Genomic DNA, 57,671 nt, shown 5'->3' on the forward strand with positions numbered 1-57,671 from the left:
TGGACACCCTTGCCATTCGCTAACAGTTCCCACTGCCAAGCCTGTAGTGGACTTTCACCACCTAGCTGTCAGACATGCCGGGCACACCTAAAAAAGGGTCTGATGAGGTATACACCTTAATCAGACCCTTACTTTTATTCAGATTCTTCAGGTTCTACAACCTCTACTCCAACGTCTTGAGGACCTTGTCTCCCGTCCTCTTTTAACTCGAAATATGCATCTAGAATGCCTTCTCCGATACGGTTTGCTACGCCACTTTCCTGGCGGGATATACCTGGGACAACGACGGAAAATGCTACCTCCGGATTGTCATAAGGCGCATAACCTACGAGCGTTTGATTATTGGCATCCTCGCCATCAACTTTCACCTGCGCTGTTCCTGTTTTTCCAGCGGCTTCGTACGGTTTGTTAGCAAAGTACGCTCTCGCCGTACCCCGTGAACCATTCATGACACGCCGAAAGCCTTCTTGAACACGTTCCATATACGTATCATCAACATCGATTGTATTTAAAACTTTCGGTTCTATTTGACTAATAATATTCCCTAGTTCACTTCGGTCATTATTCGGTTCACGAATTTCAGTCACAATTTGTGGTGCTATCCGGTAACCACCATTAGCGATTGTAGAGACATATTGCACTAATTGTAACGGTGTATACGTATCAAACTGTCCAAAACTAAAATACATCAAATTACCCGGATATCCATACCCTCCATTAAAACCAATGAACTCGTTCGGCAAATCTATCCCCGTACTGACACCCAGGCCAAATTGTTCATAATAACTGCGTAGGGTATCGTATCCCTCATGGAAATTACCCCAATTGGATCCAGCACTCGGAGTATAACCAATTAACCTCATCGCAATTTCTGCCATATAGATGTTAGATGAGCGCTCCAGTGCTGTTAAATCATCGATCTGGCCCATAATTTCATGGGAACGTATATGAGCGCCAGGTAAGCTTAAAGGTCGGTCATGAATAATCGTACCTGGAGAAATGACACCTGTGTCAAGTCCAGCTAAAATTGTTGCCCCTTTTACAACAGAACCCATTTCAAAGGCACTTCCAAAAGCCCCGAATTCACTACTATAACCAGCCATAGAGAGGACTTCACCGGTATGCGGCTCCATCATGACAACGTATGCATCTTCATTTCCAAGAAAAGAGTTGCTGACTTCATCCACTTCATCTTTTATAATTTCTTCTACACGTTGTTGTAACTCCATATCAACACTTAAGATGAGATCATTTCCACGACGACCTAAAATTTCATCAGGATGATTTAATAGTTCACCTGAACGATCCATATAATTTTCAAGCCTACCGTCTCGCCCTTGCAAAACGTGTTCGTATTCCTGTTCCAAGTAACTGGTTCCCACAATATCAGTGCGATCATAACCATTCGCTAAATAATAATCTAACTTTTCACGAGGAATCGTACCTGTTCTACCAAAAACACTTTGTAACGAGCCCCCGTAAACGTATTTACGATCAGCATCTCGAATAATATCCACGCCTGGAAAGTTATCTAGGTTTTCCATAATTTTTGCTGCATCCTCATATTCGATCCCGCGTTTTACTTTGTGGGGCAAGTTTCGATATCCACTGATTAACTCGCGCCACACCGCTACAATACCTAATTCCTCTTCAGTCAACGATTCTAAATCTTCATCATGAATGCGATCCAACTGAAGTTGATGGACTTCTTCATTACTGAGATCTTCGGATTGTATCTCCTCTACAGAAACAAGCTCCTCAGCTTCATCTTCTCTAGTCATTAACCAGTAATCTTTTAATTCTTGCTCATAAATATTAGACGTGTCTAAATCAATAATTTCAGCTAAACTTTCTGCAACCTCAAGCATTGCTATCGAGGTATGACCTGGATTCGTATAAGTAACCGTAAAAACCAATTCATTATCTACGACAGGATGACCATATCGGTCATAAACAATACCTCGGGGCGCCTCTATTGGAGCACTAATATTAACCGTTCGTTCCAACTGTTCTTGGTATTCTTCACCTTGAACAATTTGCACAATTCCTAATCGTAAGATCAAGATTGAAAATAGTAAAAACACACAAAAAAATAACACATTTAATCGAGATGGCAAATGCGATTTCTTTTCAGCCATTATCGTTACCCTCTTATAGTCTAAATTCAACGTATGTATCCGTTGTTTACTTTTCCATTATACACAAGAATAGACACCTCGAATAGGTGTCTATCATATCGTCGCCCGCCGTGCGGTTTGCTTCTTTGGTATCACGAACCCGCTCTATGGCAGGTGGGTGCTCGCAAAAGTATTTTCAACTTCCTCTAAGAGGCATGTTGGCCATACTTTTATTTTGAGCTCCCTATGTGATTTGGTGTACTTCGAATATCCATTCGAAGTACACCAGCACCGCAGGCAGCAATGTTTTTTGTTAAGTTTATTATAACATACGATGATACTTTTGCAACATCTCTACAGTTCCATTTCAAGGAAATTGCCAACCGTTCATTTATCCCTTCCACTAAGCACCTTCACATTGATTACCATCTCTTCTTCACCGCCGAATAGGCATCATGTTCATTTGTAACGCTTGATTGGACCTTACGAACAAATAAGTAAATAATGAAATGTCCTAGACCAAGAACCAATAGTAAAATCGGTATCCCTTTCTCTTCAGAGAAGAAAGTGATCGTTGCAATAAAGGATAGAACGGAAACAAGCCGACCAATGTCTAGAAAAATTTGACGTACAACGATATACTCAACTCGGCGCTCTTTGGCATCTCTACCTGAACCAATCACATCATAAGTTAGCGAAACAAACGGAACGAGTAAAAGCGGATAAGAGATAGAAATCGTTATCCCGTATAGTATGAGACGTGTAAAGGTAAGGTCATTAACGATAAAAAAGATCGCCCCGTAAAGGCCTAGCCCACCAATTAAAATGGATTTCTTTCGAAAAGAAGGTTTAATAAAACGACCAGCTAAATAATAAACCACAAAAGAAACGGCAGAAACAATGAGACCATATGTCCCTAAAGCCATTTCACTTCCTGTTGCAACATAGATCCAAACCGTGATCACAAAAATAAACGTCCCTTCACGAAAGCCTTGAAAAAACTGACCGAACAAAATCCTTGACCAGTCCCGGTTGTGTTTACGTTCCCGTAGGATATCAAGAAAGCGAAAGGAACCTTTAGATATACGTTTCTCTAAGAAAAAACTTAAAACAACTGCGGTAATAAATAGCCCTAAAGAAACAGCAAATATCGTTCGGTACCCAATGACTTCATCGATTTTGGTAATTAGAATACCAGCAGAAAATGGCCCGACCATACCTGCAAATGAAGTCAATAACCCAAGAAATCCATTAAAAAAATCACGGGTGTCCGGCTCTGTAATCTCAAAGGTCAAAACGTTAAAGGACAACCAATAAAATCCCATACCGATCCCTAGCAATCCACCGAGAATTAACAAATAACTACCAGCATTTTCACCAAGTAGGAGTACCGTGCAATAAAACACGGACAGAAAAGAGACACCAATCCGTAATATGATGACCCTGTCTAATCCCTTGGCCAAGCGACCAGCTAACAAAAACGTGATCGGCTGTAAGATGACTGCCGCTAAATTATAAGTCGCAATATCAATGAATTCTCCAGATTGCTTCCATATGTAAACGTTAACAAAGGTATTCGATAGGGCGATACCTAAAGCATACAACCCACCGATGATGAGTAAAAGCTTTAAATCTTTATTCAATTCGATGTTTCCGATTAGCGCTTTCGTCCATTTCTTCATCAAAGACTCCCCTTTATCCAATACAGGCTTATTGTGCCTCACAGATCACCTGTTATGCGGACGAAAGCAAAGGAGAAATGTCTGAAAATATTTCGACACTCATGTTTTCACACACAAAAAAAAGCCAACGAGTCTGTGGGAGAGGTTTATTATAAAACCTAACTCACAAGACTGCGTCAGCTTAAAATTAATTTACAACATTATTTTGCTTCTTGAAAACGTTTCGTAACTTCATCCCAGTTGATAACATTAAAGAAAGCATCAACATATTCAGGACGACGATTTTGATATTTTAAGTAGTAAGCATGCTCCCAAACATCAATTCCGAGAACCGGCGTTTTCCCTTCTGAAATTGGGTTATCTTGGTTTAATGTATCAACAACTTCTAACTTGCCGTTGTTAACAACGAGCCAAGCCCAACCAGAACCAAAGCGGCCAAGTGCAGTATTTTTAAACGTTTCTTTAAATTGATCGAAACTACCGAATGCATCATTGATCGCACTAGCTAAATCACCAGTCGGCTCACCACCGCCATTCGGGGACATAATTTGCCAAAACAACGTATGGTTATAATGTCCTCCACCGTTGTTGCGTACAGCCGTACGTACACTTTCAGGCAATGCACTTAAATCTTTCAATAAGTCCTCAAGACTCTTGTCTTGCAGATCACTATGTCCTTCTAATGCCGCATTTAGCTTCGTCACATACGTGTTATGGTGTTTACCATGATGAATTTTCATCGTTTCCTCATCAATGTGAGGTGTAAGCGCGTCGTAAGCATAAGGTAATTCTGGAAGTGTAAAAGCCATGTAAATCTCCTCCTTTATGGTATGTAAATAACAAACAGTCGGATTGCAACTTACCACTATTTCAACTATACAGACGTGGAAAAGCGCCTCCGATGTTTACAGTACCAAATATACCACCGAACATCAAATAATAAACATTTATTTTCTCCAAAAACAAACATTCCATACTCCAAACTGTAATAGATCTTATATGCCTCGTTTTTGGTTTTGTTTTTAATATGTAATTGCTAAGCGAGAATGAAAAATTTGTTGGTCACTTTTCAATTGCAGTCGACCTGGCTTTACTGACGCACTTAAAGTCATTTTTGGGTCAAAAAATACTTGAAACCTTCGTTCAATTAAAATCGGAATATCTCCATCTTCAGATTTAATATCTATATCTGTTTCTGTCTTATTTGAAACTAATTGCAACTTAGGTACACCACTAACTGCACAACCACATCCATCTGTGTCATATACAATCTTTAGCATCCCCAATTGTTCGCTCATCGCGCGTTTTACAATATTTCGTCCCTCATCCGTTAAAGTGACTTGCACATCAACACACTCCTTTAATACAGGGCTAATCATAGGTTTTACAGTTGCCGCCCTTTTTAGGCAAAAAAAAAGCAACACCATCTACGCCTTGTTCACTTCTAAAAGTGAATTTAGAGACGTCAGTGTCTACTTCAGGTTTATTATATGGCGGAGGAGGAGGGATTCGAACCCCCGCGGGCCGTTAAGCCCCTGGCGGTTTTCAAGACCGCTCCCTTCAGCCAAACTTGGGTACTCCTCCGTGCTATAATAAGTATTTATATGGTGGACCCTGTAGGACTCGAACCTACGACCGGACGGTTATGAGCCGTCAGCTCTGACCAACTGAGCTAAGGGTCCTTTATTAAATGGTAGCGGCGGAGGGGATCGAACCCCCGACCTCACGGGTATGAACCGTACGCTCTAGCCAGCTGAGCTACACCGCCTCAAATCAATCGTTCAATTGATCTCTCGAAGACAATAACAATATTAGCATGTCCAACTTCATATAGTCAACAGTTTCTTAAAATTTTTTTATTTATTTCAATCATTGAATAAAACAGGGACAATCGCAGCGAAAATACACTATTTTCCGTACCCGATTGCCCCATCATAACATATCGAAACTTATTCTTCACCAATAACTGCTTCAGCAATATTAACTGAATGGTCACCGATACGTTCTAAGTTACTGATCATATCTACAAATATAATACCTGCTGAGCCATTACAGTTGCCTTTGTTTAACCTTAAAATGTGCTTTTTACGTAACTGTCGTTCAAGTTTATCAATTTGGTCTTCTTTCAGTACAACAGAACGAGCTTCTTCTACGTCACCAGTTTCTAAAGCAAGAACCGCTTGTTGCAATGTTTGTGTCGTCAACTCAAACATTTCTTCTAAATCTTGCATGGCTAATTCAGACAGTTGTACTTTATTTGCAACTTGGTACTCTGATAACTCAATAAGGTTTTCTAAATGGTCACCTACACGTTCAATATCACGAACAGTATTTATTAACATCGAGTGAAAGTTAGAATCTTGTGCTGTCAAAGAATTCGAAGAAATTTGTGATAAGTAATCAGTGATTTTACGATCGAGATTATTAATCGCATCTTCAAATTGGTACGTCAATTCTGCATGACGTTTATGCTTCGTTTGCACAAACTTACCTGCTTCAATTAAGCCCTTCTCAGACAATTCCGCCATTCTTAACACTTCTTTCTTTGCTTGCCCAAGAGCAATTGAAGAAGATTGATGAATTAAAACAGGATCTAAATGTTGCGCTTTATAATCGATAACTGTTTCATCGCCTGGTAATATTTTCGTTACAATAAGCGCCAGTAAACCAACGAATGGTAGTTGAATGAGCACGTTTGATGTATTGAAAATTCCATGCGCAAACGCGATCGTCATCTCAGGGTTCAATGCTAACCTTTCACTTAAAAATGAAACAAGCGCAGTAAAAGGTTGTAATACAAGTAGTACTAGCACCGTTCCTAACAAGTTAAAGATAACATGGGAAGCTGCAGCACGCTTTGCAGCAAGTGATGAACCTAATGCTGCAAGCACAGCGGTAATCGTTGTTCCTAAGTTATCCCCAAATAAAACCGGTAAAACTGCATCTAAGCTTTCAATGGCACCTGATGAGTAAAGTTGTTGTAAAAGGCCAATCGCTGCTGTCGAGCTTTGCACTGCAACAGTGAAAATTGTTCCAATTAAAACACCTAAAAGCGGGTTCTCTGACATACTTACTGTTAATTCGGTAAAGGCATCTAATTCGCGGAGTGGTGATACACCCTCTCCCATTAACTCTAAACCGTAAAACAAAGCACCAAAACCGAAAAACACTTGCCCAAAGTTATTCGCTTTTTTATTTTTGATAAAGAAAAGAAGTAGCGTACCGATGGTCATAATCGGAAGCGCGTAATCTTCAATGTTCAAACCGATAATAAAGGCGGTAACGGTCGTTCCGACATTCGCCCCCATAATGACACCTATAGCTTGCCTCATTGTCATAAACCCTGCGTTTACAAGGCCGATTGTTAAAACGGTCGTTCCTGTACTTGTCTGCAACAATATGGTAACCGTGATCCCTGACAAAACACCCATGAGTGGATTGCTCGTAAACTTATCTAATAAATCTCGCAGCTTGTCCCCCGCTACCCGCTGCAAACCGTCTCCTAAGTATTTGATTCCAAAAAGAAAAATTGCTAAACCACCTAGAAACATAAAGATAATTTCTTGCGCTTCCACCCAAACATCATCTCCCTAGTCCTTCGTCATTCATTATTTATTCGTCATTTTTCGTCAACAGCACCCATATTACTCAAGCACTATTAATTGTTCATTAATAAAATGTAAAGATTTTATTAATTTTTTGTGCGCGCTTTCATTCGAAGAGTTTTTCTAAAGTGTAATCTCCTTGTAACTCTTCTTCTGTTTAGCTAAAATATGTATGGATAGCCAAGTCAATATAAAGGAGTGCACTATGAACATTTTCAAGCAATTTATTAAAAGTATTTATTCTCCGCAAACAATTGCGAAGTTCCGTTTTCAAAAAATCGGTAAATCGATCCTTTACGTGTTTATTTTAATGCTTATTACATCGATTCCAGCGAGCACCTTCCTCGGTATTAATATTTCTAATTTCGCAAATCAAATCGAGGAAACAATAAAAGAAGATCTCCCCTATTTCGAAATAAAAGACGGAACGCTCAATGCGGATATTGATGAACCTTATGCTCAAGAAATTGGAGGTAACAAAATCATTTTTGACCCAACAGGCGCTCATACTATTAATGACTTTGAGTCGCATGAACAGGCCTTTGTTATGTTAGAAAATGATTTAGCTGTTATAACAGAAGGAACCCCTACAACGTTTAGCTATCAAGAATTAAACTTAGCGACCATAGATAAAGATAGTGCCGTTGATATGATTGACTCAGTAATGAGTATACTCCCTCTCATTCTTGCAATTTTCATCATTACGTTATACTTATTTTCTACTGGTTTGAAGTTTGTCGGAATTTTCTTCTTATCATTTATCGGCTTAATGATCAAAAAAAGCAAGGCGCCAGATTTATCGTTTCGTCAAGTATGGATCCTTTCAGCTTATAGTGTAACTTTACCGACTGTCATCTTTTCTATAACGGATGTCCTCTTCGGAGCGATGATAGGTATATTTGAATTTATTATTTATTGGTTAATCGCCATAATGATGATCTACACTGTGATCAACAAGGTCACACAACAAAAAAGCAACGCTACAAAGCCGCAACAATAATCAAAAAAGGCTGAGCCATTAATGGGAACAATCCCTTTATGGCGCAGCCTTTTTCTTAGGACGTCGATAATGGGACAACGACCATCCGTGTACCATCAACATCAATCACTTTCACGTCTGTTCCTGCATTAAGCCACCGTCCTTCACTTGTGGCGCTATATGTCCTCCCATCAATCTCTACTGTACCAATTGGCCTGAAATCCGTTGTTGCTACACCTGTTTTTCCAACCAATTCTTGGTGAGATTCATTCATCGATTGATACCCTAACTCAGCACTCATCTTTTCTTTAAACATCAGCTTTGACCATAAGTTTCGGGGGGGAAACACTTTTGTAAACAAATACGAAACCGCAGCCCCAATGACAACACCCATTGCAACCAATACACCATAAACAACAGAAGGAGCCGGGAGCGCTAGGGAGAAAATCATAAGTAAACTACCAATAAGGCCGATCGTTCCATCCATCGTTACATTCCCATCAAAAATGATGAGCGCAATCCCGATAAGATATAAAATGACGACCCATAAACTTGTCACCTCTCCTAAATGATAAGAAAAATACATGCCCATAATCGCAATCCCAAGAATGGCAAATAAACCTTTGGCACGTACCATCAATTCTCCAAATATAAACAACGTTCCTAAAAATACAACGAGAAAACCGACAGAAGCAACTTCTAATATTTCCATCATTATCCTCCTTTCTTTTCGTACCACTAGCGCGAAAGACAAAAGTTTGTTTTTATATTTTACGAACAAACTCATAAATAAGTTTTTTATGTAGAAAAAGCGATACACATTTATGGTATCGCTTTTTTGTCATTACGTCTATCGTTTGTCTATTATTACGCCATATGGAATTGTCGAAGATTCATTTTCATTAGAAAACCACCCAATAACTGTGTCAACAAATTCTTGAAGAACATCCAAAAAGCGCTGAATCAAGTTTTGTCCTTCTTCACTTGATAAAAACTCTCCAATCTGATCACGCACTTGACTTAACTGTGAACGAACGTGATCCCAGTCAATATCTAACTGACCCATTCGTTGAAATAATGAAACAAGACCGTCCATCTCTTCAGCTGTTAATTCTATTCCAATCTCAGCTGCGATATCTTCAATGAGCTGTCTAAGTTCCTCTTCTGTTTCAACATCTCGATCAGCTAAGGCTTCTTTAATACGTGTCATCAGCTCATTCGCTTCTTCGACACCAAATTTATCCGCCAATTCAGCAGTTCTCACAAGCTCCTCATTGGCTACTTCTTTATTTTCTTCTGGTATTTCAATCCCCTCTAGCTCTTCATAAGCTTTCAACAACCCTAAAAGTCCCGCTGTACCAGAAACTTCGATCGGGGCAGTCACATATACTTTAGCATCCGTTACCCCCGCTGTCGTTAACGCGTTAGCATACATCGCGTCAGAAACCCAATTAATGTTATTTGTTTCTACATTAATTCCTTCCCCTTCAGGTAAATGTTCTACTAGTGCTGAAGAGATGGCACGAGAACCAATCTGTTCACTCGGGATATGTTCCCCTAAATAGTGGTGTTCTTCCGCATTTTCGACATATAAAATGTCTACTTCAGAGCGACTGACCCCCATTTCAGCGAGAATTTGAGATTGTTCTTCCTCAGATAAATCAGCCCCTAAAGTTACTGTTACATTTTCATTTGCTGAAACCTGCCCCAATAACAGACCGGACATCACAAAGAAAAAAAACATCAAGAAAAAAAACTGCTTCGGTAATTTTTTCACGTTTGTCTCCTCCTTTGATTCACGAACACAAAGTGTCCTATATCTATCAAACAACTTTTTTAATCAGGATTAAAGCAACAAAAGTCTTATTTTCTCTCCTCTTACCATATTCCCCCTCTTCCTATATCATTCCACTTTGATGTTCTAAAAAGACATTGATATACATATTTTTGTACAAATGATACGGAAATGAGGGACAAGCCTATGAAAGCCTCGCTACTTTTTATCATCATTATACTTGTGACAACTAGCGTCGTTTATGACCTAAGAGTAGGCACCTTGCCGAAAGATAACAGTTCTACAAATGATGAAGCACCTACTGAAATGTCAGATGACGCTTTTGCTATGGATGAACCTTTTCAAGAAGTGATCGTAGAAGAAGGCTACACTGTTTTAAGGATAACTAAAGCCCTTCATGGCGGGGAGTATCCTGTGTCTAAGCAACAAATATTAGATGACTTTTCTAGGTTAAATCCTGAAGCGACACCAAAACATATCATGATCGGTCACTCGTACCGTTTTCCTTTATACGAAACTGACACAAATGAGAATGTAAGCAACGATAAAGATGAGGAATCTTCTTTATTGCAATCGGAGTAAGTACCTTGATACAATAGGTATGTTCTAAGACGATTGATTCTTTCATTTTCACGTAAAAGGAGCGATGTTTTCGTGAGTGAAATCACACATCGACAACATACTAGACCTGTTAAAGTAGGCCCTCTCACAATCGGAGGCAATAATGAAGTCGTCGTCCAAAGTATGACGATGTCTAAAACGGATGACGTAGAAGCAACAGTGGCAGAAATTCACCGTTTAGAAGAAGCGGGATGCCAAGTTGTACGCGTTGCTTGCCCAGACATGAGTGCGGCTGAAGCGATTGCAGACATAAAAAAACAAATTAACATCCCTCTTGTTGTTGACATTCATTTTGACTATCGACTCGCATTAAAAGCGATTGAAGGCGGCGTTGATAAAATCCGCATTAATCCCGGAAATATCGGTAAACGATGGAAAGTAGAAGCCGTTGTAAAAGCCGCAAAAGAAAACAACATTCCTATTCGTATTGGTGTAAATGCTGGGTCATTAGAAAAAAGTATCCTCGAAAAGTACGGTTACCCTACCGCAGAGGGCATGGTCGAAAGTGCGCTACACCACATTCAAATCCTTGAGGAATTAGACTTTTATGATATTATCGTCTCGATGAAGGCTTCGGATGTGAACTTAGCTGTGGAAGCATATGAAAAAGCTGCTCAAGCTTTTGATTATCCTTTACATCTTGGTATTACTGAATCAGGAACACAATTTTCCGGTACGATAAAAAGTTCCGCCGGTCTAGGAATCCTTCTTCACAAAGGGATTGGAAACACCGTAAGAATTTCACTCAGTGCCGATCCAGTCGAAGAAGTCAAAGTCGCACGCGAATTACTTAAAAGTTTCGGTCTCGCAGCTAACGCAGCTACATTGATTTCCTGTCCGACGTGCGGAAGAATCGAAATTGATTTAATCAGTATTGCCAATGAAGTGGATGAATACATCCAAAAAATCCAAGCACCGATCAAAGTATCTGTTTTAGGTTGTGCTGTAAATGGTCCAGGCGAAGCGAAAGAAGCTGATATCGGTATTGCTGGTGCACGAGGAGAAGGACTCCTCTTCCGACACGGGGAAATTTTACGAAAAGTACCTGAAGAAACAATGGTTGAAGAATTAAAGAAAGAAATTGACAAATTAGCAGAAGAACATAAACAAAAACAAGAATCGTAAAGCCATTAACTAACAAAATGCTACGCAAAAGGGGAATTCCCTTAAGCGTAGCATTTTTTAGGCGATAGCCCAAAGCCTTAACGAACACTTGTTCTTATGGTAAAATAACCTTATGACACGTTTCCACTTCAAACAACCCGTAAGAGTGGTAAGTGGTGGGAGGATTCACTAAAGTTATTTTCACCTCATTTACATAGCTAAACGAATGGTGTGAAAAACAAGCTTGCGATAACAGAAAATGCCCCGATAACAATCGCAGTATTCCCTAAGCCGTTTGCACCGCTTCGTCTAGCAATAAACCCGAGAACGATTCCGGCAATTCCTAACAGTATTGGCATGAAGAATAGTGATAAAATGGAAACAACAATCCCAATAACACCCATGCCTCTTTGCTCTTCCATTTCTGTTGACGCCATATCATCTGATTCTTCACCACGTTCAAGTCCACCTTCACGTGCACCTAAACCTGCATTCGGCGCAATTTCAGCAGCCGTTTCTGCACCATAATCGAGCGTGTGATCTGTGAGGCTGTCTTCTTCATTTACACTACCTTCTTCCAACTCGTCTAATTCACCTACGCTATCCAATGTATCTGGATCATCTTCGACAAGCTTCAAATCAGGTTGTTTTCTTCGTTGCTCTTGCTCTTCTCGGTCCATTCAACATATCCTCCTTTCTTATCTGTATTTGTAGCCTTCTCTAACAGTTGCTTACTTATTGAAGGAAATAAGCGGTCGAACTACATAGGTGTGTCAAAGCATGTTACAGTTAGGAAGTAATATGTTTTTTGAATGACAAGGGGGAGACTTTAATGAAGACAACGAAACGTTTTGGGATTGACATCGACGGAACTGTCACGGATCCAGCGACATTCATTCCTTCTTTAAACAAACATTTCAACCGAAACTTGACTCTCGATGACTTAACCGAATACGACCTTTGCAAAGCCTTAAACATTTCACAAAGGGAACTTGAAGAATGGATTTCCATTTATGAACCGACCGTGTACCAAGAAGCCCTACCTGCCCCAAATGCAAAAGAAACATTAACAGAGTGGGAAAAAACACACGAACTTTTTTACATTAGCGCAAGAGGAAATCATTTAACAACACCTACAAAAAATTGGTTTTACCAAGCAGGCATTCCTTTTCATCACGTAGAACTACTCGGTCAACACGAGAAGATTGAAGCAAGTAAAAATCATCGAATTGACCTGTTCTTTGAGGATAAGCATGATAATGCCTGTGACATTTCCGAAGCGTGCGATATCCCTGTCATCCTTTTTGACACACCATATAACCGAGATCCAGTTCCAGAAAAGGTTATTCGTGTCCAAAGTTGGCAACAAGCCAAAGATTGGGTAAATAAATGGGTTATTTCAAGCCATCGTGAAGCAACAAAATAAAAGAGGCTGTGCCTAGAGTCTGATCACCTAAAAGTGCTCAGACTCTTTATTTTGGCACAGCCTCTTTCTAAACAGATTGACATCCTTGGCAATATCCATATATTTCAAATTTATGGCCAACAATTTGAAAATCCGCTTTTTCATCTGAAAAACGATCCATTGGACATTCTTCAATATGTTTTGTTTTTCCACAATCCAGACAGATCAAGTGATGATGATGTGACTCAGTCGAACAAGTGAACCGAAACTTCTTTTCACCATCTAATTCTGTCATCTCCAAAATGTCTAACTCAACAAATAAAGACAAATTCCTGTAAATCGTATCAAAACTTAACCCTGGATAAGATTTTTCCATCGCTTCAAGAACATCTTTTGCTGAAATGTAACGTTTTTCATTTGCAAATAAACGAAGCATTTCTTCACGCTTGCCCGTTTGTTTGTAACCCTTTTTTGACATCAATGACATTGCTTCCGATACATTCACACTAATCCCCCCCTCACTAAACAATACCTCAGGCATGTTGCAACTTTTTTATTCCCATTGCCAACATTAAAAGTAAAATGCTGACAACAACAACCATTCCACCGGTGGCGACATTTAAATAGTAAGAAGATATAATGCCACCAATCATAGAGACTTGTCCAAACACAATTCCTAACAATAATATTTGTCGAAAACTTTTCGCGATTTGAATGCTCGCAGCAACTGGTAATGTAATCATCGCACCGACAAGTAGAATCCCAACAACCTTCATCGCCATTGAAATCACCAAAGCAATGAGTACCGAAAACAATATATTCATTCGTTTAACAGGAACACCAGACACGGATGCGAATTCTTGATCAAATGAAATGACGAGGAATTCTTTATACATAAAACTCATAATCGCAATTGCTAATAAGGCTGTTATAATAATGAAGCTAAGATCAGCTAGTGAAACCGTAATAATACTCCCAAATAAATAATTATACCACTCAGTCGTTGCCGATCCCGATGCACTCATTAAAATCGCACTTAATCCAACACCTGTTGATAATATAATCGGAATCGCCAATTCTTCAAAGTGTTTATACCATTGTCGCAACTTTTCAATGAGAAGGGAACCGATTAACGAAAAAAGAAAGCCCATGTATAGCGGGTTTAAAAAACTTACAAATGCTATCGCCTGTGACATAAAGATCCCCGCAGCAATCCCTGTTAACGTAATATGAGAAAGCGCTTCGGAGATAATCGTGATACGACGAACAAGTAAAAAAGCTCCTAGTATCGGGGACACAAAGCCAATCACAACGCCTGCGATAACCCCTCTTTGTATAAATGTCAGTGATTCTAACCATTCCATACCTTTGATCTACTCCTTCAATATGGCTCGTTACGTATGACGCCCTCTCGTGAAAAACAATGTAATAAGCAAAATCAATACCGCTATCATGACGATCGTTCCACCTGGTGCTAAATTAAGATGAAACGATGCAACGAGACCAACGATCACAGAAATTTCACCGAAAATGACCGCATAAATAAATGTTTGTTTAAAACCTTTAGCTAAGCGCATTGCACTTGCAACAGGAATGGTCATTAATGAGGATACGAGCAAAATCCCCACGACTCGCATAGATGCGGCGATGACGAGTGCAACAATGATAATAAACATCCATTGAATGAATCGTTTTGGCATACCTGAAATAATCGCCTGCTCCTCATCAAAACTTAAAAAGAACAATTCTTTATAAAATAAAATGATAAATCCACTCACAAACAGTGTAATCGCAGCTATTAGCCTAAAATCTGATTGAGTGATCGTTACTACACTACCGAATAAATAACTAAACAAGTCATTCGTAAATCCATCCGCTAATGATATGAATACAACCCCTAAACCAATTCCAGCGGATAAAATAATCGGAATCGCTAATTCTTTATAGTAGGTATAAACATTTCTTAGGCGCTCGATTAAAAGAGAAGCACCAACTGAAAAACCAGCACCTAAGTAAAGTGGGTTTAACCCTTGAAAAAGTGAAAAGTGTCGTCCGAGCAACAAGCTAAACGCTATACCTGTAAGTGTGACATGGGATAGCGCATCTGCAATTAAAGACATACGCCGTACGACAAGAAAAACACCTAAAAAAGGTGCTAAAAAACCAACCATTATCCCAGTAAACATCGCATACATTAAAAAATCGTACTGAAAAAATACGCTAATCATGATGTTGGTACCTCACATGCTGAATGGTCATGATTGTGCGTTAACATATGAACATCATGTCCGTATAATGTAGACATCATCTCATTTTCACTTTCTGTAAATGTATCGGTATCCCCATGGAAATGAAGATGTTTATTTAAACATGCAACATCTGTGACATAATCAGTCATCGCTCCGATATCATGAGTAATCAACACAAGCGTAATGCCATGCTCTTGGTTTAACTGCTTTAACATCGTGTAAAATTGTTGGACAGAATGCACGTCGACACCAACTGTCGGCTCATCTAAAATAAGTAAATCCGGATCGCTCACAAGCGCTCGAGCAATAAAGACCCGTTGCTGTTGACCACCTGATAAGTTTCCGATATTTTCATTCGTGTAAGCACTCATTTCCACTTTTTCAATGGCTTCATATACTTTTTGTTTATGCTTTTTCGTCAAAAAGCGAAATAATCCTATTTTTCCATAAAGGCCCATGGATACGACTTCAAACACTGTAGCTGGAAACCCACTGTTGAAACTATTCGCTTTTTGCGAAACGTAACCGATACGATCCCAACCGGAAAACTTTTTCAACGGTTCGCCAAATAAAGAAATGTCTCCCTGTTGTGGCGTTTGTATACCTAGTAAACATTTCACTAAGGTCGATTTTCCAGAGCCGTTTGGTCCAACAAGCCCTAAAAAGGCACCTTTACGAACATGTAAGGTGATATCTTCAAGAACATATTGTGATGTATATTTAAACGACAAATGGTTGACTTGAATGACTGAATCAGTAAGCTGATGTCTATGTCCCATTGTCTATCTTCCCTTTCTTTTTTCAGAATGATTACGATTTAATTCGAAAACAAGTATACATGACCGATTACCATTTGTAAATCACTACGACTGTGAATATCTATGGTTAAACAAATAAAATCAACTTATAATAAGAATGAAATAAACCTAGCAAAATAAAGGGTGAAACGATGCAACAAGCTACTGAGAATGTCGCAATTATTGACTTAGGTTCCAACTCCATAAGGCTTGTGATAATGGAGATTGATGTAAACGGACGTTTCCGAGAAAAAGAAAACCTCAAAATTGTTGCCAAACTGAGCACGCACGTAAAAGACGATCAAACAATTTCAGATGAAGGGGTTCAAATCGTTCTAGATACGATGAAACGATTTAAAACAATCATTGACGCCCATAGTGTGTCACGCGTTCGCGGTGTCGCAACTGCAGCTGTTCGAAAAGCAAAAAACCAAACCTATTTATTAAATCGAGTTGAAGAAGAAACGAACCTTCAATTCGATGTTCTTTCTGGTGATAAAGAGAGTTATTATGGATATTTAGCTGTCAGCAACTCAGTGAATATTTCTGATGGAATAACCGTTGATATCGGTGGTGGCAGCACTGAAATCACCTTATTTGAAAACCGAGAATTAAAACACAGACATAGTTTTCCTTTCGGTGCTTTAACTTTAAAAGAAGCTTTTATTGAAAATGACCGACCAACAAATGACGAATGGGCGTCGCTTGTGAAGCATATTAAAGACTCGTTTGAACAATTTGATTGGCTTAAAGATGCCAATGTTCCCGTCGTCGGTATAGGTGGCAGCGCAAGAAGAATAGGAACTGTTCATCAAGCAGCCATTCAATATCCCTTACCTGGTATTCACCATTACGGGATGGATCCAGACGAAGTCACCTATGTTCAAAATAAATTAGCAAATTTACCACTTTCAAAACGACTCAACCTTGATGGTTTACCTAAAGATCGTGCCGAAACAATTTTGCCCGCAACGATTGTTATCGAAACACTAATTAAAACCGTCGGGGCCCCTCGATATATTTGTAGTAATCGCGGCCTTCGTGATGGCATATTCTTTGAAGAAATGCTTCAAAAAATCGGGGTACGACACTTTCCATATATCGTCGAGGAAAGCTTTTATCAACTGCAACATGAGTTTCAAGTTGACATCGACCATATGCGCCAAATCGGGGTTCTTAGCTCCATCCTTCTTCAAGAATTTGAAGCATTTGCACCAACATTTATGAATAAAAATGACCGAAAACTTCTTTTTATGGCTGCAAAGGTTTTCTACATTGGCGAAGTGATACATCCTGATGCTCGCAGTGAGCATACGTTCTATTTATTGACAAACCAACCGATTGATGGATTGACACATCAAGAGCGATTAGCAGTTGCATGCATCGCATCTTTTAAATCAAAGTCAAAGCTTGAGCAATTTATAAAACCTTTTAAACATTGGTTAACGGCCGAAGAAATTGAAAAATATGAATTTCTCGGGTCAATTGTCAAACTTGCTTATGCACTCAATCGTACAAACCGAAACGTTATCGAAAATATCGAAGTGGACACTAAACAAAATGCTCAATCTCTTCAATGTACGATAACACATCGTGATGACGCCTATTTTGAAAAAGTTCAAGTCGAGAAATATAAAAAGCATACAGAACGTTCAATTGAAAAATCGATTGACATCCACATGAAGTCATCACATGTATCACATTCAATTTAGCGCCTCAAGGTAGGTGAAGATCATGAATGCTCTTAAGCGTCTTGATGACAATAGGGGCCACTTTGAAGACCCTTCATTTTATAACAATCGTGAACTAAGTTGGCTTGAGTTTAATAAACGGGTCTTACAAGAAGCCATCGACAAACAAAACCCACTGTTAGAACGTTTGAAGTTTTTAGCGATTTTCAGCTCTAACTTGGATGAATTTTTTATGGTCAGAGTTGCTGGCTTACAAGACCAGGTGAAGGCCAACTTTCATAAACCAGATAATAAAACAAATATGACACCGAAGGAGCAGTTAGAGGATATTGGGCATAAAACAAAACACCTTGTACGATTACAAAACGAAGTCTTTAATACCCAACTAGAACCTTTACTAAAAAAGGAAAACATCTCACTTCTTGATATGAAGGAAGTAAGTCATACAGATTTACATTTCCTTGAAAACACATTCAAAAGTGTCATTTTTCCCGTATTAACACCCATGGCCATTGATGTTTACCGTCCTTTTCCTTTACTCTCAAGTAAAAGCCTTCATATCGCAGTTAAATTACGTGACCATCTAGATAAAAGAAATAAGTTAGCGATTATCCAAGTACCAGGGGTCCTAAAAAGGTATATCGAATTACCTCGAGACAACGGCAATAAAGCTTTTATTTTGCTAGAAGATGTAGTCACGCATTTCATCAGTGAGCTTTTCCCTGGTTACGAAGTTTTATCGACTTCTCAATTTCGGATAACACGAAATGCCGACTTAACCATTCATGAGGAAGGCGCACGGGATCTCCTTTTAGAAATTGAAAAAGAGTTAGAAAAACGAAAATGGGGTGCAGTTGTTCGATTTGAAATGAAAAAAGGGAATATGGACCCTACTGTTCTGAAATTCCTTATCGATATTTTTAAGCTTCATGACCAAGATATTTACGAAATAGACGGTCCGTTAGATCCTACATTTTTGTTCTCTTTTTACCAGACATTAAAAAAAGACTTTAAGCACTTAATTAATAAACAACTTCCGCCGCAAAAACCTGTCGAGTACGAAGATGCTGAAAGTCTTTTTGAAACGATCGCAAATCAGGATATGTTCTTCCATCATCCGTACGAATCTTTCCAACCAATTGTTGATATGATTCAGTTTGCAGCAACTGATCCAAATGTTTTGGCTATCAAACAAACCCTTTACCGTGTGAGCGGTGAGTCTCCTATTGTGCAAGCATTGGCCGAGGCAGCAGAACGGGGAAAGCAAGTAACAGTGCTCGTTGAATTAAAAGCACGCTTTGATGAGGAGAACAATATCCAATGGGCGCGAACTTTAGAAAAATCAGGTGTCCATGTCATCTATGGTATATCAGGTTTAAAAACGCATGCAAAAGTGACAGTAATCGTCCGACGTCACAAAGGAAGTGTCCGGCGTTTCGTTCACCTAGGGACAGGAAATTACAATGATTCGACTGCGAAACTTTACACAGATATGGGCTATCTCACGTCTTGTGAACAATTTGGTCGTGATGCGACAAACTTTTTTAATTACTTAAGCGGTTACCGTTCAAAACCGTCATGGTCACAAATCGAAACAGGTCCATTTGATATCAGAAACCGTTTTTTAACACTCATCGACGAAGAGATCTCCTACCATAAAAAACATGGACAGGGTCACATTATCGCAAAAATGAACGCATTAACAGACAAGCCGATTATTATGAAATTGTATGAAGCTAGTCAAGCTGGCGTTCAAATTGACTTAATCGTTCGGGGGACATGCTGTTTACGCCCAAAGCGAAAAGGTGTAAGTGAAAACATTACTGTACGCAGCATCGTCGGTCGTTTTCTTGAACACAGCCGAGTGTTTTACTTTTACCGCAACGGTGAAGAAGCAACCTTCTTATCATCGGCTGATTGGATGACACGTAATATGGAAAAACGAATCGAAATTCTTTTTCCAATCCATGATGACCGTATCAAAAGACAAGTCAAACAGATTTTAGATATTACACTTCAAGATAATAGCAAAGCACGCGAACAACAAAGTGATGGTACTTATACGTACATCACACGTAAACAAGGTGAAGCGTCGATACAAAGTCAACTGATTTTGTATGAATGGGCTTTGTCATTAGCGAAACAACGTTAGCATACTTCGTCACAAATTGACCTTCCAGGTTGAAATTCATTCTGGAAGGTCTAACTTTAACTTGCTATAACTACTTGTCAAAAGCAACTAAACTACGTTCTTGTGCTTTTTCTTGAATTTCTTCTGCATACCAACTCTTAGCATGACCATGATCTTCTATATATTGTTCTAATCCATAAATACCACGATGATAAGCAGTTAAAGCATGATCCCAATCCTCATACTTATCATATAGAAAATCTAAATAGACAACAGCCAATTGGATGGAATAATAAGGATCAAAAAGCTTATCATGTTCATACGGTAAACCGGCCATATCCGCGATCCAAGGGCCCGTATTTTTCATAAATTGAGCAAGCCCGTACGCATGACCATACTCTGTTTCTGGACCAACCAAATCAGGTTCAAACTTCTCTCCTGATTCGACCCTTAATAACTCATACACAAGGAACGGGTCAATACCCTCTCTCATCGCTTCTAGAGCTAAAAACATTCCCCAATCCTCGTCAAAATGACCATCACTATCTTCGTACATATGATTGGCCATTGCTTCTGCTTCTTGCCATGATTCATAGCCGTTTTGTACTTCTCCTTGGATACTTTCCATTTCTGATTCATGTTCGATACTCATCGCTTGAACTTCCATACCAAGCTCTTGTTCATTGATACGCGATTCCATATCGTCAATTTTTTCTTGTAAGGTTACATTCTGATGATTTAAATAAATAGATAATGCCGAAAGTAAGAAGAACGAAACGATAAGCATCCATACACTCGTTTTCTGTAACACTCACATACCTCCTCTCAAAAAAACGGCAGTCATAAGACATGCCGCTTAGAATCATACATGTTTTTATTGTCGTCGACAATTTGTTTGCTCAGCCTATTGAAAATGAATATGATTAGACAATAGTCCTGAATTTACCATACCCTTCTCCCCTTGTCAACAAACATAGGTATCAATTAAAACACGATATTCTTAAAAAAATTCATATAAAAAAGCTTGCTAAACGCAAGCTTTTTTCATAGTTCATTTTGCTAATGTTTATTCTTATCTTCTTTCGTACTTACGGGAGCGAAAAGCTTCATTTAGAAAATACAATACACCAAAACTTAATGCACGCTCTTTCTCGTTGTGCATATTTTAATGTTAGAAACTATTCGGGAGGGAAAACGATGAATCCGATCGTTCGACAAATGGCCAATCAAAAAATCAATAGCCTTGATGAACGGGAATTATTACGCTTAAGTAAAGAATACGAAATCCCTTTAACAGCTAAACAAGCAAAGGAAATCATTCAAATTATCCATAAACATCCCATTGACGTTGGTAACGAAAAACAAGTCAAGCGCTTACGTGACGAACTAAAAACGTTAGATCCGAAACTTTACCGAAAAGCAGATAAATTGCTAACCCCTTATAAATCAATGATCGCCTGGCCGAAAGACTGATTGAAAAGTTAAAGTGGCTTGATTACGTACGACGCTAAATGTAAAAAAGGTCAGCTTCTATCTCGCTTATTATGAGCGAAAGAAGCTGACCTTCACTTTAGGATGTTAACTTTTCTTTTAATTCATCATCAAATGTTTTTTTAGTAAGCATATCAATTTCCAAGCCATATGGCGCTTTTTTATTCTTTTTATCAGTACCGACATAAGGTGTCTCTAAGATTTTCGGTATATGATCAAACGCCTCATGATGAACAATACGGTTTAAAGCTTCGAATCCAATTTCCCCAAAGCCTATGTTTTCATGACGGTCTTTTCTTGCACCCACTGGATTTTTACTATCATTAATATGAAGAACTTTCAAACGATCCAAACCGATGATTTGATCGAATGATTGAATAACCCCTTCAAAGTCATGAATAATATCGTAACCCGCATCATGTACGTGGCACGTATCAAAGCAAACAGACAGCTTTTCATTATGAGTAACACCGTCAATAATTTTTGCTAACTCATCAAAGCTTCGACCACATTCTGACCCTTTTCCGGCCATTGTTTCTAAGGCGATTTGAACATTTTGGTCCTTAGTAATCACCTCATTTAAACCTTCAATGATTTTCGCGATGCCCGCTTCAGCTCCCTCTCCAACATGTGAACCTGGATGAAGGACAATCTGCTTAGAACCAATTGCTTCGGTACGTTCGATTTCACTTTTAAGAAAATCGACACCGAGTTGAAATGTTTCTGGCTTCGTCGTATTCGCGATGTTAATAATGTATGGTGCGTGGACGACGATATCACTGATCCCCGACTCTTCCATATGTTGGATTCCCGCTTCGATATTTAATTCTTCAATCGCTTTTCGACGTGTATTTTGCGGAGCACCAGTATATATCATAAATGTAGTCGCGCCGTAGGAAGCTGCTTCTTCACTTGATCCTTTTAACATTTTCTTCCCACTCATCGATACGTGCGAACCTAGTAACATCACTTACTTCATCCTCTCCCTTTATTCTTGCGGTTATTCAAACGTTGTTCTCGTTTCACTTGTTTTCGTTGTTCTTGTTGAAACTTCTTCTTATAACCAGGTTTTACTTTTTTCGCTTTCGGAAGCGGTTTTTGCGGTTGTTGCTCTTCCCCAGGTTTCGACTTTTGTGATTTCATATGGCGGTTCTTTTGCTTTACATCAACCCATTCTCCGTGCCGTAAATCTTTATAAGTGAACGTAATCCCTCGTTTTTCTAACTTTCCAACCGCTTCACCATCTCTATCAGAAATAATGGAGACAGCAAGACCGTCCCAACCAGCGCGTCCAGTTCTTCCAACACGATGAATATAAAAGTCTAAATCTTTTGGCCACTCGAAGTTGATGATATGAGAAATCCCTTCTACATCAATGCCTCGAGCAACAAGATCTGTCGCGACTAAGTATTGTACTTCCGCTTTTTGCAAACGTTTCATTACTCGTTTTCTTTCTCGCGGCGTAATATCACCGTGCAAACGATCTACATTGAGACCATGCTCATTCATCTTATTGAATATTTCTTCGGCGGTCTCCTTTGTATTTGCAAAGATCATTGCCAAATAAGGGTTAAGTGAAACAGCGACATCTTTAACGAGCTCAAAACGGTCGCGATGACGATCCGGAACCAATATGTGTTCGATTTTCCCTTCCTGACGATGAGATTTCACTTCTACATGCCGTGGTTGATTCATATACTTTCGTAGAAACGGTTCTAGTTTTTCTGGGATTGTAGCAGAGAAGACAAGCATTTGCAGGGAATCACCCATTTTCGAGGCGATTTTATCAACATCTTCAATAAACCCCATATCAAGCATCTGATCCGTTTCATCAACGACGAGAAAGCGGGACGTTTGAACCGGTAAATGACCTTCACGAACAAAATCTTCAATTCGTCCTGGCGTACCTACAACAATATGCGGGCGCTGTTTTAAGCCTTCAATTGACTTTAAACGGTCAGTTCCACCAACGAGTAATTTTGTACGCGGCTTCTCTGAATCTGGAGCAAATTTTGTTAACTTTGTCAGTTCGTCATAAAGTTGTGATGCCAACTCTCGCGTTGGCGCTGTGATGACTGCTTGTACATTTTCTTCATCGATGTCCACTTGATCAACGATCGGAAGGAGAAATGCTAACGTTTTTCCCGATCCTGTTTTCGATTGCCCAATGACATCTTTTCCATTTCGAATAGCAGGAATCAACCGTTCCTGTATTTCCATCGGTTTTTCAATGTTCTGTTCCATTAATGCTTCAAGTAAAAAAGGTTTTAATTCAAATTGTTGAAAAGGATGTTTCATTATTGACACTCTCTTTCTGACACAAAGATCCTTTGATCTTCCTGATCTTAAACTAATTAATAATTTTACCATGAAAACTTCTACTTTTGCTAGTTTCAGCATTTTTCCATCCGCCTATACGCACGAGCCCCCTGCTACATAAGATATCATGGAGGAAGAATTCGTATGAAAGGAAGGTTGCCATGTTCCCAGTCCCACCTACACCACCGCCAGCAGCACCAGGGTTAATGTCTATGTTTTCGCAAGCGCCTAATGTTGCATCCACTGCTGCTCCGGGTATTATGCAAGGTGCAGCTCAAGGGGCCGCGCAAACAGCAGCTCAAGGGGCCGCGCAAACGGCAGCTCAAGGTGGAATACTCTCGAAAATATTAGGAGGCGCAGGTGCAGCAGGTGGCGGATTCAATCAAATTCTTGGCTTTATACAAAATGCGCAAAAAGCGGTCAACACTGTACAAAGTGTCACACCATTAGTCCAGCAATATGGTCCATTCGTTAAATCACTTCCACAACTTATGACAGCACTCAAGTCAAGCGATGAAGAAGAGGACGAAGAAAACCAAGAGGATAGCAAAAATGAACAACCTGAAGATGATGACGATGAAGAAACAGACGAACAAATAAATGAATCAGAGACAAAGGATGTTGAAGATGATCAAGAAGAAACTTCAAAAGATCAGAAGAGAAAACATCCTCAATCTCCATCCACTCAAAAAAGAAAGCAAAAAAAGCAACGGAGCACAAATAAAAGACGAGGCGGGCAAAAACAAACTTCCTCTTACTCTACGTCACCTAAAACTTCAGCGAAACGTCAACGTACTAAAACAACACAACCACATAAAGATGATCAATTAGGTAACTTACCCGCTCCTAAGCTTTATATCTAAACGTAAAATAAACAACGCATTTATCCTTACGTTTTGCCTTAGATATATTGACGCCCGGCCTCTCTCATAGTAAAATTTTAAATTTATTATATTTTATGTTAAAATAAGTGTAACGTTTTAATTGGAGGAATGCTCATGTTTAATATCGGTGATCACGTTGTCTATCCTTACCACGGTGCTGGAACGATCCAGGACATTGAAGAAAAAGATATATTAGGTGAAAAAATGCGTTACTTTGTCGTTTTTTTTCCCCTAAACGATGTGACTGTTATGCTTCCAGAATCGCGCATTGATGGATCTGGTTTACGAAAAGTGATTTCAAGCGATCGGGTCGATGAAATTGTCTTTACCTTGAAATCAAAAGAGGAAGTCACAAAACGTGATGTTGCAAAACCTTATTCAAAAGAGAATGAAACGTTACTGAAATCTGGATGTATCATTGATGCTGCACAAGTTATTGCCAATTTGACATCGAAAGAAAGTGAGCGTTCCAATGGACTTCATATGGAAGACCGTAAAAACCTCGACAGAGCGAAACAATTTATGGCCAGTGAATTAATGCTTGTCAACAGTATGAGCGAATCTGAAGCTTACGATTTTATTAGTGTTAATAGCCAACAGGAAGCTTAAAATTTCCTTTATAAGAAATCGTCAAAGGACTAACCTCTTGAACATTCACCGCGCACTTAAAGTACGCGCATTCAAGGGGGGTCCTTTTCTCTTTACTAACTTAATAAATCGCTTGATCATTGCGAACCTAACATTGCTTGCTTTATAATATATTGAGATTCATTCTCAAAAACTTGAAGACGAAGTCATTGTTTTTGGACTTAAGAGGAGGCATTCTTCATGCGCGTAAAAAAAATTTCTCCGCGTGGTTATTGTTACGGCGTCGTCGACGCGATGGTACTCGCCAGACAAGCAGCTGCAAATCTCGATTTACCAAGACCGATTTATATCCTAGGAATGATCGTTCATAATAAACACGTGACTGATGCGTTCGAAGAAGAAGGAATTATTACTTTGGACGGACCGAATCGTAAAGATATTCTTGATCAAGTTGACAAAGGAACTGTCATCTTTACTGCCCATGGCGTTTCGCCCGAAGTACGGCAGTTAGCAAAAGAAAAAGGATTAACAACCGTCGATGCAACATGTCCTGACGTTTCTCGCACACATGACTTAATTCGCGAAAAAAGAGACGAAGGTTATCATGTATTTTATGTCGGCAAAAAAGGACACCCTGAACCAGAAGGGGCGATCGGTGTTGCACCAGACATCGTACACCTGATCGAATCGGAAGATGACATTCACAATTTAAATATCGAATCTGACAAAATCATCATTACAAATCAGACAACAATGAGTCAGTGGGATGTATCAAACATAATCAATGCGGCCATGGAAAAATATCCGCACGCCGAAGTACACAATGAAATTTGCATGGCCACACAAGTCCGCCAAGAAGCCGTTGCAGAACAAGCAAAAGATGCTGATTTGTTACTCGTTGTAGGCGACCCTAAAAGTAATAATTCTAATCGACTTGCACAAGTTTCAAAAGAAATTGCCGATACACCAGCTTATCGCATCGGTAATGTAACCGAAATTGACCCGAGTTGGTTAGACGGTATTAATTATGTCGCTGTTACCTCTGGGGCAAGCACACCGACACCGATTGTGAAAGAAGTCATTCGCTTTTTAGAACAATACGACGAAAACGACCCGAACACTTGGGATCAAACGAGTACAGTTAAATTAACGAAAATCTTGCCAAAGGTAAAAACCAAATCGTAATTTGATATCCAAATATCCGGAAAACGTATGTAAAAGAGAGCACCCTAAAATGGGGATGCTCTCTCTTTTTGTGCAATTCTCTTATACGAATGTAAAAGGATCAGTATGTACCGTTGATACGATAACGGCCGTACCATTATACCCCTCTTCTTGCAACTGCGCTTCTATTTTTTTCTTCACGCCTTCTTTCATGACTTTCTCAACATTATGTCCGGGGTCAGCAATGGCTAAACCGTCCATTTGTGCATCATGAGCAATATGGTAGTCCACATCTCCAGTGACATAAACATCGGCACCTTTTCTGATCGCATGGCGCATATACTTGTTTCCTGTTCCACCGAGCACAGCCACTTTACGTATAGGACGTTGTAAATCACCGACAACCCGTAAATGGTCAACAGAAAATGCTGCTTTTACTCGCTCAACAAACGCTTCAAGTGTCTCTTCAGCAGCTAACTTACCAATACGTCCCAAACCTTTCGTTTCTCCTGGTTGGTCCATGGCATAAACGTCATAAGCAACTTCTTCATAAGGATGTGCCTTCTCCATCGCTTTTAACACTTGTTTTTGCTTCGAAGCTGGAAAAACACTTTCCAATTTCACTTCAGAAACAAATGTCATTTCACCTTGCTCCCCTATAAAAGGGTTCGTTGCATCTCCAGGCTTAAATGTACCTGTCCCTTGTGTGTTAAACGTGCAATGGCTATAATCACCGATAAAACCCGCTCCTGCATTCCCAATGGCTTCTCGCACTTCTGCAGCCTGCTCTTCTGGAACGAAGACAACAAGTTTTTTCAATGGATCTGTCGTCGTCTCAACGAGAACTTCCGTATTTGCAAGGCCAAGCGCTTCTGCCATTAAGTCATTGACGCCACCTTGAGCGATATCAAGGTTCGTATGAGCTGCATAAACGGTGACATCATGTTTGATTAACTTTTCAACCATACGTCCATACGGCGTGCTTACATCTAATGTTTTAAGAGGCTTAAATAAAATTGGGTGGTGGGCAATAATCATGTCAACCTCTTGCTCAATCGCTTCATCAACAACATCTTCTAATACATCTAATGTTACGAGCACTTTTTTTATTGGTTTATTTAGTGTGCCAATTTGTAAACCGACATTATCCCCCTCGACAGCTAACGATTTAGGTGACCATGATTCAAATTTTTCAATTAAACGTTGGCCGTTGACCGCTTTCACGATAACTCCTCCTTTAACCATTGCAAACGTTGTTGTATTTGTTGCCTTTTCGCTTCAGTTTTTTCGTTTTTAACAGCTTTAGATAACTGTTGATCAATTGATTCAAGCTCCCGTTTTTCGCGTAACCATTTGGCATAAAAAGCTGCTTGTTTTTGCTTTAAATTCCAAGGACCTAACCACAGTTGCTTTTCTAATTGATCGTTGTCATAAGCTTCGTAAGGATCCCCACGCTCAGCTACGAGAATTTCATACGTGTATCCTGCCTCATCGATCATCGTTTCGTCAACAAGAGACCAATTCTGTTCAATAAGCCAGCGCCTTATATTATCAGCCGCTGTATTCGGTTGCAAAATGAGACGCTGCACATTTTCTAGCTTCTCTTGTCCAGCTTTTAAGATCGAAGAAATCAACATTCCTCCCATCCCCGCTATAACAATTGTCCCAATGTCATCAGATTCTGTCAAAGGAGCGAGGCCGTCTCCTTTACGAACATCGATGGCTTCACTCAACCCCCAACTGTCTACATTTTGTTGAGCTGCTTGCATTGGACCTTCATTCACTTCAACTGCAATCGCTTTTCGTACTTTTTTGTTTCCAACTAAATACCCCGGAAGTAACGCATGGTCAGAGCCTATATCGGCTATAACCTGATCATTTGTGACGTAATTAGCAATCATTTCTAAACGGACAGGTAAATCAATGTTTAATGTCTTTTTTTCCATAATCCTCACCAAATTTCATTTTGTTCATTTTTAAGTTTATGTAAAAAAAGGAGGGCGGTCAAGCCGCCCTACCTTCTTAACCCCTATTATTCAGATGCGTCTAATAAATATTCGGCAATCGCTTCTGCATTCTCACCAGTTTCAAGTCCTGCTGGCATACTTCCTTGTCCGTTTTCAATGATATCAACAATTTCATCTTGACTCAAACGACCTTCTAGATCATGGATTGCAGGGTTGCTACCTGCACCTTCTAAATTCTCACCGTGACAACCGATACAACTGTCTTGATATAAATCTTCCCCATATGCAATAGGGTCAGTCATATCAACCTCTTCCGTACCGTTTTCATCCCCCTCTTCAGCCATTTCCTGTTGTTGGCTTACACCGACAAAGGATAAGATCAAAATGAGTAGCACCCCTAAGACAGCAGTTGCTGCAAATGGATAAAGCGGTTTCCCTTTCATAACTCCTGTATCCTCCTTTTACTCCTATAAACTTTGACGAATGTTCATGATGATAGGTATGATATGTAAACCTACCCTTATTTTACTCTAAAAGAGCCAATGAGAAAAGAAGATTGCAACTAAAAAAACAAGTTTTCCAACATCAATTTAGCGGAAAAGGTTAATCATCCTTTGTGGATCGTCTGTCATTAACGATTCAACCCCTAGACGACGGCATTTTTTCGCAATACGCCCCTGATTCACCGTATAAACTCGTGTAGGAAGACCTTGACTTTTCCAATAAGGAAAGTAGTTAGCCGCTTGATATGTATATCGAATGTGTATGGCTTGGGCACCGATGTCTGATGCATATTGCTTTGCATGACGTAAAGGGTTACGCGTGAGAATTGCTGTCTCAATGCCATTCATTCGTAAATGAAGTTTATGAAGAAGTCGATGATGAAACGATGAGATAATCACTTTATGCGTGCATTGAAAACGTTCTAGTATCGGTAAGCAAGCATCAATCAGTGCATCATCTTCCGAAGTTGGTTTCAATTCAATATGTAATGTTAATGGTTTATCTTCTGCCCATTCAAATACTTCTTGTAAGTGAGGAATACGTTCACCATGAAATTGTTCATGAAACCAACTTCCAGCATCGAGTGTACGTAACTTGCGATATGTAAATGTACAAAGACGCCCTTGAGCATTCGTTGTTCGGTCTACTCTTTCGTCGTGCATAATAACTGGCTCATGGTCTTTCGTTAATTGAACGTCAAACTCAACCCCTGCTGCTCCAACATCCCAAGCTGATTGAAAGGCTGCGAGTGTATTTTCTGGATCATATTGACGATTCCCTCTATGTCCAACAATCTTCACAATGACAAATCCTCCTTTTTCTATAATAACTACATAAATAGAAAAATCAGCAGCAAAATCAGCCCACTAAAGCCTGCAATTGTTAAGTATTGATAAGCCCACTTCAACCCGATCACAACCCATGATACACACGTAAATACAATGACTAACCCAAGAAACCAACGCTCACCTGGTAGTATGAAATCAGCGAGCTCAACCATCAAGATAAACGAAATTAACGTTGCAGTGACAATATAAATATGTACATAGAGTGATTGAACAAGACGAAACCAATAAATGATCCCCATAAAAACCGCCAGCAAAACAAACAAGAATGTCATTTGCATTGGCTCTGAAAAAACAGTAAAATGAGTGACAAGAAATGTTAATACAATAACAACGATGGCAACCATAAGATGAATAAACACTAACGAAGTAAAGATAGATTTTCGAGGTTCATCATTGTCTTGGTTTTGTTCTCCCTCAGTATATAGAGAGAGTAAAAAATTACAGTACGTTTCAGGAAGTAAACGATGTTTCCTCCAATATTTTATTTCATTAATAATGATTGTTTTTCGGTCATCCATCGTTTATTCACCTTTCTATTGTATTTTATACGTATGAACATCACGACATATCAATAAAATTTATCTTTTTACAAAAGAAAAGCTTGGCTTAACGCCAAGCTAACTCGATAAAAAGAGTGGAAACATTTATTCTAAAAAGTCTTTTAATCGTTTACTACGGCTAGGATGACGAAGTTTTCGAAGGGCTTTCGCTTCAATTTGTCGAATTCGCTCACGCGTGACACCAAAAACTTTTCCTACTTCTTCTAAGGTACGTGTGCGACCATCATCTAAGCCAAAACGTAGACGTAACACATTTTCTTCTCGATCTGTTAACGTATCTAATACATCCTCAAGTTGCTCTTTTAATAATTCGTAAGCAGCAGCATCAGACGGCGCTAACGCTTCCTGGTCTTCAATAAAATCACCTAGGTGCGAGTCGTCTTCTTCACCAATTGGTGTTTCTAACGACACAGGCTCTTGAGCAATCTTCAAGATTTCTCGTACTTTATCAGGTGGTAAATCCATCTCTTTTGACACTTCTTCTGGTGTCGGCTCTCTTCCTAGATCCTGTAATAATTGACGCTGCACACGGATCAATTTATTGATCGTCTCGACCATATGAACGGGTATACGGATCGTCCGTGCTTGGTCAGCAATCGCTCGTGTGATCGCTTGACGAATCCACCATGTTGCGTATGTGCTGAACTTATAACCTTTGTTATAGTCAAATTTCTCAACCGCTTTAATCAGACCCATATTCCCTTCCTGAATTAAGTCAAGAAAGAGCATCCCCCGACCGACATAACGCTTCGCGATACTTACGACGAGACGGAGGTTGGCTTCCGCAAGACGACGTTTCGCTTCTTCATCACCATCTTCAATGCGTTTTGCCAATTCGATTTCCTCTTGTGCAGAAAGGAGTGGGACACGACCGATCTCTTTTAAGTACATACGTACCGGATCATTAATTTTAATTCCAGGAGGTACGCTCAAATCATTGAGATCGAACTCCTCTTCTTCTTTTTCCACTTGCTGTAGGCTCGGGACATTTTCCGACTCATTTAATATTTCAACACCTTGTTCACCTAGGTATTCAAAATATTCATCCATTTGCTCTGAATCTTGGTCAAATGCCGATAAACGTTCGGTGATTTCCGCGTAAGTAAGTACCCCCCGTTTTTTCCCCTCTTCGAGCAATTGTTCTTTTACCTGATCGATGGTTAAATCTCCTTCCGTTACTGAACGGACTGGTTTTTCAGCCATGCGATCCCTCCTTCCTAATGTTCGCAACCTCTATCTCGTCGTTTCTATGACTCATTTTCTACCTGCTTTTGAAGCTCTTTTTTCATCTTTGCGATATCTTGAGCAATTTGTGCAGCACGTAGAGGATCATTCGCCTCCTCGGCTTCCTTTTGAACCTGTTGCAATTTGTCTATTTCTAGTTGTTTCGGATAACTAAGAACTCTCTGAATATAATCATTCAACGCTTGCTCCGACAAATCTTCATCTATCGTCATCATCGCAAGTTCGGCGGTTATTTTTTGTAACCTTTGATCAGGCAAATGGGTAATAAATTTATCTAGATCAGGTTGTGAATGATCAGCATAAAAACTGTAAAGGTGTGCAGCAATCGCTTGATGTTCATCAACATTGAAGTTCGCACCTATTTCTCTTTGAACTTTTTCAGCCATGGTACGATCCCTTAGCATGAGTGCTAGTAAATAACGTTCTGCATTCTGAAATGCTGGTAACAAACGTTTTTCCGACGCATAAAAAGTACGCGGTCGTTTCACTTCTGTACCAGATTCACCATGCTGCCTTTGTTTTAGACGCGCCTTATAACGTTGCGTCAATTCTTGTTTTAAAGCATCCAGGGATAGCGAAAATTCATCTGCAAGTTGTCGGATATAATGATCGCGCTCGACCGCACGCGGCAAATGACTTATTTCATCAAGCACTTGATTTAAATATTCCATTCGCTCTGTTTCATGCTGTAGATTCTTGCCTCGACGATAATACCTCATTTTAAACGCCATAAACGTAAAACTTGTATCAAGAACGTCATTTTTGAAACGATCTGCCCCAACTTGTTGGATAAAATCATCAGGGTCATAACCTTCTGGTAACAAAGCAATTTCCACATTTAACCCTGCACTTGTTAACGTTTGTGCGTTTTTATAAGCGGCATTCATACCTGCATCATCTGAGTCATAACACAAAGTTACGCGATCGACATTTCGACGTAAAATCTTTGCCTGTCGTTCTGACAGTGCTGTTCCCATAGCTGCTATTGTATATTCTATACCCGCTTCGTAAGCGGAAATAACATCTGCAAAGCCCTCAAAGAGAACGGCTTCGTTCTTTTTGCGCATTTTCGGTCGTGCATAATGAAAGGCATAGAGTAGTTCTTGCTTATTAAACAAAGCGGATTCTGGGCTGTTCAAGTATTTTGGTTCACCATCACCTAGCACCCTTCCCGAAAAACCGACAACTCGTCCGTCTTTATCCCACAGAGGGAACATGAGACGTCCGCGAAATCGGTCGAAAAGCTTTCCATCAAATGAACGCTCAGCTACAAGGCCGCAATCAACAATATCTCTGTGGTTAAAGCCACGCTTTTGTAAAAACGAGCTTAAAAACTCCCACGAATCAGGAGCAAACCCAAGTTGAAATCTGACAATCGCCTCGTCAGAAAAGCCACGTTCTTGTAAGTAACGATAGGCTTCTTTGCCTTGTTCAGTTTGTGTTAACACGTGATGGTACAACTTAGCAGTGAGTTCGTGTGCTTTTATCCAAGGTTCAAATTTTTGTGCCTGTGATGATGTTTTCTTTTCAACTTCCGGGAGATTTATTCCAGATCTTGCTGCCAGCTTACGGACAGATTCAATAAATTCAAGACCTTCCAACTCCATGAGGAAAGAAAACACATTCCCGCCAGCACCACACCCAAAACAATGGTATAGCTGTTTGTCTGGTGAAACAGAAAAGGACGGAGTTTTCTCGCTATGAATTGGACATAGACCACTAAAGTTTTTTCCTTGTTTCTTTAGTTGAACATATTCACTGATGAGATCAACGATATCAATGGATTTACGAATCTGTTCAATTTTTTCTTCAGGAATGCGCCCACTCATGTTTTCTCACCACCCGTTTTAACTCTATTATCGAAAAGGATGGCTTATACACTTTCGTTCTTTTCAGCAAAAATCCTGCTTATTTGACAAGATTTTTTCTAAATTGATGCGAAAGGCAGTTCGATCATCAGCCATCAATCGTTTTGGTCCTTTGGTTCTCTTCCCTTCTCGACGTTCTTTACTACTTATGTAGCGACGAAAGAGTAGATCATCCATCGATTGTTCCGAAAAGATGAAACCACGAAAGGACAAAACGATCACACCTTTCGGTAAAAGCAAACTTGCTAGACCATAATCTTGGGTGACGACAATATCGTTTTTTTTTGCCAATTGGAAAATTTTCATATCGGCTTCTTCTTGATGTTGATCAACCATTATCCACCTACATGAACCATCATCACCGCCAGCGTGTGCATAGGAAGAAACCATAATAACATCAGTATCAAAACGCTCTCCTGCTTCTTTGATCTCTTCTTTCACCGGACACGCATCAGCATCGACATATATCGTCGAATTTATCGTTTCCATATCGTTGTATTCTACACCTTTCTTCGAACTCCTGCCTCTTTCATACATGTTTTTCCCGTAATACAAAAGGACTATTAACTATCTTTACCAAATTTCAAATAAAAAGTCTTGACTTTTTAAATTTATTTGTTCTTTTTATGTTTATGCAAACAATCCCAGTCACATACAACAAATCACAATATTTCATTATATATTATCTTTTGCAATTAGGCTATAGATAAAAAAAGAAATATGTTCAATCGGTTTTCAACATAAGAAAAGGGCCACCCCTTTCTTTTAAGTTCATAACGCAACGTTATAGGAAAGGGGTAGACCTCATTGGAGTTCAATTACTTATTTGTGACCATTTTGAAGATAATATTTGCCGTCTCTTCAACAGCTTTATGTGAAACGTCAATGACTTCACAACCAATCCGGTCGACCACTGACTGAGAATAATTTAACTCTTCATGGATTCGTTTCATGTTTGCGTAGTTTGCCTCTTCCTTTAAACCAAGAGACCGAAGTCTTTCAGAACGGATATCATTTAATTTCTCAGGCTCAATCGTTAAACCGAAACACTTTTCAGGAGAAATCCTAAATAATTCTTCAGGCGGTTCAACTTCTGGGACAAGTGGAACATTCGCAACTTTGAGTCGTTTATGTGCCAAATATTGTGACAAGGGTGTTTTCGAGGTCCGAGACACCCCGACTAATACGACATCAGCTCTCATAATGCCACGAGGGTCACGTCCATCATCATACTTTACAGCAAACTCAATCGCTTCAACTTTGCGAAAGTAGTCTTCGTCAAGTAAATGAACTAAGCCTGGTTGTTGTTTCGGCTGTTCTTCCATACGATTCTCAAAAAGGTTGATCATTGGGCCTAGGATATCATAAATTTCAATCCCCTCAGTATTTGCACGCATTAACATATAGTTTTTTACTTTAGGGATCACAAGGGTGAAAGCAATCATTCCGCCCGATTCTTTCGCTTGAGCAACCACTTCGTCAACTGTTCCTTCATCTTCAACATAGGGAACACGTCGAATATCCACATTTGTAGTGCTAAATTGACTAGCTGCTGCTTTGACGACAAGCTCAGCCGTTTCCCCAACAGAATCTGAAACGACGTATACAACAGGGGTGTTATTCATCTGACAGTGACCTCCTCACGGACTCTAAACGTTAGGTTATTTCTCCATTCGTTAAGTCAACAAATGCTCGGGTAATATTCGTTTTCGTCAAGCGCCCGACTACTTCATAACGAATTTGCTCATCTTCTTCAACCTTTTTAACAACTGGAATACCGTCAATTTGCTTATCGATCAATTCTTTCGCCATTTCTAGCAAAAAATCCTCTTGTTCACAAATCGTAATATTAGGCATCCGGGTCATGATGATACTGACTGGAATGGATTCTAACTCTTGTTTTCCTATACTTGCTCTTAGTAAGTCTTTTCGAGATAACACCCCGACGAGGTGTGAATTATGATCTACGACAAACAATGTTCCGACATCTTCTAAAAACATTGTCACGATCGCATCATAAACGGATGCAGACTCATTGACGACAACAGGGATTGATTGATAATCATGGACGGTCAGTTTTTTCATTCTCTCTGTCAACAACTGCAATCCTGTCTTGCCAGTGTAAAAGTAACCAACACGAGGTCGCGCTTCTAAAAAGCCAGCCATTGTTAATATGGCTAAATCAGGACGCAACGTCGCACGTGTAAGTGATAGCTCATCAGCAATTCGCTCTCCTGTAATCGGGCCACGCTCTTTTACAATTTTTAATATCTGTTCTTGCCTGTCATTTAGTTCGATCGTTCTCACCACCCTAAGAGGCCCTCTTCGATTGAAGAGGTGCTCAAATATACACTTCATTTAACATTGACTTTGAGCGATTCATTCCGTTTTATGAAAACAACTTCTTTCACTCATCTAAGCTTGAGAAACGATTGACGTTATGACGAGAATACGATCGCTTGAAAGTCTGCAAATGACGTGATCAACGATGCACAGGATGTCATTTGCGCTAGGCGATTATCTCGCTGACGCTTTTCATCAGTCATGACCATAATATGATCAAAATAGTCATGGATCACTGGTGTTAACGATTCAAGTGCTGCAAATTCACCTTCTAAATCAGCATCCTCTTTTGCTTGACTTATGTCTTGTTCGACCTTCTGAACTTTTTCATGTAATACATGTTCTTGTTCTTCAGTAAATAATGATGAATCGACATCTACTAGATGAGACGACTTTTTCGAAATGTTTGTTACACGGCTAAATGCCTCAACAGTTGATTTAAATTGTTCCTCTTCTACACGTTTTTGTAAAAATTCTGCTTTTTCAATGACACGGTCAATACGACCGATTGGACCATTGAGAACTGCACTAATCAAATCATATCGAACGCCGCGCTCTTGTAGAACGTTTTTCACTCTTTGCTTAATAAATTCATTAACCGTTTCAGCAACTTCTTCTCGCTCTTGTTTTAATAATTGACGAGATGCTAATTGCTCTAAAATATCATTTGTCACGTCACGAACATCAATCTGCCAAGACTGTTCTAATAAGATTTGGACAACGCCTGCGGTTTGTCTACGCAAACCGTGCGGATCTTGTGAACCTGTTGGAACAACACCGATACCAAAGCTTGCAATGACCGTATCCAATTTATCAGCAACACTCAACACTGCACCAATTGTGCTTTTCGGTACAGGGTCTTTCGCCTGCTTTGGAGAATAATGTTCAACGATGGCTTTTGCAACTTCAGGTGCCTCTCCTGCTTTGAGCGCATATTCCTCACCCATTCGACCTTCGAGTTCAGTAAATTCATCAACCATATTTGTGACAAGGTCAAATTTCGATAAATGGGCAGCGCGTTCTAAATGTTGCTTTTCTTCACTAGACAATTGTAAGCGATCTGCTAATTGTTCAGAAATTGTCCGTAAACGACGTACTTTATCACCTAACGTACCTAATTCTTCATGATATACAATCGACTCTAATCGATTCACTGCGTCATCTGGACGAATTTTCAAATCTTCATTATAGAAAAATTCTGCATCAGCCAAACGAGCACGTAATACTTTCTCATTACCTTTTTGGACATTTTCTAAATGTCGGTGATCGCCATTTCTTACCGTAATAAAGTACGGAAGAAGGTCACCATTGTCATCGTGAACAGGAAAGTAGCGTTGGTGTTCCTTCATTGATGTCACTAATACGTCATCTGGGACACGTAAGAAAGATTCATCAAAATGACCATATAGCGCCGTAGGATACTCAACGAGTTGATTGACTTCATTTAACAACCCTTCATCAATTGGTACGTACCACCCTTCACGTGACGCGATTTCTCCAACCTGTTGACGAATCGCTTCTTTTCGTTCATTCGGTTCAGGTATGACAAACTCTTGAAGAAGTTTCGTTTCGTACTCATCGGCGTGACCAATCTCACTCGGTCCACCTAAGAAACGGTGACCACGCGTCACATTGCTAGCAGAAATATCAGTAATCTCCATAGGGATCACTTCTTCACCATACAAACTAACGAGCCAATGGATCGGTCGTACATACCGTAGGTCATATGCATTCCATTTCATATTTTTAGGAAACGTTAATTGTTCAACGACTGATTTTAATCCTGAAAGTAACGCGCTCGTCTCTTTCCCTTTAAAATCTTTCGTAACAAAAACGTAAGATTCTCCTTTGACTTCTTTAAAATATAGTTCGTCAACGGACACACCTTGTCCTTTAGCAAACCCTTGTGCGGCTTTCGTCCACTCCCCGTTTTCATCTTGGGCGATTTTCTTCGCAGGACCTCTCGCCTCTTCTTGTAAATCCTCTTGGTATTCTGCAACTTCAAGAACTTTCACAGCTAATCTACGTGGTGTCGCATACTTCTCCACATCACCATAGCTAATCCGATGTTCTCCTAACCAAGTCGTTACTCGATCTGCCAGTTGATGCATTGCGTCATCGACAAAACGTGCCGGCATTTCTTCTAGACCAATTTCTAATAAAAAGGATCGGTTACTCATCGGAAGATCCCTCCTTTTGTTTCAGCAGCGGAAAGCCGAGGCGCTCTCGCTCTTCATAATAAAGTTTTGCACATTTTCTCGCCATATTTCGAACACGTCCGATATAACCTGTTCTTTCAGTAACCGAGATCGCTCCTCTTGCATCTAACAAGTTAAATACATGTGAACATTTTAAAACATAATCATAGGCAGGAATAACTAACCCTTCATCTAATGACCGGTTCGCCTCTTCTTCGTATGTTGAAAATAAGTGGAACAACATTGAACTGTCCGATACTTCAAACGTATATTTTGACTGCTCATATTCGTTTTGCGTAAAGATATCACCATATGTGAATCCATCCACCCATTCAAGGTCAAAAACGTTCTCCTTATCTTGAATATAGGACGCAAGGCGTTCGATGCCGTATGTAATCTCTACAGATACTGGCGAGGCATCAAGCCCACCGACTTGTTGAAAGTACGTAAATTGCGTAATTTCCATACCATCGAGCCATACTTCCCATCCAAGTCCCCACGCAGCAAGCGTTGGCGCTTCCCAATTATCTTCAACGAAGCGAATATCATGCTTTTCTGGATCGATACCGAGCCTTTTCAAACTTTCTAAATAAAGATCTTGAATGTCTACTGGAGACGGCTTCATAATTACTTGAAATTGGTGGTGTTGGTATAGACGGTTCGGGTTTTCTCCATACCTACCATCTGCTGGACGTCTTGAAGGTTCCACATAAGCGACATCCCATGGCTCTGGACCAATACTCTTTAAAAATGTCATCGGGTTCATCGTCCCGGCACCTTTTTCGACATCGTAAGGTTGCATCACAATACATTTTTGTTCTGCCCAAAACGATTGAAGTGTTAAGATCATATCTTGAACATTCATATCTTTGCCTCCTGCTCTTTACTTGTTAACTCAATCAGGTTTAGTTTATGTCTTTCTACACAAAAAAACTCCCGCCTTCTATGCCTATTCAATAGACATAGGGACGAGAGGATTTCCCGCGGTTCCACCCTATTTGTTTCTCACTATTGAGAAACCTCTTTTCAAGGTGTGCTCAGGACTGCCTTCCTTACCTTCTGTATCCCTAGCTTCCACTATCCTAGGTTCGCTTTCTAACCAATGACTGTTATACAGAGCGGGTAAGTACTACTTTCCATCAATGCACCGACATATACATTTTTGTACATGCAATATTACTGAAAAAATAAACATATGTCAACTTAAGTACCATCAAAATCCATACGTTCCATTTGTTCTAAGAATCTCTTGGACTTCAAGTTTAGACCTACATAGGCATCATAGTAATCGTTTAACACATGGCGCAATTGCTTTTTTGTTCTTTCCTTTAATGATACTTCACCAATTCTCTGTAAATCGAGATGGAGAAAACCTCTCAAAAGTTTGATTACAGCTTGATCGACATCATAACGATAAGGGTCTGATGTTTTACAAACTTCACAAAGTACACCACCTTGTTGCAAAGAAAAAGAAAATTGCGATGTCGTTTCACCGCACCCGACACAACCATTTAACCGTGGTGCCACGCCTGCTTGCGTTAACATTTTTGTCTCGTAAATACGAAGAAGAACTTCAGGGTCAACACCTTCGTTTAACCGTTGCAACATTTGATAAACGAGTTCAAATAAATAAGGGTTTCGTACACGTTCATCCGTAAGTCGATCAAGCATCTCCACGACATAAGCTGCATAGGACGTAAGCATTAAGTCGTTTTTAATATCACGAAATAAATCAATAACATCTCCTTGATTTAATGTCCCTAACCCTGAACTTGGCCGATATACAAATTGACCGTAAACAAACAATTGAGAAGCAGAGGCGAAACGACTTTTCGGTCGCTTCGCCCCTTGCGCCATCATTGCCACTTTGCCATTCTCTCTTGTAATTAGCGTAACGATTTTGTTCGTTTCGCCATAATCTTGGGTTCTAATCACAATACCTTCAACTTTTTGCAGCATGCATTTCACCGCCATCAGTTACGGTGAATTGAGAACAACCTTTAGTACGAAGAAGAATCAACCGTCTCTTCTTCATTTTGCCCTTCTTCCTCTTCCGATAAAGAATTTTCCAACTCTTTATATACTAAATACGAGTCGATATCGCCAGTTATGGAGAAAACCTTCCAAGAAAAGTCGATCATGACAATTCCACCTTCCCTCCGACGTTTTTTATCTTTGGCGTACTATTAGGTTGACCCTATTCACCATTATCATGTTATGGAATAATTGTAAATTAAAAAGGTCGATTTTTCTGTATAATGCATCTTACTTTTATGATAGCGCTCTTTCCACAAAAAAACAATCGCCCTTATGAGACGATTGTTTTACGATTATGTTACGTTAATACTCATCATCACGGTAGCCAAATTCTTTTAACACACGTCCACGATTTCGCCAATCTTTTTCAACTTTCACCCAAAGCTCCAAAAAAACGCGTGAACCTAAAAGGGCTTCAATATCTTCACGAGCTCGTCGTCCAATTTCTTTTAACATCGACCCTTGTTTTCCGATAATAATCCCTTTTTGTGAATTTCTTTCTACAACGATGACTGCATCGACTAGGACCGTTTCTCCATCATCGCTTGTACGCACGTTTTCTATATCAACAGCGATCGCATGTGGAATTTCTTCTCTCGTCAAATGAAGGACTTTTTCACGAATCATTTCACTGAAAATAAACCGTTCTGGATGGTCTGTTACTTGATCTTCTGGATAAAATTGCGGTCCTTCTGGTAAATAACGGAAAACTTCGTTCATTAAGGTGTCGACATTATTTCCTTCTAAAGCAGAAATTGGCACAACTTCCGCAAATGAATACTTCTCGCGGTAAGTATCGATAAATGGCAACAATTCATCCGGGTGAACTTGGTCAATTTTATTTACGACGAGAAAAACAGGTGTATTAGTATTTTTTAAACGCTCGATGATAAACTCATCACCTCGGCCTATTCCTTCACGAGCGTCGACGACAAACAAAATCACATCCACTTCGCTAAATGTATTTTGCGCCACACGCATCATAAAATTACCGAGCTTATGTTTTGGTTTATGGATGCCCGGGGTATCGATAAAAATCGCTTGGCCTCTCTTTTCAGTATACACGCCTTGCACTTTATTACGTGTTGTCTGTGGTTTATCACTCATAATCGCGATTTTTTGGCCTAATACGTGGTTTAAGAGCGTCGATTTACCAACATTTGGCCTTCCTATTAAAGCCGCAAATCCAGAATGGAAAGTCTCTTGTTTATCAGCCACGGAGATCACCTACCGAAAATGCGCAAGAAAACCGCACTAAAATTGATTTTTCTTCTTCAACTATAAATTCTTTGGACTTCATGTTTTTCTCCTTTTTTACATTGATCTACTTTATATTGTTATAAAAACCTTAACTGACCTATTTACGATCACTAATAGAATAAGGTAATTACCCTTGGAATAAAAATAATTACTCCAACGATAACAGCAAGTGTTGCAACCGTGAGTACTGCTCCCGCTGCAACATCTTTGGCCTGCCCTGCTAACTCATTTTTTTCCGGCGAGACAAGGTCAACAACACGTTCAATCACTGTATTGATCATTTCTAACGTAATAACCATGCCAATAACAAAAAGAAGCAATAACCACTCAACGGTGCTCACATTTAATAACCAAGCAGCGATCAATACCAAAATTGCTGCGCCAGTGTGAATTCGAATATTACGTTCTGTCGTCCAAGCATGATACAAACCTCGTCCAGCGTACCGAAAACTATTTAATAGCCGATTCCACGGGCTTTTTGGGCTATTTTTGTAATCCATGTTCGTTTAGAATCGTCTCTTGTTTCGCAAACATTTCTCGTTTGTTCTCATCAGTATCATGGTCATAACCTAGTAAATGAAGAAAGCCGTGAACCGCGAGAAAACCTAATTCTCGCGAAAAGGTATGACCGTATTCTTTTGCTTGCTCGTGTGCCCGCGGGACTGAAATAACAATATCACCTAACAATTCAGGAACGTGATCAGCTCCAATCACTGTTTCTTCTTCACCTTCATTTAATGCAAAAGATAAAACATCTGTCGGTTTATCTTTCTCTCTGTATTCATTATTTAGAGAGTGAATCGTTTCATCATCAACGAATGAAACAGATACCTCACTATCTTCTGCCACTTCTTCGACTTTCCCAGCGGTCTTAAGTAACTGTTGTACGAGATCTTTTTGTTCGTCTGTAAGGTAACCATTTTCATCTAAAAGGTCAATTTGAAGTGTCATTAGAATTCACCTTCTCTTTCATCGCTTTAATATTCTCATCGTCTGGGTATTCAATACGTGAATGAAATGTTCCTTTGAGCGTTTCCATCATCGATTTCGAAACACTATGGAGCTGTTTCAACGTCAAGTCACATTCATCAAACTGTCCATCTTCTAAGCGCTCATTGATAATTTTTTTGATTAAACCTTCAATTTTATCAGGTGTAGGTTTTGACATTGATCTAACAGCAGCTTCAACACAATCAGCAATACCTACAATTGCCGCTTCTTGAGACTGCGCCTTTGGACCTGGATAACGAAATTCTGATTCAGGTATGTTTTGGTCACTTTCTTTGGCTGCTTTATGATAAAAAAACTTTAATAATGTTGTTCCATGGTGTTGTTCGGCTATATCAATAATTTCTCTCGGCATTCTATTTTCCCTTAATTCATCAGCGCCGTCATAAGGGTGACTAATAATGATCGTGCGACTAAGTTGTGGTGATATTTTATCGTGCGGGTTGTCAATCTTCATTTGATTCTCAATAAAGAAATGCGGCCGTTTCGTTTTCCCTAAGTCATGGTAATAAGCCCCAACACGAGCCAGTAAACCATTCGCACCAATCGATTCGCATGCAGCTTCCGATAAATTAGCGACGATCACGCTATGGTGATATGTCCCTGGTGCTTCTAACAAAATTTTTCGTAATAACGGATGATTCGGATTCGATAATTCGATTAGCTTTGTCGAAGATAAAATACCAAAACCAGCTTCAAAAAAGGGTAATAAACCTAGTGTTAATACTGCAGCTAAAAAGCCAGATGCAGCAGAAAAACCAAGGTTCGATCCTATCTCAACCCACGTATATTGGCCGTTTTTCAACATCAACAAACTCGTCGTCGCAAGCATGTTCACAAGAGCCACAAAAAGTCCTGCTTGAAGAACACGAACCGTCCGATTAGAACGACTCATAAAAAATACGCTACTAGCACTACTGAAAAAAACGTAAAATATATGAGTATAATCAACAAACGCTGCAGCCTTGGCATTAAATATAACCCCTGCAATGAGCGCAAACAAAAAGCTTGAAAATAATGCTATCCTAGCATGTAAAAGAATCGTTATTAACATTGAACCTAATGCAACAGGTACCATCAATGTCATACCATGAAGGTCCGTTACATGGGCATAGCTAACGATTTTCATCGTTAATAACGTAACAGTAAAAATTAATACGTACATTAACAAGTGTGTATTGTTATCGCGGAGGGTTGTATTAGCCTGTCCTAAATAATACGCTACTAAGCCTGTGATTAATACAACAAGAAGCGCTAAGCCGATATACGGATAGGTAAACGAAGCATCATCTAATAATCCGACAAGTGAGAGTTGGTGATAAACTTCACTTGTAATCAGATCACCTTCTTCGACAATCAATTGTCCTTCACGAATAACAACAGGGTCGATAGCTTCTACAGCCTGTTCACGCGCTCGTTCTGTTCCTTCTTCATCATAAATATGATTGGCGGTAATTGCAAAGCGCGCCAGTTCATTCATCGCATCATAGAGTCGGGGACTTATTGTTGAAATAACGATTTTATCTTCTACTCTACCCTTAGCATCGTCTACTTCTCCAATTTTAATTTCATCACTCATAACATCATGAATGGCGTTTGTCGTCGTTTCTTTAGCAAGCTCCAATTCTTTTTCACTGGCGTGGAGAAGCGCATCAAGTGTATCATCTGATAAGTCATCATTCGTTCTTGCTGATATCATCGATTGTAAACTTTCTCGCTTATCTTCACGCTCTATTGGTTCTGGACGGTCGTCTTTGGATAAGTCCTCGTCTTCATCTTCTAACTTTTCCTCAAACGACTCGATTTCCCTTTCGCGCTCAGCCGCTTCCTCTTGAATTTGATCAACGAAAAGAAAGATTTCATTGATTTGATTCACTTGATTTTGTGCATAATTTTGCCGTGATGTGTATACTGGTTCGATAGATTCGGCTGCTTGTTGTTTTCGATGTTTTGTTTCTTCTTGATCCTCAATTGTTATTGGTGAACGGATACTTTGATCCGCCTGAGCCCCTAATTCGACATTTAGTGTCTCAGGAATCACATTAGGTAACATCGAAGCATACATGACGACTGCTAATAATATGTATAGGAGTACACGAATGTGCCGTTGCTTTTTTAACCTTTTCCACCATTTTTGTCGATCAATTGGTGAGTGTTGACTCATTAGAGACTCCCCTTATGCGAATCGTGTCCGCACTTTTATCAAATCGTAAGGAGGGTTAATTTTCCCCCTCCTCTTGATCATACGCTTCAATTACACGTTGTACTAGCGTATGGCGCACAACATCCTCTGCTTGAAGTTGAATGATGTCGATCCCTTTCACATTCGCTAACACATTTGTAGCCTCTCGTAATCCTGAGACTTTTCCCTTTGGCAAATCCACTTGTGTTAAGTCTCCTGTAACAACCATTTTTGACCCAAAGCCAAGCCTAGTTAAAAACATTTTCATTTGTTCATTGGTTGTATTTTGCGCTTCATCTAAAATGACGAAACAATCATCTAATGTTCGCCCACGCATATAAGCTAGTGGTGCAATTTCAATCGTTCCGCGTTCCACTAATCGCATCGTATGCTCAGTACCTAATACATTGTGCAATCCATCATAAAGCGGGCGTAAATAAGGATCGACCTTTTCTTTTAAATCTCCTGGCAAAAACCCTAAGTTCTCCCCTGCTTCAACAGCAGGTCTTGTTAATACAATTCGCTTCACATGACCTTCTTTTAAGGCATGTACTGCCATGACAACTGCTAAATATGTCTTCCCCGTCCCTGCAGGGCCAACACCAAATACTAAATCTCGCTTCCGAATTGATGAGACATAGTGCCGTTGCCCTAACGTTTTTGCAACGATCGGCTTCCCTTTTACAGTTGTGGTAATTTTTTCATCGTAAAGGTCTTGTAGTTGCTCTAACATTCCACGTTGAGCGAGCTGCCCAGCATAAACGACATCACGCTCTTGGATTGGGACACCTTTTCGGATCAGCTCTAAAAGGGAATAAAGAACCTCACGAACTAAAGAAACTGTCTCTTCTGAACCTTTTACAGATACTTGTTCCCCTCGTGTATAGATCGTTGTATTTAACTTTTCTTCTAAACGATTTAAATGACGATCGTTCGGTCCAAACAGAGCTTGGACCTCATTTGCATCTTGTACTTCTAAGGAAATCGTATTTGGGTTTGTATTGTTTTCTGTCAAATTCCTCAGTCTCCTTGCACAATCGGTTGTTCCTCAACAATCTCTTCGATCATTTCATAATGGATATTCACTTTAACTTTACCATTCTCTACCTCATGGTGCAAAACTTTTTCATCTTTTATTTCTGCATCAACATCAACATGATCAAAAATTTCCTCTTTTGCAAATTCCTTTGCCACTTCAACCGCTTCTTTTTCCTCATACGATTGCGTATAGTTTTCTGTTTCATACATTCGTTTTTGCTCATATCCAAAAGGAAGATCATAGCCGAACAGCTTCCAATTTGACTGATCTACTTCTTGTTTAATATTTTCAGCTTCAGGTTCTCTAATCCCCCATAACGGTACACGCAATGATCCTAATAACAATCGGTGGTGGACTTGCGGTTCATCTTCTATAACCTCATATGTGCGTTCCAATGGTACGGTCACCTTCGTTTCATACCATATTTCACCCTCAACAGAACCTGTTGCCGCTACTTGCTGTTGGTTCTCCTCATTTCCAATAAGCCCAGAAATAAGCACGTCCCCTTTTTCGACATAGTCATCTTCTTTTACTTGAGCTTCCCCATGCTCAACAAAAATATCGTGTACAACAGCATCTCGATTTGCCACCAAATGTCTCGGGGCCGCATCTTCATGAGGCTCAGCCAGTTCCTTTTGTACAACTTGAAACTGATAGGTCGTCCCCCGTACGTTCACACCAATCCACGTCGCTTCACTCACTTCTGCAGACACAATCGACTGTAACTCTTCAGGCGAAGGAAGGCGTGATTGCAACACCCCAGGGCGTACCCCTAGTTCTTCAATTGTTAGTCGCAACTCATGTTCAAGTTCAGGTGTCGCCCCTTCAATTTCAACATTCCAGACAAGGTTAGAAAGGAACCAGAGTACAGCAAAAAATAATCCGATTCCTGCCACAAATCCGTAACGTTTCATCACTCGACGTACAAAAAATGGACCACCATGTCTTTCTAAAAAGCGAAATTTACACCCTGTTTTTTTGGCAACCCAACGAACATCTTTCACGTTTGTCGTGAGGATATCCGCTGAAATTGTCCCATTTTTATCGTTCTCGAGATCCCACAATACGATTCCTCGATTTTGGCATTCATTGATGAATTGTTCCGGAACTTCACCTTTAATCTCAATACGAACATACCCGATGACCTCGTTCATCCACCTTTGTCTCATCGCTTTTGTTACCTTCCTTTCTTATCGAGATCCTACTCAATCATTTATGTCATACACAACGTCGTGAATCGTTCCTTCAATCAAGATTTCTTCGGGTAAAATCATTTTAATAACAAAGTCACTTCCTCGCACGTATAACCATCCACCTTTAAAACGTAAAATGACTTCCTCGTTTGTAAAACGGACAAGGCCTCGGTGATTTTCTATGTAAATATGCAAATTTCCAATCATTGTCACCCTTGGCAAGTCCATCATGATATCCGATGGTAAATCGAATTGCTCCCCCATCCATTGTTCGATCCATTTTCGAAACCTCTTCATGATGATCCCCCTTCTCCTCTTTTATATTTATGATCATACCTGGCAAACTATCACCCTTATCATAAATGAAAGAAATTTCTTTTAACCCACATTGTTATCATTATCAAAACCATGTAGGGTTCCCCATTATATTTGCTTAAGACAAACAAAAAGCTGTGCCAAAAAGGGGGCTACCCTCATGGCACAGCTTCATTTCATAACTTGCACATCTGTTCTTAACTTATTTCAAACATTTATCGACGACGCATATAACCAGCTTGACTTCCATTTCTTTGCCCTTTTGGACGCTCCAATATTTCTGACCAAACAACACCTTTTACCACTTCGTTCTTGGAAATCGAATGGAAATCGATATCTACATTTGACCTTTTCTTTTTTGGACGGTCCGGGGCTATAATCGGCGAATCACCGATTTTTTCTGCTTGTTTCGCTGCCTGCTCCTTCTTACGTCGAATTTCTTCGTATCGATCTTGTAGCTCTTGATTAACCGTTTCAATGTTGCTCAAGTCTGGCTTTTCTTGATCGCCCATTGATGGAGATTTGGGCTGCGATCGTTCAGCCGAAGGCTTTCTCGTTGTGGGCGGCGCCTCTTCTTGTCTAAAAATTTCACGCCAATCGATTTCTTTTTCCCCTTGATCATTCGGTTGTGGCGAACGACGTTCACCGGGACCTTGTCGATCATCCGATTTACCACCAGACTGAAAGAAACTTAATAAAGCTGCAACGATGAAAAAGAGCAGGAGCGGGGATTCAAAAAGCAGGTTGATCAGTTGTTCCACCTCGATCACCTCGCTCCTATACGAATATCATAACTTCACATTAATAGTTACCAGACGAATCATCTTCCTCTTCACCATCGCCTGTCGCTTTTCCGATGGAATCTCTCATATCTGTGTCAGCCATAATGTTTTTATAGTTCATATAATCCATCACACCGATATTTCCAGAACGTAATGCTTCTGACATGGCAAGTGGTACTTCCGCTTCCGCTTCAACCACTTTCGCACGCATTTCTTCGACGCGCGCTTTCATTTCTTGTTCCTGAGCAACAGCCATCGCACGACGTTCTTCTGCTTTCGCTTGTGCGATCTTCTTATCGGCTTCTGCTTGGTCTGTTTGTAGTTCTGCACCGATGTTTTTACCGATGTCGATATCTGCAATGTCAATCGACAAGATCTCAAACGCGGTACCTGCATCCAATCCTTTTGTTAAGACTGTTTGTGAAATCATATCCGGGTTTTCAAGAACCTCTTTATGATCTCCTGCAGAACCGATTGTGGAAACAATTCCTTCACCGACACGAGCGATAACCGTATCTTCTCCGGCACCACCGACGAGGCGATCGATATTCGCACGAACAGTAATACGCGCTTTAGCCTTTACTTCAATACCATCCATTGCAACACCCGCAATAAACGGTGTTTCGATAACTTTCGGGTTAACACTCATCTGCACTGCTTCTAAAACATCACGACCTGCTAAGTCGATCGCTGCACAACGTTCGAAGCTTAAATCGATATTTGCACGCTGAGCGGCAATAAGTGCATTTACAACACGATCAACGTTACCCCCAGCTAAGTAGTGACCTTCCAACTTGTTTGTGCTCAAATCTAAACCGGCCTTGACCGCTTTAATAAGCGGGTTTACAACGCGTGCTGGAATAACACGACGTAAGCGCATTCCAACGAGTTGGAAAATGCCTAAACGCACACCCGCTGCCCATGCCGAAATCCATAGCATGACTGGTACAAACGTAAATAGTACGGCAAAAGCGATAATGATTAATGCCAGTACAATAAGTAGAGTGATGTCTAAATCCATATACGCTCCTCCTTGATCATCATAATTTAAGATAAAAGTTAATCGTTCTGCTCATCTTTTACTTCACGAACAACAATTCGTGACCCAGATGTACTCACAACTTTTACTTTCTTCCCTTGTTCAATATATCCTCCCTCAGAAACAACGTCAAGGCGTTCTTCTCCAAATAACGCTGCACCTGCCGGACGTAAAGGTGTCAAAACAGTTCCCACTTGCCCTACGAGCTCACTTCTCGTCTCACTTGAAACATAACCAAGTTCACTTTTCGTTGAATCTGTTAATACGACATGTTTTAATGGACCACGGTAACCGACATACTTGAAGAATAAGATCGAAACGATGATCGTAAGAACAGCAGCAATCATGATCGAAATGATAATGTTCACTGTTGAGAAAGAGGCTAAAACCATACTTCCAATCAGCGACCCCGCCCCCAGTAAACCAAAAATACCAAAACCTGGAACGAGTATTTCAATCCCTAATAGAACGATTCCGAGAGCAAACAAGATGAACGTTTCCCAACCAGCAAAACCGGCAATTAAATGACCTGCAAAATAAAGTATAAGTGAAGATGCACCCATAATGCCAGGAACGCCAAAACCAGGAGAATATAATTCTAGTACAAGGCCTATACTTCCAATAGATAGTAGAATCGGGATAACAACTGGGTTTGTAACAAAACGGGCGAGCTGTTCTGCAAATGTTACTTCCATTTCGCGCTCTTCTGCCCCTTCTAAACCTAGGTACTCGAGAAGCTCCTTTCGATCTTCAGCTATTGCCTCAGCATACCCTACTTCGAATGCTTCACCTGCTTTTAAAGTTAATAAGTTCCCTTCACCTGCACGGTACTTTGGTAGATCTACCGTTGAATCAGCCATTGCACGAGCATAAATGGGATCGCGATCATTTAATTCCGCTGAGTTTTCCATTGTTGCAAGCCACGATGAATGCATTTTGTCCTCTGCTGCTGTGCCTGAACCATCGATCACTTGCGCTGAACCCATTTGTGTGCCTGGCTTCATCACAATGTCGTCGGCATTTAAAGCAATATAAGCACCTGCTGACATCGCTTCATGAACGACGTATGCTGTTATAGGTAGAGGACTATTCCGAACCAAGCTTGCAATTTCTCCTGCTGCATCAACTAAGCCACCAGGTGTGTTAATTTCTAAAACTATGTGGTCTGCCCCTGATTCAACCGCTGTCTCTATTCCCCGTTCTAAAAATGCACCGAGACCACGTTCAACCTCTTGTTCAACTGGTATATAAAATACTTCTTGACCCTCGCTATTGCTATATGCTGACGGTTGAAAAACGGATAATACAAACGATAAAGCGATAAGAAAAGAATAAAACACGGTGCGAATATTTCCTTTTTGCAAATGATCCCCCCCTTCCATTACAGAAAACCTATATCTTTTATTATTTAACGTCGCGGAAATTCAAACATGCACGTCAGACAGCTTATTTTTATCATATTAAAAATACCACAATCTCAAAAATGAGACTATGGTTGATACGAAAAAAAGCTGACTCATTAAGAAATGGGTCGCCTTTCAACTCAGATGATATACAGGAATTGGCTCTAAAAACCTTTATCCCGTATATCATCGAATTGATGATGACGACCCTAATCGAGTCAGCCTCAAAGCTTAGATAATTCTTGTTGTACGAGTCGTTTGACTAGCGATCCATCCGCACGTCCTTTGACTTTAGGCATGATCGCTGCCATAACGTCACCCATACCCGCCTTCGACGAAACACCTGTTTCTTCAATTGTTTGTTGAACAATCGTCAAGAGTTCGTCTTCTGTTAACGGCTTTGGCATATATTGTTCGAGAACAGTCATCTCTGCTCGTACGTTTTTAACCAAATCGTCACGATTGGCGTTTTCATATTCTTGGAGGGATTCCTTCCGCTGTTTCATTTCTCGATTTAGAACTGTGAGCACTTCTTCTTCAGTCAATTCATGACCAAGGTGAATCGCTTCATTTTGCAGAGACGATTTCACCTGTCGAATGACAGAAAGACGAGATTTTTCTTTGTTCTTCATCGCTTCCTTCATATCCTCGTTGAGGCGTTCGAGAAGACTCAATGAAAACACCCTCTCTTAGAACTTACGTTTACGAGCTGCTTCTGATTTCTTCTTACGCTTTACGCTCGGTTTTTCATAATGTTTACGCTTTTTCACTTCTGCCATCGTACCGTCTTTAGAAACTGTTTTCTTGAAGCGGCGAAGAGCAGCATCGATGGATTCGTTTTTGCGTACTCGTGTTTCAGCCATCTTTGTATCCCTCCCTCCAAGCAACCAATCAAGACATATTTACATCTTTAGGTTATATGTCATGGCTAATTATATACGAATGAGAGACTTGGGTCAACTTTTATTAGAAATCCTATTCAACTTGGAAGAAAAAGACAAAAAACTCCTCAATTTTAAAACCGTTTCAGTTTCTGATTGGAGTTCTTAACATCCCTAAAAAAAGTTGTCATGAACGAAACGACTTGTCCATAGACATGCTATGAGGTGAATGCTAATGAATGAATTATTTTCTCAGTTTGTGATTTTCTTGTCCATCTTTTTATTTGGGATGTTCGTTATGCGCCAAGGCCTAGTCAACATGCAAGAACATCATGCGAGCAAATGGCTCGAACAACTCGTTGACAAACCGTGGAAAGGGCTTTTAGTGGGTACAATCGTCACCAGCTTGTTACAAAGTAGTTCAGCTGTGATCATCATATCCGTTGGTCTTGTAGCCGCAAAAATGATCCCTTTTTCTGGAGCTGTCGGTGTTATTCTCGGTGCTAATATTGGGACGAGTGTTACATTAGAGATCTTAGCTGTTGATTTCACATTTTTCATTATCCCATTACTTCTTATAGGCGTACCACTACTTTTTTTTCAACGACGAGCGTTTTTTTGCCTTGGCTGCGTTTGCTTTGGACTAGCGAGCATTTTCATTGCAATGAAAGGATTTGAGTCATTAGCAGCACCTCTGTCATCGCTACATACCATTTATGATGCGCTTGCGATGACAAAAGAAAGCCATTTACTAGGAATTAGTGTTGGTGCACTCGTCACAGCTGTGATTCAGTCCAGTACAGCAACGACAGCTGTCGCAATGTCCTTTGTAAACGAACACCTTTTCACATTACAGACAGGAGTTGCGATCATGCTTGGTGCAAATATTGGGACGTGCATCACTGTGTGGTTAGCAACAATTGGTGGTACGATTGACATGAAACGAGTTGCATATGCGCACATTTGGGTCAATATTTTCGGAGCAGTACTATTTTTCCCATTCATCGAGGTTTTTTCCGATTGGATAGCACAAACGAGTTCATCGCCAAGTCAACAACTGGCTCATGCAAGCCTCGTATATAATGCGATCACTTCACTCGTTTTATTACCATTTGTTAATCCGTTCATAAGAGGTATTCACTGGCTATACAAAGGAAAGAAGAAATAACAAAAAAGCTGACAAGACAAACACCACAAATGAACTTTGATGGTGGGAAAATAGATCTTGTCAGCTTTTATTGATTTCAGAAATGAATGTCAACATTCAAAATAAGATATTGAAATCCGAACGAATAATGAATGGGCCTCCACTTCAGACGGACGCTTTCCCGAGGGCTTGTCTTCAGCTAACTTATGCGAGGCTTGGCCTCGCATAAGTGGATCTTCAGACTGCGCTCTATCCTCTGGGAGTCGCCGTCTTTCGTTTCAGCCACCTTTTATGATCCGTATATGAAATAAAAATGAATAGATATTATTCATTTTATTGCTCATAAAACGGCATGATGAAATTGATTCAAATGCTTAAGATCTCACAACTTCAACATTTTCATATTCTAGATTTGCAACAGGTGTCGCTTCGTTTATCGGATAACCTGCTCTATCAATACGCACTGGGACAACTTGCCCAACAGCACTTTCTTCTACTTGGACACGGATTTTTAAGTAGTTATCAGAATAACCTACAAAATATCCTTCGTCTCCTCTTTCTTTGTCACGCTCTTCAGGTATCATTTCAACAATTTCACCATCAAAACGAGATGCATATGATTTTGCTAGCTGCTCTGAGAGGGAAATCAGCTGATGCACGCGTTGATTCTTTGTCTCATCATCGACTTGATCTTCCATTCTTGCTGCAGGTGTACCTGTACGTTTTGAATACGGGAAAACGTGCAATTCGGAGAAACCAATTTCAGAGATGAACGCGAATGTTTCTTTAAATTCTTCATCTGACTCACCTGGGAAGCCCACGATCACATCAGTCGTCATCGCTAAACCTGGTAGAACTTTTTTCAGACGTAAAACCCGTTCTTTATATTCAGCGGTCGTATATTTTCTACGCATCCGTTTTAATACAGAATCAGACCCTGCTTGTAAAGGTACATGTAGGTGGCGAACGATTTTATTAGAATGGTCGATGACATCGATCACTTCATCTGTAATTTGACTTGCTTCAATAGAAGAAATACGGATACGCTTTAATCCGTCGACATTTTCTAGCTCACGAAGTAAATCGGCAAATTGATAATCTTTCATGTCTTCCCCGTAACCACCAGTATGAATACCTGTCAAAACAATTTCTTTGTAACCTGCTTCTACAAGTTGTTTTGCCTGTGTTACGACGGATTCAGGGTCACGGGACCGTAGCAAACCACGCGCCCACGGAATAATGCAAAACGTACAAAAGTTATTGCAACCTTCCTGAATTTTCAATGATGCACGTGTTCGATCTGTAAATGAAGGAACATCCATCTCTTCATACACGCGGGTCTTCATAATATTGCTAACACCATTGATGGGTTCTCGTTCTTTTTGATACTCACGGATATACGGAATTAACTTATGACGATCTTGCGTACCGACAACGATATCGACCCCTGGAATCGCCATCACTTCGGCAGGAGACGTTTGTGCATAGCAACCTGTCACACAAACGACAGCATCAGGGTTTTTTCGAATCGCACGGCGTATCACTTGGCGACTTTTTTTATCACCTGTATTTGTCACTGTACACGTATTTATAACATATACATCTGAACCTTGTTGGAAGTCAACTTGTTCATAGCCTTCTTCTTTAAACAATTGCCAAATTGCTTCAGTTTCATAATGGTTAACTTTACACCCTAAAGTATGGAATGCAACGGTAGGCACTGTATCACCCCAAAATTTCTAATTGATAAGAAATGACGGATAACCCATACATCGATGCGGTTTCCGTACGTAAAATTCGTGGACCAAAGGCGCAACATGTTGCACCAGATTCGACCATTTGTTCTATTTCCTCGGGAGAAAAGCCACCTTCAGGCCCAATCACGAGGAGAATCTTGTCCTGTTTATTCACACTTGTAAGCGCAGCAGATAACAAATGCTGTTCACCTTTTTTCGCGGTTTCCTCATATGCGACGAAAACGTGATCATAATTTGAAAATGCTTGCGATAGTTCTTTCGTTGTCGCAAGATCTTTGATGTGTGGAACAATGCGCCTATGCGACTGTTCGGATGCTTCTTTTGCGATTTTTTCAAGACGTTGACGTTTTTTATCTTGTTTTGCTTTTTGCCATTTCACGATCGAACGATCCATGGTCACTGGTATAAAAGATGCTGCCCCTAACTCCGTACCTTTTTGGACAATCGTCTCCAATTTATCACCTTTAGGTAAGCCTTGAGCGACTGTCACATGCACAGGTAATTCTGGGTCATCTAGAAGTTTCCGTATCACTTTAGCATCGATCGCGTCTTGTTCCACAGACGTAAGCGACACTTCGTAACAATCACCTTCGTACGTACAGCAAATGACCGTGTCACCAGACTCCATTCTCATGACACGGCCAATATGCTTTGCATCATCTCCAGTTATTTTTACCGAAGACTCGTTAAACGCTTCGTTAGCAAGAAAATATCGTTGCAAATTGATCACCTAATTATGTGGTTTTTTCGCTATAATTGCAAGCCATTCTTCCATTTCTACAATTTCATCTATAACAAAGCCACTTGACTCTAGAGATTCGAGCACTTGTTCTTTTTTTGCTTGGATAATCCCTGATGTAATAATCGTTCCACCTGGTTTTAAAATGCGATATGCATCATCAGTCATGCGAACAATGATTTCAGCAAGGATGTTGGCAACAACAGTATCACATTCACCAACAAAATGCTCAAGTAAATTCTTCTGCTCCACAGACACGACATCTTGAACTTTATTCAATTTTGCATTAAGCCTTGCTGATTTTACCGCCACTTCATCAAGGTCTAATGCCTCGACGTCTTTGGCACCAAGTTTCGCAGCAGCAATACTCAACACACCTGATCCTGTTCCAACATCAACGATACGTTCGCCTTCTTTTATTCTTTTTTCAATGGCTTGTAAAGAAAGAACCGTCGTTGGATGTGTTCCTGTTCCAAAGGCCATTCCAGGGTCCAGTTCAATCACACATTCATCATCTCGTACTTTTTCATAGTCTTCCCAAGTCGGTGTGATTGTAACCTTCTCTGAAACTTTTACGGGTTTATAGTACTTTTTCCAAGCTGTCGACCATTCTTCTTCATTTACTTCACTCAATGAAACATCATTCGGTCCAATATCGATGTCTAAGACAATTAAATTATTAATTGCTTCTTTAATTGCTTCAACCGTTTCCCCTAAAAAACTGTTTATCGGTAAGTATGCCTTAACAATGACACCTTCGTTTGGATAATGTTCCGAGGAAAGTTGGTAGATCTCACCAAATTTCGTATCCCTTACTTTTAACAAGTCATCAGGGTCTTCGATAACAACACCACTTGCCCCAGACTCATGCAAAATATTGCTAACAGGCTCCACCGCCTCTTGACTCGTATGGATACTAATTTCTGACCATTTCATCGTCTACCAACTCCCTCTTTAAATTCAACCTTTACTCACCGAAACTTTTAAAGGCTCGCTTTACCTTTTCAAAAAAGTTTTTATTTTGCTCATCCGGCACTTCATTGCCTTCGATTTCTGAGAATTCTCGTAACAGTTCTTTTTGCCTGTCTGTTAATTTCTTCGGTGTAATCACACGAAGTTGTACGTGTTGATCACCTTTGCCAGCACCGCGGACGTTTGGTGCACCTTTTCCTCGCAGACGGAAGTTCGTCCCCGTTTGTGTTCCTGCTGGCACTTTCAACCTTACTTTTCCTTCGAGTGTCGGAACTTCTATGTCATCCCCTAATGTGGCTTGCGCAAACGTAATCGGCATTTCACAGAAGATGTCATCACCGTGACGTTCGAAAAATTCGTGCGGCTTCACATTAATGACAACAAATAGATCTCCTGGTGGTCCACCGTTAACTCCGGGTTCACCTTGTCCAGATACGCGAATTTGTTGGCCATTATCGATCCCTGCTGGAATCGAAACATGGATCGTTTTACGACGGCGAACTTTTCCAGCACCACCACACGTACGGCACTTGTCTTGAATAAACTGTCCAGTCCCATGACAATGTTGACACACACGACGGTTAACAACACGACCGAAAGGTGTATTTTGCTCAATGTTTAATTGTCCACTACCTCCGCAATGCGAGCACGTATCAGGACTTGTTCCTGGTTTAGCACCTGAGCCATCACATGTGTCACAATCTTCTTCACGTGGGATCTCGATATCTGTTTCTTTTCCAAAGATCGCTTCCTCAAATTCAAGGCCCATCGTATATTGCATATCTGCACCTTGGCGTGGCGCATTAGGGTCTCTACGACCTCCGCCGCCAAAGAACATGTCAAAGATATCACTAAATCCACCGAAGTCTCCAGCTCCGGCTCCGCCACCACCAAAACCTTGGTTTGGATCGGCGTGACCAAAACGGTCATAGTGCGCTCTTTTTTGTGAATCACTCAACGTTTCATAAGCTTCTTGCACTTCTTTAAATTTATCTTCTGCATCCGGTGAGTCGTTGACATCCGGATGATACTGCCGAGCAAGCTTACGGTACGCCTTTTTAATCTCTGATTCCGAAGCACCTTCACCGACACCGAGTACTTCATAATAGTCTCGTTTACTCATCCTATCCACTCCCGACTCCTATTAACATAAGGAATATCATAACACTTAAATATTTCATCCTGCAAGTAGAAAAGCGAAAGGTGCTTGAATATCGGCGACAAGTGCTGCAGGTCCGACAAGTAGAAGAGCTTTTTGCTTCAATTGTCGGACCGAAGCAATCTCGAGCCGATAGCACCTGTAGCTAGACAGTAGAAAAGCGAAAGGTGCTTGAATATCGCGACAAGCGGACACTCATTCCGTTAATCATCTCAAAAACTTGATTTTTCATAAGCTAACAGACATATGTTCCGTTATTACCTCGTTGAAAGCCAAATTAGCGATCTTTTTTCACAATTAACGGAACACATGTCCGTTCAAGGTAAAAAACCGCTTTTTTAAGGAAATAACGGAGTCTATGTCCGCCTAGCACCACACACTTAACTACTTGCCGATGAAATGATGAAACATTTTTTCAAGCTAGCATTCGCTAACAAAATCAACCTGTTTTCGTGAAAAAGAGGCTGACTCACAGGGGTCCTAATGGCGATAGTAAGAAAGTTTTTCTTTTACCATTAGTTTTGGCCCCACTTGTCTGTCAGCCTCTTAAGCGTTTCGATTCACTTGAATTAACGCAATTGAATCGTCACTTATTTTTTATTT

57 protein-coding genes, 3 tRNA genes and 1 other RNA gene (1 of these 61 running past the window's edge) are annotated in these 57,671 nt (G+C 40.1%); 11 read left to right on the top strand and 50 right to left on the bottom strand.

Annotated elements, in window-relative coordinates; genetic code table 11:
- Nucleotides 1-134 precede the first annotated feature (134 nt).
- From HNQ41_RS10195 to HNQ41_RS10235, 9 genes are all read right to left on the bottom strand, one after another.
- Entirely contained in the window at nt 135-2,138 is a 2,004-nt protein-coding gene (locus HNQ41_RS10195; protein WP_184664333.1) for a peptidoglycan D,D-transpeptidase FtsI family protein, read from the bottom strand.
- Between the two features lie 98 nt (nt 2,139-2,236).
- Nucleotides 2,237-2,420: non-coding RNA, 6S RNA (gene ssrS / locus HNQ41_RS10200), on the bottom strand.
- Nucleotides 2,421-2,539: 119 nt separating this feature from the next.
- A complete protein-coding gene (locus tag HNQ41_RS10205; protein ID WP_184664334.1) occupies nt 2,540-3,799 on the bottom strand; it encodes an MFS transporter in 1,260 nt (419 codons plus the stop codon).
- Nucleotides 3,800-3,999: 200 nt separating this feature from the next.
- Nucleotides 4,000-4,608: a superoxide dismutase gene (locus HNQ41_RS10210; RefSeq protein WP_184664335.1), complete on the bottom strand. Its 609-nt coding sequence runs from the start codon at nt 4,606-4,608 to the stop codon at nt 4,000-4,002.
- A 213-nt stretch (nt 4,609-4,821) separates the two neighbouring features.
- Nucleotides 4,822-5,145, bottom strand: a complete 324-nt coding sequence (locus tag HNQ41_RS10215) for an iron-sulfur cluster biosynthesis family protein (RefSeq protein ID WP_184664336.1) — start codon at nt 5,143-5,145, stop codon at nt 4,822-4,824.
- A 145-nt stretch (nt 5,146-5,290) separates the two neighbouring features.
- Nucleotides 5,291-5,383: transfer RNA gene (locus HNQ41_RS10220), tRNA-Ser, on the bottom strand.
- A 21-nt stretch (nt 5,384-5,404) separates the two neighbouring features.
- A tRNA-Ile gene (locus HNQ41_RS10225) sits at nt 5,405-5,481 on the bottom strand.
- Nucleotides 5,482-5,490: 9 nt separating this feature from the next.
- Nucleotides 5,491-5,567: transfer RNA gene (locus tag HNQ41_RS10230), tRNA-Met, on the bottom strand.
- Nucleotides 5,568-5,748: 181 nt separating this feature from the next.
- A complete protein-coding gene (locus HNQ41_RS10235; protein WP_184664479.1) occupies nt 5,749-7,350 on the bottom strand; it encodes a Na/Pi cotransporter family protein in 1,602 nt (533 codons plus the stop codon).
- Between the two features lie 259 nt (nt 7,351-7,609).
- On the opposite strand from HNQ41_RS10235, the gene HNQ41_RS10240 reads away from it, so the two are divergent.
- Complete coding sequence (locus HNQ41_RS10240; protein ID WP_184664337.1) at nt 7,610-8,404, top strand: DUF1189 domain-containing protein; 795 nt, start codon at nt 7,610-7,612, stop codon at nt 8,402-8,404.
- Nucleotides 8,405-8,459: 55 nt separating this feature from the next.
- On the opposite strand, the gene HNQ41_RS10245 is transcribed toward HNQ41_RS10240, so the two are convergent.
- Together HNQ41_RS10245 and HNQ41_RS10250 are read right to left on the bottom strand one after the other, a co-directional pair.
- Entirely contained in the window at nt 8,460-9,095 is a 636-nt protein-coding gene (locus HNQ41_RS10245) for an NfeD family protein (protein ID WP_184664338.1), read from the bottom strand.
- 138 nt (nt 9,096-9,233) lie between these two features.
- Nucleotides 9,234-10,160: a DUF1002 domain-containing protein gene (locus tag HNQ41_RS10250; RefSeq protein WP_184664339.1), complete on the bottom strand. Its 927-nt coding sequence runs from the start codon at nt 10,158-10,160 to the stop codon at nt 9,234-9,236.
- A gap of 204 nt (nt 10,161-10,364) precedes the next feature.
- Here HNQ41_RS10250 and HNQ41_RS10255 point away from each other — a divergent pair, with 204 nt between their 5' ends.
- Nucleotides 10,365-10,760: a hypothetical protein gene (locus tag HNQ41_RS10255; RefSeq protein WP_184664340.1), complete on the top strand. Its 396-nt coding sequence runs from the start codon at nt 10,365-10,367 to the stop codon at nt 10,758-10,760.
- A gap of 72 nt (nt 10,761-10,832) precedes the next feature.
- A complete protein-coding gene (gene ispG, locus HNQ41_RS10260) occupies nt 10,833-11,924 on the top strand; it encodes a flavodoxin-dependent (E)-4-hydroxy-3-methylbut-2-enyl-diphosphate synthase (protein ID WP_425506986.1) in 1,092 nt (363 codons plus the stop codon).
- A 197-nt stretch (nt 11,925-12,121) separates the two neighbouring features.
- Here the strand turns inward: ispG and HNQ41_RS10265 are convergent, their stop codons facing one another.
- Nucleotides 12,122-12,583 (bottom strand): DUF4190 domain-containing protein, encoded by a 462-nt coding sequence (locus HNQ41_RS10265; protein ID WP_184664341.1) that lies wholly within the window; start codon nt 12,581-12,583, stop codon nt 12,122-12,124.
- A 152-nt stretch (nt 12,584-12,735) separates the two neighbouring features.
- Between HNQ41_RS10265 and HNQ41_RS10270 the strand changes: the two genes are divergently transcribed.
- Entirely contained in the window at nt 12,736-13,329 is a 594-nt protein-coding gene (locus HNQ41_RS10270) for a 5' nucleotidase, NT5C type (protein ID WP_184664342.1), read from the top strand.
- A 67-nt stretch (nt 13,330-13,396) separates the two neighbouring features.
- On the opposite strand, the gene HNQ41_RS10275 is transcribed toward HNQ41_RS10270, so the two are convergent.
- Genes HNQ41_RS10275 through HNQ41_RS10290 form a run of 4 tightly spaced genes read right to left on the bottom strand, consistent with a single transcriptional unit; the run spans nt 13,397 to nt 16,336 of the window.
- Nucleotides 13,397-13,813, bottom strand: coding sequence for a transcriptional repressor (locus HNQ41_RS10275; RefSeq protein ID WP_184664343.1), 417 nt, complete (start codon nt 13,811-13,813; stop codon nt 13,397-13,399).
- Nucleotides 13,814-13,841: 28 nt separating this feature from the next.
- The gene (locus HNQ41_RS10280) at nt 13,842-14,672 is read right to left on the bottom strand and encodes a metal ABC transporter permease (protein WP_184664344.1); all 831 of its coding nucleotides are present in this window, start codon (nt 14,670-14,672) and stop codon (nt 13,842-13,844) included.
- Nucleotides 14,673-14,702: 30 nt separating this feature from the next.
- Entirely contained in the window at nt 14,703-15,536 is an 834-nt protein-coding gene (locus HNQ41_RS10285; RefSeq protein WP_184664345.1) for a metal ABC transporter permease, read from the bottom strand.
- On the bottom strand, nt 15,533-16,336 hold the full coding sequence (locus tag HNQ41_RS10290; protein WP_184664346.1) for a metal ABC transporter ATP-binding protein: 804 nt from the start codon (nt 16,334-16,336) through the stop codon (nt 15,533-15,535). Before HNQ41_RS10290 ends, HNQ41_RS10285 begins: the two co-directional genes overlap by 4 nt.
- Before the next feature lie 170 nt (nt 16,337-16,506).
- Here HNQ41_RS10290 and HNQ41_RS10295 point away from each other — a divergent pair, with 170 nt between their 5' ends.
- Nucleotides 16,507-18,066, top strand: a complete 1,560-nt coding sequence (locus tag HNQ41_RS10295; RefSeq protein WP_184664347.1) for a Ppx/GppA phosphatase family protein — start codon at nt 16,507-16,509, stop codon at nt 18,064-18,066.
- A 22-nt stretch (nt 18,067-18,088) separates the two neighbouring features.
- The gene (locus tag HNQ41_RS10300) at nt 18,089-20,197 is read left to right on the top strand and encodes an RNA degradosome polyphosphate kinase (RefSeq protein ID WP_184664348.1); all 2,109 of its coding nucleotides are present in this window, start codon (nt 18,089-18,091) and stop codon (nt 20,195-20,197) included.
- 70 nt (nt 20,198-20,267) lie between these two features.
- Here the strand turns inward: HNQ41_RS10300 and HNQ41_RS10305 are convergent, their stop codons facing one another.
- Nucleotides 20,268-20,987 carry a lytic transglycosylase domain-containing protein gene (locus HNQ41_RS10305; RefSeq protein ID WP_343043356.1) on the bottom strand — a complete coding sequence of 240 codons (720 nt, stop codon included), beginning with the start codon at nt 20,985-20,987 and terminating at the stop codon, nt 20,268-20,270.
- A 386-nt stretch (nt 20,988-21,373) separates the two neighbouring features.
- Between HNQ41_RS10305 and HNQ41_RS10310 the strand changes: the two genes are divergently transcribed.
- Nucleotides 21,374-21,649, top strand: coding sequence for a DUF2624 family protein (locus HNQ41_RS10310; RefSeq protein WP_184664349.1), 276 nt, complete (start codon nt 21,374-21,376; stop codon nt 21,647-21,649).
- A gap of 97 nt (nt 21,650-21,746) precedes the next feature.
- On the opposite strand, the gene HNQ41_RS10315 is transcribed toward HNQ41_RS10310, so the two are convergent.
- Complete coding sequence (locus HNQ41_RS10315; RefSeq protein WP_184664350.1) at nt 21,747-22,637, bottom strand: deoxyribonuclease IV; 891 nt, start codon at nt 22,635-22,637, stop codon at nt 21,747-21,749.
- A gap of 5 nt (nt 22,638-22,642) precedes the next feature.
- The gene (locus HNQ41_RS10320) at nt 22,643-23,965 is read right to left on the bottom strand and encodes a DEAD/DEAH box helicase (RefSeq protein ID WP_184664351.1); all 1,323 of its coding nucleotides are present in this window, start codon (nt 23,963-23,965) and stop codon (nt 22,643-22,645) included.
- Between the two features lie 182 nt (nt 23,966-24,147).
- Here HNQ41_RS10320 and vrrA point away from each other — a divergent pair, with 182 nt between their 5' ends.
- From vrrA to HNQ41_RS10335, 3 genes are all read left to right on the top strand, one after another.
- Nucleotides 24,148-24,849, top strand: coding sequence for a VrrA/YqfQ family protein (vrrA, locus tag HNQ41_RS10325; protein ID WP_184664352.1), 702 nt, complete (start codon nt 24,148-24,150; stop codon nt 24,847-24,849).
- 135 nt (nt 24,850-24,984) lie between these two features.
- Nucleotides 24,985-25,479: a CarD family transcriptional regulator gene (locus HNQ41_RS10330; RefSeq protein WP_184664353.1), complete on the top strand. Its 495-nt coding sequence runs from the start codon at nt 24,985-24,987 to the stop codon at nt 25,477-25,479.
- A gap of 219 nt (nt 25,480-25,698) precedes the next feature.
- Complete coding sequence (locus HNQ41_RS10335; protein WP_184664354.1) at nt 25,699-26,643, top strand: 4-hydroxy-3-methylbut-2-enyl diphosphate reductase; 945 nt, start codon at nt 25,699-25,701, stop codon at nt 26,641-26,643.
- 81 nt (nt 26,644-26,724) lie between these two features.
- Here HNQ41_RS10335 and HNQ41_RS10340 read toward each other — a convergent pair whose 3' ends face one another.
- The 26 genes from HNQ41_RS10340 to rpsU all read right to left on the bottom strand — a co-directional run bounded on the left by HNQ41_RS10340 (nt 26,725) and on the right by rpsU (nt 51,276).
- Nucleotides 26,725-27,849 (bottom strand): Nif3-like dinuclear metal center hexameric protein, encoded by a 1,125-nt coding sequence (locus HNQ41_RS10340; RefSeq protein WP_184664482.1) that lies wholly within the window; start codon nt 27,847-27,849, stop codon nt 26,725-26,727.
- Nucleotides 27,843-28,568: a tRNA (adenine(22)-N(1))-methyltransferase gene (locus HNQ41_RS10345; protein WP_184664355.1), complete on the bottom strand. Its 726-nt coding sequence runs from the start codon at nt 28,566-28,568 to the stop codon at nt 27,843-27,845. The genes HNQ41_RS10340 and HNQ41_RS10345 overlap by 7 nt, the downstream gene beginning before the upstream one ends.
- An 86-nt stretch (nt 28,569-28,654) precedes the next feature.
- Entirely contained in the window at nt 28,655-29,032 is a 378-nt protein-coding gene (cccA, locus tag HNQ41_RS10350) for a cytochrome c550 (RefSeq protein WP_184664356.1), read from the bottom strand.
- A 147-nt stretch (nt 29,033-29,179) separates the two neighbouring features.
- Nucleotides 29,180-29,893, bottom strand: a complete 714-nt coding sequence (locus HNQ41_RS10355; RefSeq protein WP_184664357.1) for a glycerophosphodiester phosphodiesterase family protein — start codon at nt 29,891-29,893, stop codon at nt 29,180-29,182.
- Between the two features lie 29 nt (nt 29,894-29,922).
- The gene (locus HNQ41_RS10360) at nt 29,923-30,459 is read right to left on the bottom strand and encodes a hypothetical protein (RefSeq protein WP_184664358.1); all 537 of its coding nucleotides are present in this window, start codon (nt 30,457-30,459) and stop codon (nt 29,923-29,925) included.
- 126 nt (nt 30,460-30,585) lie between these two features.
- A complete protein-coding gene (rpoD, locus tag HNQ41_RS10365; protein ID WP_184664359.1) occupies nt 30,586-31,704 on the bottom strand; it encodes an RNA polymerase sigma factor RpoD in 1,119 nt (372 codons plus the stop codon).
- Nucleotides 31,705-31,748: 44 nt separating this feature from the next.
- On the bottom strand, nt 31,749-33,575 hold the full coding sequence (gene dnaG, locus HNQ41_RS10370) for a DNA primase (protein ID WP_184664360.1): 1,827 nt from the start codon (nt 33,573-33,575) through the stop codon (nt 31,749-31,751).
- A 63-nt stretch (nt 33,576-33,638) separates the two neighbouring features.
- Nucleotides 33,639-34,103 (bottom strand): YaiI/YqxD family protein, encoded by a 465-nt coding sequence (locus tag HNQ41_RS10375; RefSeq protein WP_184664361.1) that lies wholly within the window; start codon nt 34,101-34,103, stop codon nt 33,639-33,641.
- A gap of 329 nt (nt 34,104-34,432) precedes the next feature.
- The gene (locus HNQ41_RS10380; protein WP_184664362.1) at nt 34,433-35,239 is read right to left on the bottom strand and encodes a pyruvate, water dikinase regulatory protein; all 807 of its coding nucleotides are present in this window, start codon (nt 35,237-35,239) and stop codon (nt 34,433-34,435) included.
- A 31-nt stretch (nt 35,240-35,270) separates the two neighbouring features.
- Nucleotides 35,271-35,972 carry a transcriptional regulator CcpN gene (gene ccpN, locus HNQ41_RS10385; protein ID WP_221301923.1) on the bottom strand — a complete coding sequence of 234 codons (702 nt, stop codon included), beginning with the start codon at nt 35,970-35,972 and terminating at the stop codon, nt 35,271-35,273.
- Nucleotides 35,973-36,052: 80 nt separating this feature from the next.
- Complete coding sequence (gene glyS / locus HNQ41_RS10390) at nt 36,053-38,137, bottom strand: glycine--tRNA ligase subunit beta (RefSeq protein ID WP_184664363.1); 2,085 nt, start codon at nt 38,135-38,137, stop codon at nt 36,053-36,055.
- Entirely contained in the window at nt 38,130-39,020 is an 891-nt protein-coding gene (glyQ, locus tag HNQ41_RS10395; RefSeq protein ID WP_184664364.1) for a glycine--tRNA ligase subunit alpha, read from the bottom strand. Before glyQ ends, glyS begins: the two co-directional genes overlap by 8 nt.
- 338 nt (nt 39,021-39,358) lie before the next feature.
- Nucleotides 39,359-40,114 carry a DNA repair protein RecO gene (recO, locus tag HNQ41_RS10400; protein ID WP_184664365.1) on the bottom strand — a complete coding sequence of 252 codons (756 nt, stop codon included), beginning with the start codon at nt 40,112-40,114 and terminating at the stop codon, nt 39,359-39,361.
- Nucleotides 40,115-40,155: 41 nt separating this feature from the next.
- Nucleotides 40,156-40,296 (bottom strand): YqzL family protein, encoded by a 141-nt coding sequence (locus tag HNQ41_RS10405; protein WP_184664366.1) that lies wholly within the window; start codon nt 40,294-40,296, stop codon nt 40,156-40,158.
- A 199-nt stretch (nt 40,297-40,495) separates the two neighbouring features.
- Entirely contained in the window at nt 40,496-41,410 is a 915-nt protein-coding gene (era, locus tag HNQ41_RS10410; protein WP_184664367.1) for a GTPase Era, read from the bottom strand.
- A gap of 152 nt (nt 41,411-41,562) precedes the next feature.
- Nucleotides 41,563-41,952: a diacylglycerol kinase family protein gene (locus HNQ41_RS10415; RefSeq protein ID WP_184664368.1), complete on the bottom strand. Its 390-nt coding sequence runs from the start codon at nt 41,950-41,952 to the stop codon at nt 41,563-41,565.
- On the bottom strand, nt 41,936-42,403 hold the full coding sequence (gene ybeY / locus HNQ41_RS10420; protein ID WP_184664369.1) for an rRNA maturation RNase YbeY: 468 nt from the start codon (nt 42,401-42,403) through the stop codon (nt 41,936-41,938). The genes HNQ41_RS10415 and ybeY overlap by 17 nt, the downstream gene beginning before the upstream one ends.
- Nucleotides 42,387-44,624, bottom strand: a complete 2,238-nt coding sequence (locus tag HNQ41_RS10425) for an HD family phosphohydrolase (protein WP_184664370.1) — start codon at nt 44,622-44,624, stop codon at nt 42,387-42,389. Before HNQ41_RS10425 ends, ybeY begins: the two co-directional genes overlap by 17 nt.
- Nucleotides 44,625-44,679: 55 nt before the next feature.
- Nucleotides 44,680-45,657 (bottom strand): PhoH family protein, encoded by a 978-nt coding sequence (locus tag HNQ41_RS10430; protein ID WP_184664371.1) that lies wholly within the window; start codon nt 45,655-45,657, stop codon nt 44,680-44,682.
- A 5-nt stretch (nt 45,658-45,662) separates the two neighbouring features.
- Entirely contained in the window at nt 45,663-46,850 is a 1,188-nt protein-coding gene (gene yqfD / locus HNQ41_RS10435) for a sporulation protein YqfD (protein WP_184664372.1), read from the bottom strand.
- 36 nt (nt 46,851-46,886) lie between these two features.
- The gene (yqfC, locus tag HNQ41_RS10440) at nt 46,887-47,174 is read right to left on the bottom strand and encodes a sporulation protein YqfC (protein ID WP_184664484.1); all 288 of its coding nucleotides are present in this window, start codon (nt 47,172-47,174) and stop codon (nt 46,887-46,889) included.
- A 230-nt stretch (nt 47,175-47,404) separates the two neighbouring features.
- The gene (locus HNQ41_RS10445) at nt 47,405-47,950 is read right to left on the bottom strand and encodes a hypothetical protein (RefSeq protein ID WP_184664373.1); all 546 of its coding nucleotides are present in this window, start codon (nt 47,948-47,950) and stop codon (nt 47,405-47,407) included.
- Between the two features lie 40 nt (nt 47,951-47,990).
- A complete protein-coding gene (gene floA / locus HNQ41_RS10450; protein ID WP_184664374.1) occupies nt 47,991-48,992 on the bottom strand; it encodes a flotillin-like protein FloA in 1,002 nt (333 codons plus the stop codon).
- Between the two features lie 38 nt (nt 48,993-49,030).
- On the bottom strand, nt 49,031-50,392 hold the full coding sequence (locus tag HNQ41_RS10455) for an NfeD family protein (protein WP_184664375.1): 1,362 nt from the start codon (nt 50,390-50,392) through the stop codon (nt 49,031-49,033).
- A gap of 245 nt (nt 50,393-50,637) precedes the next feature.
- Entirely contained in the window at nt 50,638-51,087 is a 450-nt protein-coding gene (locus tag HNQ41_RS10460) for a GatB/YqeY domain-containing protein (protein WP_184664376.1), read from the bottom strand.
- Nucleotides 51,088-51,102: 15 nt separating this feature from the next.
- The gene (gene rpsU, locus HNQ41_RS10465; RefSeq protein WP_184664377.1) at nt 51,103-51,276 is read right to left on the bottom strand and encodes a 30S ribosomal protein S21; all 174 of its coding nucleotides are present in this window, start codon (nt 51,274-51,276) and stop codon (nt 51,103-51,105) included.
- Nucleotides 51,277-51,529: 253 nt separating this feature from the next.
- Between rpsU and HNQ41_RS10470 the strand changes: the two genes are divergently transcribed.
- Nucleotides 51,530-52,462 carry a Na/Pi symporter gene (locus tag HNQ41_RS10470; protein ID WP_184664378.1) on the top strand — a complete coding sequence of 311 codons (933 nt, stop codon included), beginning with the start codon at nt 51,530-51,532 and terminating at the stop codon, nt 52,460-52,462.
- A gap of 353 nt (nt 52,463-52,815) precedes the next feature.
- On the opposite strand, the gene mtaB is transcribed toward HNQ41_RS10470, so the two are convergent.
- The 5 genes from mtaB to dnaK form a co-directional block, all read right to left on the bottom strand.
- Nucleotides 52,816-54,162: a tRNA (N(6)-L-threonylcarbamoyladenosine(37)-C(2))-methylthiotransferase MtaB gene (gene mtaB / locus HNQ41_RS10475; RefSeq protein WP_184664379.1), complete on the bottom strand. Its 1,347-nt coding sequence runs from the start codon at nt 54,160-54,162 to the stop codon at nt 52,816-52,818.
- Between the two features lie 4 nt (nt 54,163-54,166).
- Nucleotides 54,167-54,919, bottom strand: coding sequence for a 16S rRNA (uracil(1498)-N(3))-methyltransferase (locus HNQ41_RS10480; RefSeq protein ID WP_184664380.1), 753 nt, complete (start codon nt 54,917-54,919; stop codon nt 54,167-54,169).
- A gap of 9 nt (nt 54,920-54,928) precedes the next feature.
- Entirely contained in the window at nt 54,929-55,873 is a 945-nt protein-coding gene (prmA, locus tag HNQ41_RS10485; protein ID WP_184664381.1) for a 50S ribosomal protein L11 methyltransferase, read from the bottom strand.
- A gap of 31 nt (nt 55,874-55,904) precedes the next feature.
- Nucleotides 55,905-57,032, bottom strand: coding sequence for a molecular chaperone DnaJ (dnaJ, locus tag HNQ41_RS10490; protein WP_184664382.1), 1,128 nt, complete (start codon nt 57,030-57,032; stop codon nt 55,905-55,907).
- Nucleotides 57,033-57,658: 626 nt separating this feature from the next.
- Nucleotides 57,659-57,671, bottom strand: partial view of a molecular chaperone DnaK gene (dnaK, locus tag HNQ41_RS10495; protein WP_184664383.1) — the 3' end only. The gene runs 1,823 nt beyond the window's last position; 13 of the gene's 1,836 nt are visible here — the last part of the coding sequence; its start codon lies off the right edge, out of view — the gene reads right to left on this strand; the stop codon is at nt 57,659-57,661.

This window comes from Texcoconibacillus texcoconensis (genome assembly GCF_014202575.1).
GTDB lineage: Bacteria > Bacillota > Bacilli > Bacillales > Salisediminibacteriaceae > Texcoconibacillus > Texcoconibacillus texcoconensis.

Bases quoted from the DNA above. Each gene is read 5' to 3' on its own strand.
- HNQ41_RS10195 (WP_184664333.1), bottom strand. From the start codon at position 2,138: ATGGCTGAAAAGAAATCGCATTTGCCATCTCGATTAAATGTGTTATTT.
- HNQ41_RS10280 (WP_184664344.1), bottom strand. From the start codon at position 14,672: ATGGAATGGTTAGAATCACTGACATTTATACAAAGAGGGGTTATCGCA.
- HNQ41_RS10290 (WP_184664346.1), bottom strand. From the start codon at position 16,336: ATGGGACATAGACATCAGCTTACTGATTCAGTCATTCAAGTCAACCAT.
- HNQ41_RS10415 (WP_184664368.1), bottom strand. From the start codon at position 41,952: ATGGATTACAAAAATAGCCCAAAAAGCCCGTGGAATCGGCTATTAAAT.
- HNQ41_RS10375 (WP_184664361.1), bottom strand. From the start codon at position 34,103: ATGGAAACGATAAATTCGACGATATATGTCGATGCTGATGCGTGTCCG.
- HNQ41_RS10300 (WP_184664348.1), top strand. From the start codon at position 18,089: ATGAATGCTCTTAAGCGTCTTGATGACAATAGGGGCCACTTTGAAGAC.
- ybeY (WP_184664369.1), bottom strand. From the start codon at position 42,403: ATGACACTTCAAATTGACCTTTTAGATGAAAATGGTTACCTTACAGAC.
- HNQ41_RS10360 (WP_184664358.1), bottom strand. From the start codon at position 30,459: ATGGATGACCGAAAAACAATCATTATTAATGAAATAAAATATTGGAGG.
- HNQ41_RS10330 (WP_184664353.1), top strand. From the start codon at position 24,985: ATGTTTAATATCGGTGATCACGTTGTCTATCCTTACCACGGTGCTGGA.
- rpoD (WP_184664359.1), bottom strand. From the start codon at position 31,704: ATGGCTGAAAAACCAGTCCGTTCAGTAACGGAAGGAGATTTAACCATC.
- HNQ41_RS10240 (WP_184664337.1), top strand. From the start codon at position 7,610: ATGAACATTTTCAAGCAATTTATTAAAAGTATTTATTCTCCGCAAACA.
- vrrA (WP_184664352.1), top strand. From the start codon at position 24,148: ATGTTCCCAGTCCCACCTACACCACCGCCAGCAGCACCAGGGTTAATG.
- recO (WP_184664365.1), bottom strand. From the start codon at position 40,114: ATGCTGCAAAAAGTTGAAGGTATTGTGATTAGAACCCAAGATTATGGC.
- HNQ41_RS10405 (WP_184664366.1), bottom strand. From the start codon at position 40,296: ATGATCGACTTTTCTTGGAAGGTTTTCTCCATAACTGGCGATATCGAC.
- HNQ41_RS10380 (WP_184664362.1), bottom strand. From the start codon at position 35,239: ATGAATAACACCCCTGTTGTATACGTCGTTTCAGATTCTGTTGGGGAA.
- HNQ41_RS10320 (WP_184664351.1), bottom strand. From the start codon at position 23,965: ATGAAACATCCTTTTCAACAATTTGAATTAAAACCTTTTTTACTTGAA.
- HNQ41_RS10245 (WP_184664338.1), bottom strand. From the start codon at position 9,095: ATGGAAATATTAGAAGTTGCTTCTGTCGGTTTTCTCGTTGTATTTTTA.
- ccpN (WP_221301923.1), bottom strand. From the start codon at position 35,972: ATGAAGTGTATATTTGAGCACCTCTTCAATCGAAGAGGGCCTCTTAGG.
- glyQ (WP_184664364.1), bottom strand. From the start codon at position 39,020: ATGAATGTTCAAGATATGATCTTAACACTTCAATCGTTTTGGGCAGAA.
- rpsU (WP_184664377.1), bottom strand. From the start codon at position 51,276: ATGGCTGAAACACGAGTACGCAAAAACGAATCCATCGATGCTGCTCTT.
- HNQ41_RS10335 (WP_184664354.1), top strand. From the start codon at position 25,699: ATGCGCGTAAAAAAAATTTCTCCGCGTGGTTATTGTTACGGCGTCGTC.
- cccA (WP_184664356.1), bottom strand. From the start codon at position 29,032: ATGAAAGGGAAACCGCTTTATCCATTTGCAGCAACTGCTGTCTTAGGG.
- HNQ41_RS10425 (WP_184664370.1), bottom strand. From the start codon at position 44,624: ATGAGTCAACACTCACCAATTGATCGACAAAAATGGTGGAAAAGGTTA.
- HNQ41_RS10265 (WP_184664341.1), bottom strand. From the start codon at position 12,583: ATGGACCGAGAAGAGCAAGAGCAACGAAGAAAACAACCTGATTTGAAG.
- dnaG (WP_184664360.1), bottom strand. From the start codon at position 33,575: ATGAGTGGGCGCATTCCTGAAGAAAAAATTGAACAGATTCGTAAATCC.
- HNQ41_RS10205 (WP_184664334.1), bottom strand. From the start codon at position 3,799: ATGAAGAAATGGACGAAAGCGCTAATCGGAAACATCGAATTGAATAAA.
- HNQ41_RS10310 (WP_184664349.1), top strand. From the start codon at position 21,374: ATGAATCCGATCGTTCGACAAATGGCCAATCAAAAAATCAATAGCCTT.
- HNQ41_RS10455 (WP_184664375.1), bottom strand. From the start codon at position 50,392: ATGGAAGGGGGGGATCATTTGCAAAAAGGAAATATTCGCACCGTGTTT.
- prmA (WP_184664381.1), bottom strand. From the start codon at position 55,873: ATGAAATGGTCAGAAATTAGTATCCATACGAGTCAAGAGGCGGTGGAG.
- HNQ41_RS10235 (WP_184664479.1), bottom strand. From the start codon at position 7,350: ATGTTTCTAGGTGGTTTAGCAATTTTTCTTTTTGGAATCAAATACTTA.
- dnaJ (WP_184664382.1), bottom strand. From the start codon at position 57,032: ATGAGTAAACGAGACTATTATGAAGTACTCGGTGTCGGTGAAGGTGCT.
- HNQ41_RS10345 (WP_184664355.1), bottom strand. From the start codon at position 28,568: ATGGAAAAAAAGACATTAAACATTGATTTACCTGTCCGTTTAGAAATG.
- HNQ41_RS10295 (WP_184664347.1), top strand. From the start codon at position 16,507: ATGCAACAAGCTACTGAGAATGTCGCAATTATTGACTTAGGTTCCAAC.
- floA (WP_184664374.1), bottom strand. From the start codon at position 48,992: ATGGATTTAGACATCACTCTACTTATTGTACTGGCATTAATCATTATC.
- yqfD (WP_184664372.1), bottom strand. From the start codon at position 46,850: ATGAGACAAAGGTGGATGAACGAGGTCATCGGGTATGTTCGTATTGAG.
- HNQ41_RS10270 (WP_184664342.1), top strand. From the start codon at position 12,736: ATGAAGACAACGAAACGTTTTGGGATTGACATCGACGGAACTGTCACG.
- HNQ41_RS10255 (WP_184664340.1), top strand. From the start codon at position 10,365: ATGAAAGCCTCGCTACTTTTTATCATCATTATACTTGTGACAACTAGC.
- glyS (WP_184664363.1), bottom strand. From the start codon at position 38,137: ATGAGTAACCGATCCTTTTTATTAGAAATTGGTCTAGAAGAAATGCCG.
- HNQ41_RS10470 (WP_184664378.1), top strand. From the start codon at position 51,530: ATGAATGAATTATTTTCTCAGTTTGTGATTTTCTTGTCCATCTTTTTA.
- HNQ41_RS10285 (WP_184664345.1), bottom strand. From the start codon at position 15,536: ATGATTAGCGTATTTTTTCAGTACGATTTTTTAATGTATGCGATGTTT.
- HNQ41_RS10210 (WP_184664335.1), bottom strand. From the start codon at position 4,608: ATGGCTTTTACACTTCCAGAATTACCTTATGCTTACGACGCGCTTACA.